The sequence below is a fragment of the Arenibacter sp. F26102 genome (assembly GCF_023015865.1).
Lineage (GTDB): Bacteria > Bacteroidota > Bacteroidia > Flavobacteriales > Flavobacteriaceae > Arenibacter.
In genome coordinates this window covers 1-57,671 of record NZ_JALKBC010000014.1, presented here as the reverse complement: position 1 = coordinate 57,671, position 57,671 = coordinate 1, and the positions used below count along the sequence as shown (strand labels likewise).

General features: G+C 39.2%; 36 protein-coding genes and 1 pseudogene. 19 read left to right on the top strand and 18 right to left on the bottom strand.

Annotation, left to right across the window (positions count from 1 at the left end; all coding sequences use genetic code 11):
- Positions 1 to 454: 454 nt before the first annotated feature.
- From MWU78_RS17380 to MWU78_RS17325, 12 genes and pseudogenes are all read right to left on the bottom strand, one after another.
- A complete protein-coding gene (locus MWU78_RS17380) occupies positions 455 to 1,051 on the bottom strand; it encodes a transposase (RefSeq protein ID WP_247000072.1) in 597 nt (198 codons plus the stop codon).
- Positions 1,052 to 1,899: 848 nt separating this feature from the next.
- Positions 1,900 to 4,566 (bottom strand): IS66 family transposase, encoded by a 2,667-nt coding sequence (locus MWU78_RS17375; RefSeq protein WP_247000070.1) that lies wholly within the window; start codon positions 4,564 to 4,566, stop codon positions 1,900 to 1,902.
- A 324-nt stretch (positions 4,567 to 4,890) separates the two neighbouring features.
- Positions 4,891 to 5,460, bottom strand: a pseudogene (locus MWU78_RS17370) (transposase).
- Between the two features lie 159 nt (positions 5,461 to 5,619).
- Positions 5,620 to 11,475 (bottom strand): T9SS type A sorting domain-containing protein, encoded by a 5,856-nt coding sequence (locus MWU78_RS17365; RefSeq protein WP_247000068.1) that lies wholly within the window; start codon positions 11,473 to 11,475, stop codon positions 5,620 to 5,622.
- Positions 11,476 to 11,479: 4 nt separating this feature from the next.
- Positions 11,480 to 13,537, bottom strand: a complete 2,058-nt coding sequence (locus MWU78_RS17360) for a hypothetical protein (protein WP_247000066.1) — start codon at positions 13,535 to 13,537, stop codon at positions 11,480 to 11,482.
- A 32-nt stretch (positions 13,538 to 13,569) separates the two neighbouring features.
- Positions 13,570 to 18,585, bottom strand: a complete 5,016-nt coding sequence (locus MWU78_RS17355) for a hypothetical protein (protein WP_247000064.1) — start codon at positions 18,583 to 18,585, stop codon at positions 13,570 to 13,572.
- A gap of 148 nt (positions 18,586 to 18,733) precedes the next feature.
- Positions 18,734 to 19,330, bottom strand: a complete 597-nt coding sequence (locus tag MWU78_RS17350) for a transposase (RefSeq protein WP_247000062.1) — start codon at positions 19,328 to 19,330, stop codon at positions 18,734 to 18,736.
- Positions 19,331 to 19,443: 113 nt separating this feature from the next.
- Positions 19,444 to 20,073 carry a hypothetical protein gene (locus MWU78_RS17345; protein WP_247000047.1) on the bottom strand — a complete coding sequence of 210 codons (630 nt, stop codon included), beginning with the start codon at positions 20,071 to 20,073 and terminating at the stop codon, positions 19,444 to 19,446.
- A gap of 21 nt (positions 20,074 to 20,094) precedes the next feature.
- A complete protein-coding gene (locus tag MWU78_RS17340) occupies positions 20,095 to 20,799 on the bottom strand; it encodes a hypothetical protein (RefSeq protein WP_247000044.1) in 705 nt (234 codons plus the stop codon).
- Complete coding sequence (locus tag MWU78_RS17335; RefSeq protein ID WP_247000042.1) at positions 20,786 to 21,289, bottom strand: hypothetical protein; 504 nt, start codon at positions 21,287 to 21,289, stop codon at positions 20,786 to 20,788. Before MWU78_RS17335 ends, MWU78_RS17340 begins: the two co-directional genes overlap by 14 nt.
- An 8-nt stretch (positions 21,290 to 21,297) precedes the next feature.
- Positions 21,298 to 24,537, bottom strand: coding sequence for a fibronectin type III domain-containing protein (locus MWU78_RS17330; RefSeq protein ID WP_247000040.1), 3,240 nt, complete (start codon positions 24,535 to 24,537; stop codon positions 21,298 to 21,300).
- Between the two features lie 56 nt (positions 24,538 to 24,593).
- Complete coding sequence (locus tag MWU78_RS17325) at positions 24,594 to 27,050, bottom strand: hypothetical protein (RefSeq protein WP_247000038.1); 2,457 nt, start codon at positions 27,048 to 27,050, stop codon at positions 24,594 to 24,596.
- 284 nt (positions 27,051 to 27,334) lie between these two features.
- Here MWU78_RS17325 and MWU78_RS17320 point away from each other — a divergent pair, with 284 nt between their 5' ends.
- Positions 27,335 to 27,868 carry a hypothetical protein gene (locus MWU78_RS17320; protein ID WP_247000036.1) on the top strand — a complete coding sequence of 178 codons (534 nt, stop codon included), beginning with the start codon at positions 27,335 to 27,337 and terminating at the stop codon, positions 27,866 to 27,868.
- On the opposite strand, the gene MWU78_RS17315 is transcribed toward MWU78_RS17320, so the two are convergent.
- The 5 genes from MWU78_RS17315 to MWU78_RS17295 all read right to left on the bottom strand — a co-directional run bounded on the left by MWU78_RS17315 (position 27,863) and on the right by MWU78_RS17295 (position 34,371).
- Entirely contained in the window at positions 27,863 to 28,840 is a 978-nt protein-coding gene (locus tag MWU78_RS17315) for an acyl transferase (RefSeq protein WP_247000035.1), read from the bottom strand. The two genes, MWU78_RS17320 and MWU78_RS17315, sit on opposite strands and share 6 nt — an antisense overlap.
- Before the next feature lie 197 nt (positions 28,841 to 29,037).
- Complete coding sequence (locus MWU78_RS17310; RefSeq protein WP_247000034.1) at positions 29,038 to 29,361, bottom strand: T9SS type A sorting domain-containing protein; 324 nt, start codon at positions 29,359 to 29,361, stop codon at positions 29,038 to 29,040.
- A 182-nt stretch (positions 29,362 to 29,543) separates the two neighbouring features.
- Positions 29,544 to 29,861 carry a T9SS type A sorting domain-containing protein gene (locus tag MWU78_RS17305; RefSeq protein WP_187581269.1) on the bottom strand — a complete coding sequence of 106 codons (318 nt, stop codon included), beginning with the start codon at positions 29,859 to 29,861 and terminating at the stop codon, positions 29,544 to 29,546.
- A 169-nt stretch (positions 29,862 to 30,030) separates the two neighbouring features.
- Positions 30,031 to 32,859 (bottom strand): TonB-dependent receptor, encoded by a 2,829-nt coding sequence (locus MWU78_RS17300; protein ID WP_247000033.1) that lies wholly within the window; start codon positions 32,857 to 32,859, stop codon positions 30,031 to 30,033.
- A 93-nt stretch (positions 32,860 to 32,952) separates the two neighbouring features.
- On the bottom strand, positions 32,953 to 34,371 hold the full coding sequence (locus tag MWU78_RS17295; RefSeq protein WP_247000032.1) for a hypothetical protein: 1,419 nt from the start codon (positions 34,369 to 34,371) through the stop codon (positions 32,953 to 32,955).
- Positions 34,372 to 34,696: 325 nt separating this feature from the next.
- Between MWU78_RS17295 and MWU78_RS17290 the strand changes: the two genes are divergently transcribed.
- The 18 genes from MWU78_RS17290 to argH all read left to right on the top strand — a co-directional run bounded on the left by MWU78_RS17290 (position 34,697) and on the right by argH (position 56,190).
- Positions 34,697 to 35,383, top strand: a complete 687-nt coding sequence (locus tag MWU78_RS17290) for a response regulator transcription factor (RefSeq protein WP_247000031.1) — start codon at positions 34,697 to 34,699, stop codon at positions 35,381 to 35,383.
- Positions 35,383 to 36,429 (top strand): ATP-binding protein, encoded by a 1,047-nt coding sequence (locus MWU78_RS17285; RefSeq protein WP_247000030.1) that lies wholly within the window; start codon positions 35,383 to 35,385, stop codon positions 36,427 to 36,429. The genes MWU78_RS17290 and MWU78_RS17285 overlap by 1 nt, the downstream gene beginning before the upstream one ends.
- Positions 36,430 to 36,630: 201 nt before the next feature.
- Positions 36,631 to 37,977 carry an FAD/NAD(P)-binding oxidoreductase gene (locus MWU78_RS17280; RefSeq protein WP_247000029.1) on the top strand — a complete coding sequence of 449 codons (1,347 nt, stop codon included), beginning with the start codon at positions 36,631 to 36,633 and terminating at the stop codon, positions 37,975 to 37,977.
- A gap of 9 nt (positions 37,978 to 37,986) precedes the next feature.
- Positions 37,987 to 39,567: a 4Fe-4S binding protein gene (locus MWU78_RS17275; protein WP_247000028.1), complete on the top strand. Its 1,581-nt coding sequence runs from the start codon at positions 37,987 to 37,989 to the stop codon at positions 39,565 to 39,567.
- Between the two features lie 159 nt (positions 39,568 to 39,726).
- The gene (locus MWU78_RS17270) at positions 39,727 to 40,416 is read left to right on the top strand and encodes a glycosyltransferase family 2 protein (RefSeq protein WP_247000026.1); all 690 of its coding nucleotides are present in this window, start codon (positions 39,727 to 39,729) and stop codon (positions 40,414 to 40,416) included.
- A 1-nt stretch (position 40,417) separates the two neighbouring features.
- Positions 40,418 to 41,902, top strand: coding sequence for a cellulose synthase family protein (locus tag MWU78_RS17265; protein ID WP_247000024.1), 1,485 nt, complete (start codon positions 40,418 to 40,420; stop codon positions 41,900 to 41,902).
- Between the two features lie 341 nt (positions 41,903 to 42,243).
- A complete protein-coding gene (gene mptB, locus MWU78_RS17260) occupies positions 42,244 to 43,554 on the top strand; it encodes a polyprenol phosphomannose-dependent alpha 1,6 mannosyltransferase MptB (protein ID WP_247000022.1) in 1,311 nt (436 codons plus the stop codon).
- Positions 43,555 to 43,770: 216 nt separating this feature from the next.
- Positions 43,771 to 44,400: a GNAT family N-acetyltransferase gene (locus MWU78_RS17255; RefSeq protein WP_247000020.1), complete on the top strand. Its 630-nt coding sequence runs from the start codon at positions 43,771 to 43,773 to the stop codon at positions 44,398 to 44,400.
- A 43-nt stretch (positions 44,401 to 44,443) separates the two neighbouring features.
- Positions 44,444 to 45,634 carry an argininosuccinate synthase gene (argG, locus tag MWU78_RS17250; protein WP_247000018.1) on the top strand — a complete coding sequence of 397 codons (1,191 nt, stop codon included), beginning with the start codon at positions 44,444 to 44,446 and terminating at the stop codon, positions 45,632 to 45,634.
- A complete protein-coding gene (gene argC, locus MWU78_RS17245) occupies positions 45,627 to 46,601 on the top strand; it encodes an N-acetyl-gamma-glutamyl-phosphate reductase (protein WP_247000016.1) in 975 nt (324 codons plus the stop codon). Before argG ends, argC begins: the two co-directional genes overlap by 8 nt.
- 109 nt (positions 46,602 to 46,710) lie before the next feature.
- A complete protein-coding gene (gene proC / locus MWU78_RS17240) occupies positions 46,711 to 47,505 on the top strand; it encodes a pyrroline-5-carboxylate reductase (protein WP_247000015.1) in 795 nt (264 codons plus the stop codon).
- 59 nt (positions 47,506 to 47,564) lie between these two features.
- Entirely contained in the window at positions 47,565 to 48,692 is a 1,128-nt protein-coding gene (locus MWU78_RS17235) for an aspartate aminotransferase family protein (protein WP_247000013.1), read from the top strand.
- On the top strand, positions 48,689 to 49,885 hold the full coding sequence (locus MWU78_RS17230; RefSeq protein WP_247000010.1) for a glutamate-5-semialdehyde dehydrogenase: 1,197 nt from the start codon (positions 48,689 to 48,691) through the stop codon (positions 49,883 to 49,885). Before MWU78_RS17235 ends, MWU78_RS17230 begins: the two co-directional genes overlap by 4 nt.
- Positions 49,886 to 49,920: 35 nt before the next feature.
- Positions 49,921 to 50,682, top strand: a complete 762-nt coding sequence (proB, locus tag MWU78_RS17225; protein WP_247000008.1) for a glutamate 5-kinase — start codon at positions 49,921 to 49,923, stop codon at positions 50,680 to 50,682.
- A gap of 4 nt (positions 50,683 to 50,686) precedes the next feature.
- Positions 50,687 to 51,631: an acetylornithine carbamoyltransferase gene (locus MWU78_RS17220; RefSeq protein WP_247000006.1), complete on the top strand. Its 945-nt coding sequence runs from the start codon at positions 50,687 to 50,689 to the stop codon at positions 51,629 to 51,631.
- Positions 51,632 to 52,891: 1,260 nt separating this feature from the next.
- Complete coding sequence (gene argB, locus MWU78_RS17215) at positions 52,892 to 53,671, top strand: acetylglutamate kinase (RefSeq protein WP_247000005.1); 780 nt, start codon at positions 52,892 to 52,894, stop codon at positions 53,669 to 53,671.
- 2 nt (positions 53,672 to 53,673) lie between these two features.
- Positions 53,674 to 54,735, top strand: coding sequence for a M20 family metallo-hydrolase (locus MWU78_RS17210; protein WP_247000002.1), 1,062 nt, complete (start codon positions 53,674 to 53,676; stop codon positions 54,733 to 54,735).
- 174 nt (positions 54,736 to 54,909) lie between these two features.
- Positions 54,910 to 56,190, top strand: coding sequence for an argininosuccinate lyase (gene argH, locus MWU78_RS17205; RefSeq protein WP_247000001.1), 1,281 nt, complete (start codon positions 54,910 to 54,912; stop codon positions 56,188 to 56,190).
- 657 nt (positions 56,191 to 56,847) lie between these two features.
- On the opposite strand, the gene MWU78_RS17200 is transcribed toward argH, so the two are convergent.
- Positions 56,848 to 57,432, bottom strand: coding sequence for a hypothetical protein (locus MWU78_RS17200; protein ID WP_246999998.1), 585 nt, complete (start codon positions 57,430 to 57,432; stop codon positions 56,848 to 56,850).
- Between the last annotated feature and the right edge of the window lie 239 nt (positions 57,433 to 57,671).

Genomic DNA, 57,671 nt, shown 5'->3' with positions numbered 1-57,671 from the left:
GAACTGCTGGTTAGGGTGGTATTCTGGTTATTGACAGAAAATTTATTGGCTGTTTGAATTGCTACCAAGCTGCTGCAAATGTGCCAAATGATTTGGGTCTACTTTCTTAAGTTTGGCGGTGTCTTTTGCTTTTGGAAGTAGGGAGTCTTTTGAGATAATATCTATGTTTTTAGAAAGCCACACCCCTGCTACGACACCCCTACTTCGACTGGGTTCAGCACAGGTCTCAAGATGTGAGTTGGTTGGGTGTGCCCAAAGCAGGCTGCAGCACAGATATAGGATGATATGTATTTATTTTTTATTCATAATTCTTGATTATGATTGGTTGTTTTAACTCGGCTAACTTTATTATACTTCCTAATACTGTACAATTATTTAACCTAACTGCTCCGCAAAGTCTCCCGACTTTGAGGAAGGATGTTTAAGGTTTATGACTATATTGAATTTTCGAAATCTATTCATATTTTAAAAATGGCGATGTTCGTATAACATCTATAACAGGATTTGTAGCTAGCTCAATATTCTCCAAAATTCCTTTGCTATCGATATAGTTTGTGGCACTGGAATAAAGGTATTCTGATGCTTTTTGCACTATGCCGGCCCGTACAGGGTTAAGATGTATATAATCCAATTTTGACCATAGAAACTTCTCTGAATATATTTCCTCCGCATGATTGCTATAGCGCCAAAATTGATAGTTCTTGTTCCTGTCATGAGTTTTGGTCGCATTCTTGAAACGTTCAAGCATCCATTCTTTTCTACTTTCGGGCTCCTCCATAATTTTTTCAAGTATAGTTCTGGCAGTAAATTTTTTAAAGTCCCGAATCAGGTCCGATAGTTTTCCATTTTTTGATTGTACTATCAGATGGACGTGGTTACTCATGATTACGTATCCATATAGTAACATATGCTTGCTATTGATACAATAGTCAAGAGAATTAATGACTACATCCCTATACTCCTTTCGAGTAAAGGCATCAATCCAATCTACCACTGTGGTGGTTATAAAATGTGCCTTATCTTGATCTCGAATTATGTAGCCTTCTTTCATTTGGTTTTTTCTTTACACCGTCTTGATTAATTCGCTCACGTTGTTCTTTTATTATCTTCTGCCATTTCTTAATAGTTCGTAGTGCTCAAAGTCGGGAGACTTTGCGCAGCTGGTTTTGGAATTTGTATTTTCTGCTCATTCTTTTTTATTGACTACTATTTTTTTTCTGCTCTTGAACCGTTCTGCTCACTGTTGACGGCACGAGCTTGCCTAGCCGTCAGGCAGGCGAGACGCTCGCGCTAGCGGGGGACTGGATCTCTATCAAATGGTAAGGGAATATATTGAATTCTACAATACCAAAAGAAGGCATACAGAGATAGGAAAAGTACCGCCCGATCAAATTTATAACACTAAAAAAATGGCATCTTAATTGATAACAAATATCTTTAAACTGTCTTAAAGATGGTGAGTAGCATAGTTACCAACAATTGATTATGGTCATTGATAATATATCTTTAATAAGTATGTTATATAATCTTTGTTGAAAAACACCTTTTTTCCGGCTAGGGCGAGAAGCTGTTAGTGGGGGAAGTAGTTGCTAACATAGTATATTTTAATTATATCTAAGTTACACAGCCAGAATTAAATATAGGATGAATTGGTGTAAATTATTCGAGGTTAAACAATTTAAAACCAATGCTTTCAAATTGAATATAATGAACAGTGATTTCTTAATTATATCCTTACGGTTTTGCTCTTTGACATTCATTTTATAGCACAAATAGCTGGAATTGAAATTGTTTGAAGGCAATAGACTTTTTATGGCTAAGGGGAGAACAATTTATTAAATGTTTATATTCATCCTAAATGTAGAATTATAGGATGAATAATAGTGATTCTCATGGCTTTTAAATTATCAAGTTCATGTCTTCACTTCTTAGAAAATCTAAAAAATCAATATGACGATATTGGCATGTTTGAAATATACTTAGCAATATTAAATATTCATCAATATTGTTTGTAGAAAAAAGCCCATCAACAACTTTTCGATAGGCGGCAAAATGTTTAATTCCATGCTCCGCATTATTGTTGTTCCAAGGGATTCCGTCTACCTCTAGGAATAGAAATAATTTTTTTCTGTTCTTCAGGAATCTTTTTACATATTTCTCAAATAGTTCTGAATCTGATTTTGAATGTATTAACCATTTATAAAACTTTTCAACATCTCTCACATGCTTAAATATAAATCTCTTTTTCAAGCCCTTATTGTTAATTGTAGCCACTATAAGGTTAATTAAATCTCCAAATTGAATAACAAGTTCCTTAAATTTAAAATCCAATGGATTTTTATATAAATCATCATTTAAATCTCTAATTAAATGAATTAAACATTTTTGTTGGCGACATGGTAAATTGTCATAACCAGTATAGAAATCACTAATAAAAATGCCTCTAAAATTTTTCAGCAATTTTTTTAAAAAATCTACCTCCCTTGTTTTCCTGAATATAAATATAACCGTCTCCATATTTGTAAAAATCCATATATAACCCTTTGAATCTATGCCTCTAATGCTAATTTTAGTTTCATCCGCATGGATTATGTTTCCTTGAAGTAAATTTTCGGCCAGTTTATTGTAAACCGAACGATATTTTCTAGCAAAATCTTGCTTAAATCTTTGAAGCGTATTTTCTCTAATGGATAATTTAAAAATAGACAACAAAGTTGCCTGTATTTTGTTCATGGGTACACGGCAAGCAACATATTGATATACCACCCAAATCTTTAGGTTATTCCCGTATCTGCCACTCGGTACCTGGTTTTTTTGATGAGGGTTGTAGAATATAGCACCACAATCAGCACATTTAAATCGATAGGTTTCATAATGGATTGTAGATCTTTTTATGCCAGCTGACATATACGCCAAATCATAAATAATTCTACTATATTTATCGTGCTTATTTACATTTGCACTTATGCATTCTGGACATAAACAACGACCATCTAGTTTCACGTACTTATTCACTAAAGGTTTCGGTTTTTTTTTAGCTATTTTCTTTTGTACTTTTCGAATTATATTATTTGTTTTTAAGAATACTTTTGTACGCTGGTAGTCAAAGTATGCGTACTTTGCAATATTTTTAAAATATTCAGCATTATATGAATTGTGTGCATATTTTTGAGAAGTTAATCTATTCAATCTAATATATTCACGAGATTCTTTATCTGCATTAAAGCTTTTAACACTTTGTATAATATAGTCCATTGCTTCACAGTCTTCAATATTATATTGAATTATCTGTATTTTTAGATTATCATTGGCTGTATTATTCCATTGTTCTCTTAATACCAAACATTTTAAACCAGAGGCATCAGTAAGTGTCCATTTGAATCCGTAATAGGATGCTATATCTTTTAGGCCATTTGTATAAGTTGGCGGATGAACCTTTGAATTAAAAATTGATAATAAGTTCATGGAATTTTTAAAAATTAGGGTTAACTCCTGTTCATATTTGTTGTTGTTACTTTTATTAAATGCCATAAGTTTATTTAGCTCATAACTGCCATAGTGGTAACAAGTAAAGCTGCTTTTGTTTTTTAATATTGATAAAAACTTTAAAAAAATAGACGGCTCTTTTTCTTTTTTATCAGCCCAAAAAGAGTGCCTTGTTTTGATGCCATTTTCCAGAACAACTAAGCCAATTAAATAGATAAAATCTTCTTCAGGAATTCCTTCGAAATCAAAAAATATTAAACATGCCTTTTCATGGAAGTCAGGGGCAGTATCTATTATTGTCTTTTTTTCTCTTAATGCTAATGCACGAAGACCATATTGAAACCTTTTATTTTCTTTGGATGTTTTCTTGCTTCTTCTTGGCCTAAATGTGTATGATAATTGATCTAATGTGAAAATTCCTTTGTTATTATATTTAGCTATTTCTTTCTTGCCAATATTGCCCAATAAGCTAATGTCATCTCGTTCTATTAGTACGTTTTTACAATGGGACCAGTAACCACAAACATTACAATGCTTAATCTTTGAAAAGGATTGTTGTATTTGTCTTAAGTCAAAATTTCCTTTCAGGAAAACTTGGGCAATTTCATGGTTAGTTTTTATAATTTTAACAATAGATTTTTCTCCACAGACAAGTTTTATACGGCTGATTTCGGTTTTTGTGTATTCAGCAAATTTGTAAGCTATAATGTAATAAATAGTTCTGTCTTCGTTTGTAATGGTTGAGTTAGGATGAATAAAGACGGGAATTTTTGTATTAACTCCTTTTTTTTTGTCTACTTCGAGAAAATCTAGATAAAGACGGTATTTGTTTAGGGTGAATCGGATATTTGTAAGAATATATTTTCCATCAGCGGTAATAGATGCTAGCGTGTCATAATTCGCAGACTCAAGAAAATTATAATTTTCCTTTATAAGAGCACTTTGGAATCTTTCAATCAGAACTATTCTCTTGTTAGCTATTAGGTCAGTATAATCATTATTTTGTGGCTTACCATTTAATTGTAAGAAATACTTGTGTTTACAATGTACTAAACTTGATATAAGTTCATTCGTTATCATATGCTTATATTAGTGATAACCTTGGGTTAGTATCCCGATACCGAACCTGTTATAAATCTAGTAAATATATTTGTAGCTAGTAATATTTTGGGTTGGAATATTTATCCTTTTAGGGATGGATTTTTTAGAACACAAACATTATATGATTTTGAGTAGCGTGACTTATTTGAAAATGCGTATTTAATTGGAAAGGTTTGTTGAATCCACCCCTACTAAATTGGTGTCCATTTAAGGTGTAGGGCGAAAAGGCCATACCAACATCCCCCGCTGGCGCGAGCATCACGCTCGTGCCCATACCTTGAATCTGAATTTTTATCCTTTTCCTCATAATTCCATCATTCCTAAATGCAAACCTTCATTATCTATTTTTAAAATGGAATCATCATCTGCATAGTTCCTTGCACTACTGTATTTCCAATCCATTGGGTCCGTAACAAATCCTTGTTCCACGGGATTATTGTGGATATAATCTATTTTTTGCTTAATTACTTTTCCGCTCCATAGTTCAATTGGTTTATTATGCTGTTGCCAAAATTGTCTTTTGCTCACGTTGCTGTTTTTCTTGCCTGCCCGCTCCATCATCGAGAGTAGCCACTCTTTTCTGCTTTCCTGTGGGTTTTCTTCGATTGCCTTAATTATTTTTCTTGCGGTAAAACCTTTAAAATCTCATAGTAAGCCGGATGGGTCTTCATTATCTGACTGAAACACAAAAACATGGCTGGGCATAAAACAGTATGCAAAAATTTCCATTCCTTTTTCTGCTCTACAATGTTCTACAGCTTTTTCTAAAATTGAAAAATAAATCTGTCTCGTAAAAACATCCATCCAATACACGGTTGCGAAGCTTACAAAGTAGGCCGCGGAGGAGTTTTGGAATTTGTATTTTCTGCTCATACTTTATTATTGACTGTTATGTTTCCTAATATTGAACCCTTCTGCTCAATGTTGACGGCACGAGCGAGACGCTAGCGCTAGCGGGGGTTTACGGTTGCATAAAACTTGTATGTTCTACTTCCCTTGACCTTTTCTCTATTATATTTTGGCTTATTTTCCCTATTTCAATATTATTTTTCTCAAGGAATTGCCATAGGCGGTTTCGAGCAATACGGCATATACGCCGGACGGCAAGCCTGAAATATCGAAGGGGATTAAATAGGAGGAGGCACCCCTATCCTTTTTGGAGGCCATAAGAGCGTTGTTGGCGAAGTTGAATATTTTGATACTGATATTTCCCCGTTCGGAAAGAACTATATCAGCCGTAAATTTCCCATCTGTAGGATTGGGATAAATAATGAAATCTTCGATAAGCTTTCTGGGATCTGCCTGTCCATCTCCTGAAGTTAATACTTCATTCTCTGTGACCAACACTTTTTTGGTCTGTTTTGCAAAACATTCACCAATTTGGGTTATGATTCCTATTCCGTATTCACCAGGTGCATTGAAAACCATTTCAGCCTCGTCCGAATCTTGTTTTAGAATAGTTGCACCTTCAGGCAAAATCCACTCTTGGGTTTCGGGTAGGGGGTAGCTAATATCCACGGCTATAAGGGACTCCCCAACAAAAACTTGACTGGAAACTGCGAATTCGGCATTTATTTCATCATCTGTAACGTCAACAAAAATAGTGTCCATTGCCATACAGCCATTTTGGTTTTTAACTACTACAGAATAATTGCCACTATCATTAATCGTTACGCTTGGGTCGGAACTGGAAAATCCATTGTCTGAAGTCCAATTGTAAGTGGCATTCGAATTGTCTGCAGTTGCATTCAGCACTAATACCTGTCCTTTACAAAGTGTCCTGTCCTCGCCCAAATTGACTTCTAATGGAATTGGTTCTTCTATTACATAAGTTCTTGTTAGAGTGCCATTGCCAAAACCATTGATGTTTACGGTATAATTTCCTGGAGCCAAATTTGTAATATTATTCGTAGAGGCTCCAGTATTCCAACTGTAAGAAAATGTTCCGTTACCTTGATTTACAACTATTTCTATGCTGCCATTATTTTCGCCATAACAGCTAGGTTGCGTGATTATTTCCTCCACAATATCGGGTTGAGTAATGTCATATATCGCTGTTAGGTTACAGCCGTTATTATCAGAAATGTAAACCTGGTAGGAGCCTGCGGTTAGATTTGTAATTTCCTGTGTATTTCCCATTTCCTTATTATCCGAAAGTCTAATCCAATTCATAGCGTAAGGTGTAGCTCCTCCTTCTATTTGAAGTGTGATTTTACCGTCATTTGCCATGTATTGAGAAACATTGCTCACTGTAGCATCTGCAATGTGGACTGGATCGGGAGCTGGATTTATGGTTACAGTGGTTTCTTCAAAACAACCATTGTCATCAAATACCTCCAGATTATATTCACCTGGTTCCAAATCGATTAAATTTTGGGTGATGGACCCATTGCTCCAGAGATAACTATATGGTCCGGTACCACCTGATACGGTGACTTCTATAGCACCTGTGGCGCCACCATTACATAACCCACCGGTTAATTCGACTACTGTTATATCCAATACCCCAGGCTGAGTTATGCTTATTGGTAAGGACTCTCTCGAAATTGAGTTGGCATCGGTAACCCTGACAAAATATTCTCCCGTGGAGAGATTACCAATAATTTTTGTATCCTCTTCCAAGATAGAATTACCGTTTGTTACCTGAAACCATTCGTAAGAATAAGGAGGGACTCCACCTTGAACGGTGGCCATAATTTCACCGAAATCGTCTCCGTTACATTCCAGCATTACAGTTTGAACCAGGTCCACCAGTAGAGTTCCAGGTTCAGCAATAGTTATAGGACTGGATACCAATAGACAGCCGAGGTCGTTATTGAGGGCATAATTATCGTCGGTAATGGTCAGTATGTAATCTCCAGCTTCCAAGTCAATAATATCTTCATTAGTTGAAGTGAATCCATTCGGTCCTGTCCAACTATAACCCAGGCTTCCAGTCCCTCCGGACGCTGATATACTAATTGCTCCATCTGAGACATTTGCCGCTGAAAGTGGTTGCTGTAGGTCGATAACGAAACTTAATTCTTGAGGTTCATTGATAATTACTGGATTGGGAGATATAAAATCGCAATTATTACTATCCCTTACATAGACCGCTATGCTACCTTGGGCCAGTCCATTAAAGAAGGGGGAGTTCTGATAATTAATGCCATCCAAGGAATAAGTATAGGCTCCTGTTCCACCAAAGGCCTCTATTTGAACACTGCCATCGGAACCACCAAAACAACTTACATTTGTAGTAAATATATTGGTTATATTGAGTGGTGCACTAGGTTGATTGATCGCAATTGGAGGTGATGAAGTAGTTGTATTGTTATCTGTGACGGTTAACATATAACTCCCGGCGTCAATGCCAGTAATGTCAGGGCCATCTGTGCCGTTGCTTATTGGAATAGGGCTTCCATTAGCAAAAGTCCATTCATAAACGATAGTCCCCTCTCCAGTTACCATTGTGGTAATGCTGCCGGTGGCTTCGCCAAAGCAGTTTACATCTGTTGTAGTAATGTTGTTTATGGACAAGGGACCAGGTTCTGGTACGAAAAAGGTTTGGGCGAAATAACAACCGTCAATACCACCTTGATTACCTGGAGAGGTGATTTCCACTGTATAATTACCTGTTACTAATACATCAATATCCTTAGTGGTCCTTGGGATTGTAATTCCAGGTCCGGTCCAACTGTAGGCATAAGGTTCTGTTCCTCCTAACACCTCAAGGTTGATACTGCCATCTGAACCTCCGGTAGATGTAACGTTTGAAATGCTTTCAGTTACTGAAATTTGTAATGGTTCAATAATTTCTACTATGGTAGTGAATTCACATAAGTTATTATCACGCACTATCACTACATAAGTTCTTGGGGCTAAATCGTTAAATGTATCACCTACTTGAAATCCGAAGCCATCATCTATGGCATATTCATAAGGTGCTGTGCCTCCCAGAACGGTAATCTGTATACTCCCGTCATTACCACCATAACAAGAAGCCACCGTAGGTACTACTATTGCATCAAAGGTCTCTAGGGGTTCTGTTACGGTAACGGTGTCAGTAACTTCCGGGTCCCCAGAGGCATCTGTAAGCCTTAGGATATAGATGCCTTCGGTCAAATTAGCAATAGTTGGGGTATTTGGTGATATTATAGATTGGCCATCCTGTCGTTCCCATATGTAATTGAAAGGCGCTACACCAGTCACCGCTGCGGTTATACCGCCTGTTGCTTCTCCCTTACAAAGAACGGACGATGGGGTTAGACTTGAAATCCCTAATGGCCCCGGCTGGTCTATTACAATTGGTAGGTTGCTAAGAGGTGAACAGCCATTGGCATCGGTAATTTGGGCAATGTATTCGCCGGCTTCCAAATTAATTAGATTGGAACTCGTGGATCCATTTGGAGGTGTAAAAGGTTGACCGTCCTTGGCCCAAGAAATCGCATATGCCTCGGCAGTTGGCGAAAATGGTGTTCCTCCAGCTATGTTAAGCATTATGCCCCCTTGATTTCCACCATTTGTGGTAGTATTTTCAGAAGTCGACGAGACTGTTATTTCATCCGGTTCAGAGACCAATACACCAATTACGGGGTCGGCCTCGCAATTATTTTGGTTTCTGAGATAAATATCATAGAATCCCCCGCTAGTTATTGGAATTGTGCCGTTATTAAGCGGGGTCCAAGTGTCAAAAAAATCCAATTTGTATTCGTAGCTTGAGCCTCCGGAGGCCATTACTGATATGCTTCCATCTTGAGCCCCTAAACAGCTAATATTATTTGGGGTGGCAGAATTTATTATAACCTCTTCGGGGGTATTTAAAGTGATGGTGGTACTTTCGTAACCTGAGGGGTCATCAAATTCGGTAAAGCCAGCTGAAGCGACCTTTAAAATATACTCTCCAGGCTCTGATAGGTTGTTTAGAGAGATTGTTTGATTTCCTGTGGTTTGAATGGGGGACATTGCCCCGTTAATTGTCCATTGGTAGTTATAATTAAGTACTCCTCCAGAAATAGTTAGGGTTATACTCCCATCATTTCCATTTGGACATAATATTTGATTCACTTGCTGATCAACTATCTGCGGGGGAGGAATCGTGGTAACTAAAATATTTTCAGAAGTGAGATTGCAACCGTTACTGTCTGTTATAGTTATCTTATAGGTGCCAATTCCTAATTCTTGAAATTCAACTGTTTGGTTTAGACTATTGTGAATTAATTTTGGGTTTGTAATAGTTTCAAATTCGAGAGTAGTTTCATTTTCCTTTGCCAATTCAAAAGTATAATTGGGAGTTCCCCCGTCGTAGTTTATGCTGATGACCCCATCATTCGAGTTGTTTGATGAAGCAATGCCAGGGTTGGGATTTTCAAAACTTAGACTTGGCGGTGTGGCAGGGATCTGACCGTTAAGTGGTACTGGGTCACTTTCGCAGTTTTCTACAGAATAAAAGGCTTTAACCTCTACATTTTGTGCTATGGCCCCTAATTCAATTGGTTGTGGGTTTAGTTCGTTGGACAACCATTCGCCTCCATTTAATCGGTATTGAAACTTATATATGCCGGACGAATCTAAATTGTCACCACCTGTCGCCGCAAATGATATTTCAGCTGTATCACCACAGAATTGGGGAGCAATAATGCTCCCAAAGGGTATTATTGGTGAGGGGCTTTCAATTGTGAATTTAGGTGTAATCCCCCCACTTTTAACATCTACATCCCCTTGATTTGGAAAATCATAGCGAACTTCCTGATATATGATATAATATTCTGCATAATTTAGTACGGTATTGCCATTGTCAATGGTACTGCTACCCTCTAGGCCTTCAAATGTACCTGTATAATAACCTGATCCATCATTTAAAGGCATAAGCGTTATACCCAACGGATCTTTAAAAGATTGATTGGGAAATACTGGAGGGTCAGTCTTAAGCTGGTCTACCGTGGCATTGATGGGGGGTGAACCTTGAAATATAAAATATCGCATTTCATAACCTACTGATGAGTCTACGTTTCTGTCAAATTCTAGGGTTACTGAGCCGTCAGCAGCTCCATTACATGTAGCGTCAGTTTTTATTGTGTTTTGGAGTTCGGGAGAGCAGGCTTTTATATCTAAACTCACCCATTCCGAAAAATGTGAATTGTCTGAAGAACGGACATCCGCCACATATCGAGCTCTTGTTTTTACAATTGGGGTATCCATACTAGGATCAATCCCTGGAATATCTGTCAAATTGAAGGTGAGGCTTGCAGATTTGAGGCTATACGCGGATAGTTCTCCATTTATTATATTACCCATTGAATCTGTATATGAATACTCTAAAGCATAAGTTAATTGTATATCTTCACATTCTGCGACCTTAATTGTGAATGGATCACAATCATTTATTTCGTAATTGTCTGGAACTATTAAAGACTCTGAAAGCTGAACTATTCTGCTATAATGGTCCAAAAATACCACGCAATCATAATAAACAATAAATCCTGATTCTGGTAGTTGTGAATATGTTCCTTGTCCTGGAATTCCAAATGTTAGATGATCTCTACAATGCGTAAATGATCCGGTAACCTCGACAGGAAAATAGCTATCTGCAGTTGGACAGCTAGATAGTTTATAAAAAGATATTTCAGTTTCTGGATTTTCAGGATCATGATTTAGTAGAGTAACTACGTCATCATAAACTAAGCGAGAGTAGTCTCCCCCCGATACCTTTACACGATATATTTCGGTAGTAGCGGTAGAACCTAAAGATATTATAACCTCGGATGAATCACCATCCTCCCAATCAATGGGATTACTTTGTTCAATATCATATTCCACTTTATACTTAGTCTGTGCCATTAAACTATCCGTAAAATAAAAAAACAGTAACAGTATTATAAACCCAACTATGTATTGTAGCTTTTTCATGCCCCTAATACTTTAAATTAATCTTCTTTATGAAAGTAGTCCGATTACCAGGTAGAACCATTTGCAACCCATAAGTATAATTTGAATTTATCTCCAAATCCACATCGTTATACCCTTTGGAAGTTCCATTCAAGGTCTTGTATAGCCTTAGCCCCTTGTCTTCTTTACCTTTAAATAAATGGTACTCCAAAACATGAAAATCCTTGACTTTCCATGTTAGGTTAATAAATCGCAATTCTCGATTTACGGTTCCAGAAAACTTAATATCCTCATCCTTAACTGCTTTTCCGTTCCAAGTAATAGAAACGGGTTTGGCAGGTATACTTTCCAATCCAACCGAATCCCTGGCTATCACGGTATAACTGAATACATTTGAATCTTGCAATGTAGAATCATGAAAAGTGGAATCTTTTAATGTCTTGGATTCAAATAATTTCTCCCATTTCACTTCCAGATTACCTCCAGTTTTCCGATAAACGGTATGGGATGCAACATCGGGACTGCTGCTGGGAATCCAAAAAATATTGATCCCATCTGTGGTCACTTCGTAATTGTTCAGAATAGGGGAGGTCGGCGGAATAATATCCGGTTTGTCCATGATCAATACTTCGGAAAATTTTGAACGATTAAAACGTTGGTCCTCCGCCAATATCTTATAGAATATTTTTTTATTTAAATTGGCTATTGATACTGTATCCGTATAATTTTCGTGTTTAAAAGTAGTCTGTGTGACTTCACTGAATTCCGTCTGTGGATTATAGGACCGGTAGATTCGATATCCCCCCAAATCTTCTTCCAAATTTTTTGACCAAGATAAATTAACGACTCCAGTAGTATCTATTGTTCCTTTAAGGCCAATTGGGGAGGTGGGGGGCAGGGAATCAACTGGTTGGACCAAAGTGGAATAGGATTCACTTTCCACCTTATTATTGCCTATGGCAACGATGGTAAAATAATTTACCCTATCCAAACCTTCATAGGTTATTTCTCTTGCTGTATTTTGAATATTATCTACTACTGTTGTAAAGGGACCTTGGTTGTTGTTTGCCTTGCGCAGTTGAAACTTATCAATTAATCTGTTCCCCTCCTCTTTAAATTCCCATCGGAGTATTACCTTATTATCCGTAGGCAGTTCTTTTTGATATATTCGGGGAACAAAACCCAATGTTTCTTCCGCCTTACCCTGAACTATATCAGAACTTGGTCCCGTTTCCCCGAAGGCAGTTTTACCTATAATGCGATAATAGAAATTAGTGTTATTGGGTATCGAATCCATATAGAACATGGATATTTCGGAGCCTTCCTTGGGTTGTTGGGCATTGAATATGGGGACTCCGTTTAAGGGTTCAAAAGAAATATTATCTCTGGATCTTTCAATGTAGTAATTGGAATATACATGTTGCAACAAATTGTAGTTCCAGCTCAATGTAACTTTTTTATCAGTAAAGACACCAGATAAGCCTATGGGTTTCGGAAGGACTTCGTGCATATCTGGGCTAGCATATACTGTTCCATTGTTAATGGTAATATTATTTTGTTGTGGTAAAGCTACCGATACAGAATAAACATATTTTTCGCCAGCAATAACCGAAGGGTCCTCTATGGCCCAGCCCGCCAATTTGGAAGCCTCATAGTTTTGTTCTGCAGCTACCAAGGCAATAGTAAAACGCTGTTCCAATTCATCGTTTATAGCATAGACAACACCAATCTGATTTACAGGAGGACTAACTTCAAAGGTGTCACCAAATAAAGCCTGGGCCAATATAGCTACATTCTGATCTTGTAAGGCCAGGGTCTCCCATTCTACCAAAGGTTTTGGTCTTAGTGGTTTTGTAACTAATTGTTTCCTTTCTATGGGTACCACAGCCTTGCCGTTCCTTGAAATGGTTGCTCGTTCTATCCAAAAACCTAATTCATTGGCATTCTTCCATGCCAAGGGCTGGTCCACTGCCCATCGCAATATTACCTTGTTGGGCAAGGAGCGAGCTATAACCTGGACCGAAGCGGTATCTTGAGCCCAGAGGCTTGAGGTTAATAAGAGTAATATAACGAGTCCTTTCACTGTATATTAGTTTTTTTTCAATGAGTTGTGAGCTAGTCGTTCACATATTTTATTTCATATCCTTTTTGATAAATATCGCCTGGTGTTCGGTAAATCAGCTGTGCCTTAAAACTACCTAGGGGCAAGGGAGGAAAGGAGCTTTCAATTAAATATTTGTACCTTTCATACTGAGAAATATTGCCATCACTTCCATAATATCTATTTAGGATTTTATCTCTTAAATAGACCATATCCACTTTGTACTGATACGGTAAATTATATACAAAGGGAATCCTGTTTTTTACCCATGATGAATTAGGATTGTTCTCCAGATTAGCCAAATATTCATTGCCTATATAAAAGGAACGGACAGGGGGTAATCCAAGTAGAGCTTCGTCCCGGTTAACTTGAATATTTCCGTCAAGGGGGTAATTTTCGTATAGAAGAGGGTATATTTTCTTTTTATAATAGGAATCGTCCAAAATCGCTTGGGCGTAAACCAATGGTTTGGATAAGGTGTATTGGCCACCAACTACTTCCAATTTTTCCAAATATTCATAGTCTGCCACTTGGACGGATAAGGAATGGACGTCTGCGAATATGTAGTTCGTAAGGTTGTTGGTAACAGTTAATTCTTTAACTTTTTCCTTGAAGGTGGCATGTTTGCTAGTTTTGAAGCCATAATCCAAAATGGATTTGGGTGCTCCGTTGGAAATGTTAATATTGGCAGCTTTTTTGTTGGAAACTACGGCACTACCGGAGACGTTTCTCGTATCCTGGTTTCCAGTGGAAGGGTCAAACCAATTTGTATCCCCGCTTTCTTGATCGGCAAGGGTTTCTGTGTTTTCTACAATTATTTCACTCTTAATATTCGACCCTGGAGGGAAAGCCAGTAAATTTAATTTGTAACTGGAATTTAGGGACATGCCTTCTGGCACTTCATAAAATACAGTGGCTTTTGATCTGTCGTAAGTCAAATTTGTTCGGGTGCCTTGATTACTAGTCATAGAAACAAACTCTGCCCTTGTTTCAAATCCGCTGTCGAAGAGATAATTCTGGGGAGTTTTCATTTTAACATATCCCTTGCTATATTCTTCCGGATAAAAACTTTGTTGATAAATGACGGGATACATATAGGCTATATTTTCCAAAGGAATATAATCTGGGGCGCGATCTGTTTTAAAAGTGATTTCTTTTTTTTCTATTACTGGTTTGCCATTTTCAACCAGTGTTTGATAGCTACCCCCTATTTTCTCATCAAAGCTAACTTCAACCACCACATTAACTTCCTTTTCTGAGGGCAGGGTTTCATTTGGTTTAAAAGTAACTGCATCACTTGTATCGTTCCATTCCAACTCTCCTTTCAATTGTTCACCTTCCGAAGTAACGGTAAAGTTCTTCAATTGTAATTTGAAAGTTCGGACCCCATCATCCAACTCAACTTTAAAATCTGAATTGGCTGCATAATTGAAAACGGCTTGAGGGGCGGTAAAAACCGAAATATCGTCACTATTATCCTTGGGTGTCACATCCGATATCATGGGAACACCAACTGCATTATTAATATTTTCCAACTCACATTCCTCACCAACTTCAACTTTTAATCGCATTCGACCTGAGACGAGTCCCCCTAAAATTTTGTAATACATACCTACATAGCCTTGAAAATAAGCCGGATTGGGGAATTGACCCCGTAACATTGCGGCAACACCTGCCTCAGCGATAGGGAATTTACCTTTAATAAAGGCTAGGTCTACCTTCACTCCAAATTCTCCATATAGATAGGCATAAACTTGCCCCATAGAGTACCAGCCATTGTTTCCTATAGGGCCAGGACGCCCTACACATTTTGCATTCGGGTAGTAAGCGTGCATCACGTCAAAGCCTGCTCCTAGCTCTACAAAGGCGTAGAAAATTAAATAATCAAAATTATAGCCATATCCAAAATTGAGTCCAAAGGCAAATCCTTTGCCCGATTGTAGCTGGTTTTCTTGACGGTTGCTGTTGAGCATATCATCCCCTAAAATTTTAACGACCATAGGGTGGGGATCCAATTGCGACGGCAGTTGTGTGCCGGTCATAAAATAGCCCCCTATCCGAAGTTGTACTCCTACCTGGAATAAAAGTTCTATTCTCTTTTGGGGAGTACCAATATAAATATACCAATCTTCGGGACCAGTGTGCATTTTTGCATATCCTGCCAAATTGTTTTCCCCACCGCCCTTGACGCCCTCCAAATCCAGATATAGTTCAAACTCTCCATCAAAGGTCTGGTTTACAAAATCCTTTTCTATGCCCACATAAACCCCGACTTTCCCTGAAGCGGCAACATCGTGGACGGGAATCGATTCTTTGGCAAGTCCCATAAAGTTGCCATATTTAGACAATTGATCTGCGATTCCTTTATTTTCCTCTACAAAATTGTTTACCTTTTCAAAGGTTTTGTTTAAGGCACCGAAATCTGAGCTGTCAAGGCCGCCACTGGTCTTGTCTCCCATAAAGGCACCTTCTCCGGTAAAGCCTATTCTATTTAATCCACCGTGACTGTTGAATGCCATATCCAAATAAGCCTTTCCACTAAATGTATCCGAATTTTGAGTGCTTATATCCACTCCGGCACGGACGCTTAAACCATAATCCAAATTGGGACGGTAAACCGCAGAGGAGGGCGAAAAACCATCTTCATTACCTCGAATCTTTTTCATACGATAGGATATACCTCCTACCATAGAATTTATCATAAATTTTGTACTACTCTTTTCGTCGTTTTTGGCCCAAACATCTACGTTCCAATATCTAAAATCTTTCATGCCAAAAATAGCTTTACCCTCGACTTTTAAGTTGACACTTTTGATGGTTGCCGTAACATTACCTCGAAATCCATCACCATACCAACTATGGTCTTCCATTATTTCCAAGCCTCCTTTTATGGTGATTCCGCTTTTTTCATAATCAATATCAATTCCATTTACCTTCACCCTTTCAAATTGCCATTTCTGTATTTTAGCACCGTCCTCTAATTTTCCCATTACCTGCATACTAGTAGTGGCATGGGACCCTTCACCGTCCAAATTTATTTTTAGGTCGAAAGAAAGTCCAACTTGGTTACTGGGCGTAACCAATTCCAACTTTTCCACGGAAGCTGGGAAATTCATCAGCTTCATTTCACCCTCAAATCCAAAGCTTTTTGCACTGATGGGTTTTTTGCCTGGTTCTGTTTCCAACTTTAATCCCTCGAAAACAATACCCGGAAAATTAAACCCTTTGCCACTATTTGTGACCGTTTCTACGGAGGGCGACTCCTCCCCTTCTTTCTGGCCAATTTTGCCAACTATGGACAGTTGTCCAGAGAGATTGGCAGAAGGATATACATTGCCGTCTTTTATATCTATGGCTACACTAGAATTTTTCTCCAATTGCATTTCACCCAGGAAAACGGGGGTTTTATAATTGCTGTTCAGGCCAACTGCCAGACCGTAGCCGTCTGGTTGTATATATCCCGAATAGTCCATGGGTTTCTCAAAAATAGGCACGGCAATATCTCCGGCAATGGATCCGCCGGTCAGGGAATTTCTCGAGAGTGAAAGACTAACATCTGCAATAGTAAAGGCCCATTGGCCGGCAGAACCTTCACCTGCCTTTAATATGTTTTCCGCAAAAAAGGAACCTGATACGCCTTGGCTATCCAGGATGAGATGCTCTGCCCCAAATTCTACCCTTTTGGTGGATGTTTTGGTATTTTCAATTCCCTTGGGTAACATAATACTTAGTTCTTTGGCATAGAACCCGCGCCAAAGGTTTCGTTCCCCATGTACCAACACCTCGTTGTAATCTTTTGGGAACTTTATCCCAGACGCATTTCGACTGTCACTTAAATCCAATACGGCGCTTTTAATATTGAATCCCCAACCTTTTAATCCTCTAACTTCAAATTGGGGGAGTGACACATCTACCAATAGGTCGTTCCACCCATTGGCTTTAACGCTAAAGGATGCGCCTACATAGCACTTGTTGTTTACAACATCAGGATACTTAAGGTATTTATTGTCCGTGCTCTCGCCACATTCATAATTTCCACCACTGTTAATGGGAAGGAGAATGTTTCTGGAAATCCGTAGGTCAGCTTCCAAACCAATGGACTTTAACCCGGCACAGTCGAACTCCACGAACGATTGGTCCCCAAAGGCACCATTTTTAAGATCTATTCCACCTTTAAGGGTCAGTAACCAGTTGTCACCGTTTAGAGGAATGGCCTGATCTCCTAATAGGACCAATTTCATATCTCCCAAAAGCGCGCCGTCATGGGAAAGTTTTATGCCTTCGCCGCCAAAATAGATTTCTCTACTAGGTTCCCCATTGGGTCCTTTAACGGGAATGATCATTTTTGCCCAGGCCTTGAATTCTGCATATTGTGGTGTAAATTTTACTTGGGTAATGGCCAGTTCAACACGGTTACCGGAGGTCGAGTCTTTTTTGCTTAGTCCAACCGGGAGCTCCAATAATTGCTTGCCCGTAATGATATCGACAAAATTGCCCAGTTCCTTAACCGCTTCAAAGGCCCTAATGGCCTGGGCCACAAGGGTATCCGCTTTGGAATTTCTCGAAAAATTAGTGGAAATATATTCTGGGGTAAACTCAGGTTTAAGGTTGGCAAAAGAAACATTGAAATCTTCTTTTTGTGCTAGTTTTTCGTCAAGTGAAGGAAAGGAGCGGAGTGTTTTTTCTTCTTCTGTATTTGCTATTGAACTATTGTGCCTTCGGCTACGCTCAGGCACCGTTGGTATAGGGAAAACAGATCTTTCACCAGCGTTACCCATTCTTGCCATGGCCATCTGCTGCAAATGGACCAAATGATTTGGGTCTGCTTTCTTAAGTTTGGTGGTGTCTTTTACTTTTGGAAGTAGGGAGTCTTTTGAGATAATATCTATGTTTTTAGAAAGCCACACCCCTGCTACGACACCCCTACTTCGACTGGGCTCAGCCCAAGTCTCAAGAGGAGAGTTGGTTGGGCCTGCCCAAAGCAGGCCGCACCAAAGAGATAGGATGATATGTATGTATTTTTTATTCATAATTCTTGATTATGATTGGTTGTTTTAACTCGGCTAACTTTATTATACTTCTTAATACTTTACATTTATTTAACCTAACTGCTCCGCAAAGTCTCCCGACTTTGAGGAAGGATGTATAAGGTTTATGACTATGTTGAATTTTCGAAATCTATTCATATTTTAAAAATGGTGATGTTCGTAGAACATCTATAACAGGATTTGTAGCTAGCTCAATATTCTCCAAAATTCCTTTGCCATCGATATAGTTTGTGGCACTGGAATAAAGGTATTCTGATGCTTTTTTCACTATGCCGGCCCGTACTGGGTTAAGATGTATATAATCCAATTTTGACCACAGAAACTTCTCTGAATATATTTCCTCCGCATGATTGCCATAGCGCCAAAATTGATAGTTCTTGTTCCTGGCATGAGTTTTGGTCGCATTCTTGAAACGTTCAAGCATCCATTCTTTTCTACTTTCGGGCTCCTCCATAATTTTTTCAAGTATAGTTCTGGCAGTAAATTTTTTAAAGTCCCGAATCAGGTCCGATAGTTTTCCATTTTTTGATTGTACAATCAGATGGACGTGGTTACTCATGATTACGTATCCATATAGTAACATATGCTTGTTATTGATACAATAGTTAAGAGAATTAATGACTACATCCCTATACTCCTTTCGAGTAAAGGCATCAATCCAATCTACCACTGTGGTGGTTATAAAATGTGCCTTATCTTGATCTCGAATGATGTAGCCTTCTTTCATTTGGTTTTTTCTTTACACCGTCTTGATTAATTCGCTCTCGTTGTTCTTTTATTATCTTCTGCCATTTCCTAATAGTTAGTAGTGCTCAAAGTCGGGAGACTTTGCGCAGCTGGTTATTCTTGTTTATATGGTGACAATGCCGCCTTATTATTAATAATTGCTTCTGCTAATTTTTTAATATTTATCACTCCTTTATCATCTTTAACTTCTGTTTTCAATCTATTGATATCGGCATATTGCGGATCATCCCTATAATTATAAAATTGAAATAACATATTAACGTCTGTTTCCAATAAGATAGACTCTAAGAGCTGTATTTCTATATTTGAATTAGTAAGCTCCTTCCAATTTTCTCCAGTTCTAACCACTTTGAAGATTTTGTCTTTTGATGCCGTAGTATTCGAACGAGTTTTATATTTAATCAAACAAATACGTTCAGCATTAATATCTACAAGCAATCTAGAATTCATTATAATTTCAAAGGTTATAGAGTCTTTTTTATTGTTAGAAAGTTTATCGGCATATTGGTCTGTTAATAAGCCTTCGGGTATTGAAGAGCTTAATTTTTTGGTTATTATAGAATCTTCCTTACTGGAATTTATTTTATAGTCATATAGGTTGGCATAGGAGTATTCTTTATTAAAGGATATTTTTCCTTTATTACCTACAAATTGGTGGTAGTCTAGTTGTGAAAACAGCGAATGTGACGCCAAAAACAGTACTAAAATGATATGAATTTTCATGCTCTATATTTTTTAAATATTTTACCAGGTTCTTGGGTCTTTATACAATTCAATTTTTGTTTCATCTATTTCAGGGCTGTACCAGCTTCCAAATTCTTCTTCAAGTAATGATAAATCCAAGCCCGCTTCGGTGGATACCCTTTCAGCAATGGCCTTAATATTTGGATCATTTGAATTTTGCAACACAATACCCTCAAGCACTTCAGATTTCATTCTCATAACTATAATGGAAAGGGTTGATAATGAAGGGTGCGAGGTTTTTTGCCATCTATCATTTACGAACTGCATAACAACAGCTCCAGACAAGACTGCAGTGCCTTCAAAATGTGTGAAAAATTTTACTATCGCAGTAGAAATACCCCCAACATCAAATGTGAGTTTATGGGCTAATTCAAAATAATTTTTATCCTTGTCCATAGTTATTATTTTGTCAAAATGACTTTGTTTTTTTTCTGATGCCTTTTCTGCACCACCCAAGGTATTATAATTGACCCACTCCTGGTCTGTAGCTGAAACAATGGACTCTAAAAGTTGTTCGGGATACTCATTGGTTATATCGGCTTGACTCTTATAAACCGCCTTTGCATAAGTGCCCCCAGGATATTGGAAAAAAGTAATTTCTGATTCCTCTGGGTAGCTTAAAATTAAGTTAGCATCCTCCTCTTGGGTGTACCCAATTGAAAGCCAGAATACTGTAATGAAAACTAGTAAATTATTTTTTTTCATTTTTCTTGGATTTCATCCATTTTTTTATTTGACATACTATAGAATATAATGCGATGGTCAAAAGGATGATATTTAATATTATTTGTATTAAATAGCCTTTGGTGTTCATTTCGGTTTCTTCTTCTAAAGCATATTTAGTTTTACCTTTAGCATGTTCCCATATCCAGATAGAATCTTTATGAGAATCTAAATAATCCAACATATTATTAAACTTTCTTCGCTGGATCCTAATCAGTGTTTTTCGGTCATCTAGCATATAAAGCCTTTTACTATAATCTTCATAGTATAGGATAACATTTCCATTACTTGGAGTTCTGCCTGAAAAACCACTTTGTTGTGATATTGAATCAATTTTCACTTTCTTTTTTACGTATTCATGCTTATGATTTAATTCCCAGACTCTTTCATATATTTTTAGAATAAAAATTGGACTAAAAACTATTATAATGACAACTAAAAGTAAGATTATTAAACGTATCAATTTTTTCATAGGTAAAATTAGAATTGATGTTCAACTTCTCCTAAATCTAATTTTTCAGTAATATTTATAGAACCCTCCCAGTCTACAAGCTCAAACTCTAAAGCCCCTTTGGTTTTAATTTTTAATCGTCCAGCCAATACTACAGGGGGAATATAGAATTCCCCTTTAAGTAAATTTGTATTAAAGCCATACTTTAATTTACCTGCAATGCATCCTTTTGCAAAACCTCGAACTTCAAAATCTACTAAATCCTTCCCAACTAATAAAATTGCTTCAATTCCCGCTTCTAGACATCCACTTGGGCCTACTTCTAAAAATGGGTTATCATTTTCATAGTTTGTATGTTCAATGTATGTAAAGCGTTCAACACCTCCCCTAGCTGTAATAGAGAAGTTAAATTGGGCATATAGGCCAACATCGGCCACATTAAGTCTAGATAAGCCATTTAAAATAGGATGTGTTACTTTTAATTTAGGTAAGCTGGCAGAGATTCCTCCTTTTACTGAGCCGATTTCCCATTTCTTATATAATCTAGAATAATAATCTTCTTCATTATATTTTGATCCCTCTATTTTAATAGGATTAATCTTAAAATCCCAACCAGCAATTGGAATATATTTATCTAATAATTTTAGATTTCCTTCAATATCTTCGAATGATTTTGTTAATACTGCACTCACCGCAGGTGGCATAAATTGCCATTTAATTGGTGAAGGTTCAAACCAAACAACATCAATACCTTTTTCGACTAAATTAGGTTTGCCCGCTATGACATTTACCGAATACGTTAACTCTTGTTCTGTCAGGTTTAAATGGATGTTTTTCTTGCCGTAATTTTTTCCTAATTTGTTTTGCTGGTTAGGTTCTTCGTAATACCAAACAATATCATTTTCAGAAATATCGCCTTGAGACAAGTTATCGTTTATTTTAATGCTAAAATCTACTTTGCGGTCTGTAATAACATAAGGCGTTGGAGATTTTGGTAAATAAAGCTTTTGCCCAGTTTTAGCAATTCTTTGAGGACTATCCTCTGGTTTGGCATAAATGTCCACTAAATCAAAATCTTCAAGTTCCCTTTTTATCGTTACTTTAATTTTTTGGTCATTATAATTTGCCACAATATCTAGGATGTAAACCATTTTCATGTCAATACCCAAATTGTCATGTATAGGCTCATTCGTTACATGTTTAGGAGTGTAATCTGAACCTTGATATAGTACTTGCCAATTAAATGTTGACCCTTCAGGGTGATTTTTCAATAAAAAAGCATAGTTAGAATTGCTTTTGTCATAAGGTACTTCTATAACCTCATTATTTTTGTATTCAGTTCCGTTGTGGACTATAACAACTTCATTTTCGGAATTGGTGGTAGTTCCTGAGCTAGTATCTGTGACTTGTGCCATATCATTCGGGCCGCCAGAATTGGATGTATCTGTAGCATTACCGCTAAATGTGTTGTCTTGAGAAGATGAGTCATTACTAGTTATATTTAATTGGCCATCGTTCACATTTATGGTATCGGACCCGCTTTCCAAACTTTCTGGCTCTATTGGTGGTGCATTTTTCTCATCTTCGTCGTCATCACTAAAAACATCCCTTAAAATATTGGCTGAAGTATCACCCAAATCAGCAATGGCATCATAAGTTTCCACAAACTGATCCACCACCTCATCTACATCCAAAATACTCCCAAGGTTTGGGTCATAAACCGTTACCACGGTGCCCTCGGACATTTGCTTATCGGTATTGATCAGCACATTGGTGAATTCAACACCTACCTTAATGCTGTTGAGATAGGGAATAGTCACATAACCCTTGCCAGTAAACCTGCCGTTGCTACCACTTATCTCCAAAACATGTATTGGAAAATCACCGGCGACAAAACTTTCTCCTGTACTTAATTTAGGAAGAGGTTCTTTATTCGTCAGGCTAAAATTGGGCGTTATGCCACATTGGTATACACTAGCTTCATTATCGGCGATAAAGGTGATGAACTGTTTGGCTACACTCCATTCGCTACCCGTAACCACACATTTCTTTTGCAATTGGTATTCGTAGGTAGTACCGGCCTTTAAATCCCACAGTGTAGTTTGGTTGGTAGTGGTCTTATTCAAGAACCACTCGTTCGTATTGCCTTTCTGTCTATAACGTATAGTATATTCTGGAACATCCGTAGAAAAATCGTCCCAAAAAATATTGGCATTGGTGCTGCCTTTTACTTCATGGCCTATTCCTATGGGCAAATCGCATGAACCTGCATAGCTAAAGGAGAATATTTCGCTATAACCCTGATTTTTAAATAGTCCAATTTCTTCCGCACCTTGTTTAGCTTTTGCTTGTATCCGCCAAGCATAGTTCTTGCCAGATAACAGTAGAGGGTCGGACGGGCCATATACGTAGGTGGTAGCGGTAGTGGTGGTCTGAAATACTGGAGGGGAACTTAAAAAAGCGGCTTGCGGGTCTATTTGGGTGTCCCAAATTTCTACCAAGCTTAGCTCATATTCCACATTGCTAACGTTAATGCTTCTGGGTGTCCATTGAAACACAATGTTTTGCGGATTATTCTCGGCAACAAGGGTCTTGTTCCTTGGGGATATTAAAAAAGGAGGTTCGTTCTGGAAGACCACACTTATGGCACAGCTTTTTTGGGAAAGCCGGTGGCCGGTAAGAACATCATACACCTCATAACAAAACTGATAGGCTCCTTCGGGAATAACTTGTCCATAGACATTGGGCGAAATACCCGTAATATTTTCAAAGCGAAAATATGGAGCCAATTCTGCGTTGGTCATTACCAAGGGAACACCGCCTTCTAAAAACAAGGGACTTGAGCCAACTACTACATCATTGCTCTGGAACGAAATTCCATTTCCTTGAAAATAGGCCTTTAGCCGTATTTCACGATTGCTAATTTCTAAATCGTTCAGTATAATTTGAAGCCGTAACGGGCTGTTTGTGGTACTGGCATCGGCATATTGCGAAAAGTATATGGGTGATGGTGGGGTAACCTGGGGAATTAATTGTACAGGAAAGGATTGGGCACTAGAAAGTAAACAGTTAGCTGATAGCAGAAGCCACAAGAATACCTTCCCAATTCCACCACCTTTAAGAGCTAAAATCTTAAAAGGGTCAATGGAATATATATTGGCAAAAGAAATATTTATTGGATGCCATATATACGCACACCACCTTTTAAAGGAAAAATTCCCTTTAAAAATGGAAAAAATAAAAACATACAGTCGTAATAGTCTTGCCATACAATATTAATATCCGGTTGGATAATAAATTTCTGGCCTGTAGGGGGGTAGGGGCCTTAGTTTTTGTTTATATAATTCAATTCAAAATCATCAGGATTTACAAGGCCCAAGGATTTTTTGTAATAAAAATCAATAATCCCATTTTCTAAATAATCTTTCAATTCATCCGCATTTTGGCTTTGATCAAATATCTTGAATGATTTTACTGATGCCAGTTGTTTAAAATCCTTTAGATATCCAACTGGTTCTAGAACAACATCAATAGTATTAAATTCCTTGAAAATTCCTTGCATCCATCGGTGGCCAACTAATTTTTTCAGTCGCTCTTCCCGTTCTGCCAAAAGGGCCTTAAGAGTCGATTTTTCTTCCTCGGTGGCCTCCATTTCTCTGACTTTTTTGTTCAACGGGTGTTCGTCCACTTTCACCTTGGTCTCCACAAAGCTATTTTCTAGAGTGAGGTCTATTTTGCGCATATCAAACTTAATTTTTTGTATAACGGCAAATAAGGCATCATTATAAGTGGCCAGGAAATCTTCAAAAGAGTATAGCTCTTTCAAAAAGGTGACAGCATTTTCTTTATAGGGCTGCTCTTGTTTTTGATCTTTTACCAAAGCCAATAAAAGCGTTAGTTCAGTTTTTTTGAATTGTGGGATATCCTCAAATTGAGAACTTTGGAAAACTGTAGTAAGTTGTCGGTTCAGCTCTGGAATTGTACCACTATAGGTGACATTTCTGTAGCGGAAACTTAAGATGTTTTGGCTGATACCAAGTGGGTTAGCCCGAGGGGTGCGCTCTCCAGGCTCCAAATTCAGTTTGAAGTTATCAAAGGCATAACTATAACCAAAGGTTACGGTGAGGTCGCGTCCCGTATTTAAAGTGGAATTGCGAAAAAGTGCCAAGAAATTTAGGCTGAGGTTATGTTTTTTCAACAGGGCATAATTACTACCCAATCTAATATTGTATATATTATTTTGTTGCTGGCCGTTGGCATAGGAAGTATTGTAGGAGGTAGAAAGATGGGTGCGTAGTTGTTTGTCAAAGAATTGTTTCCCTATCGCCATTGTTGGGCCCAAGGTAAGGCTATTGTCTGTTTCACCAATTGCGTTGTAGGAGGTGTTTGCGGCTAAGGTAACGGTCAGGTTTTGTTTGGGGTAACCAAGAGTATACCCTGCCATACCGTTATAAAAGGCATTATTGCCTCCGGCTATGTTTTCACCCTCTTGTTGGTTATTGGAATTTTGGTACACCAAATTCAGGTTGGTACTATGCTGTTTGTTCTCCGTCTTTTTTAGAATATAATTTAAGCCGAGATTGGCATTTTGCGAGATCTGTCTATAATTTAGGGTGTCAATATTATCGAATTCCCCAACTTGGTTGATATAGTCGAATTGGTCTCGAATATTGGTGTAGGATTGAAAGTTGGAGTATCCCCCATTGATACCCAAACGTTCCGAAGCCGTATAATTGAGGGTAACAGCACTTACAATACGCTGTTGGTCCGATGTCTTGGCATTGTCCAGATTGTCTTGTTGCAGTCCCGCATTTACGCTGAGATTTACTTTGTTATTAAACAAGGTCTGACTTGCATTTAGGGTAATGTTTTCCAAATCATTGTTAAAGTAGTAGGCGCCCAGTGTCTTATATTCCGGATCTATACGTTCATAACCGGCGCCCACGGTGCCGTTCCCGGCAGGATAAGCAAAAGAAGCATTTAAGGCATTGTAATAATTGGTGCTAATATTCTCATTTAGCATAAAAGAGAGCAGACCATTGGAGGCAGGGGCATCAGTTAGCCTTACATCTTCGGTAACTCCAGAAATGGCATACTCAATTCTTATTTGGGCTTTGTCCAATAATCGGAATTCCGATTCAAACGAAAGAACTGCATTGTCTTTAGGGGAAAGTCCCAGTTCTACAGGAAAAGGATTTTCCAAGGAATTTTCATCATCGTTGGCCTTAAAAAGGATAATTCCCAATTTCATAAAATCGAAATCATAGGCCGTTTTTATTCCGTAACCCATACGTTTGTATGCGGTAAGTGCTCTGGGTACTTCAGGATTGTACTCCGTTGCTTTCAGGAAGCGACCGTACATGGCACTGATCTGGAATTTCCCTTCAGGATTTAAATCAAAACCACCCCCACTGAACTGATGTCCGCTGAGGGTGTAAGGGGAGAAGGTCATACTAATATCCCCAAGATGTGCGGTAGCCCATTTATAGGAAGGATGAAGACTTAATCGATTGAATTTAAAAGGGTTTGGGAAATCAAAATTTTGATTGGAATAGGTGAACGAAAGAGGTATATTATAAAGTCCGGCTATATTGAAATTGAGATTACCCGTTAAATAATAGGTGAAATCCTGTCGGTTGGCAGTCCCGTCATAGTAGACAGCATTTGCGGCAATTCCTCCATTGTACCGCACCCATTTTTCTTTGCCCAATTGGTCAAAATTGATACTCTGGGAAAAACCAAACGTACAGCACATAACCAAGGGGCATATAAGTTTGAACAATGGCGTGTTCTTAGAGCTTTTAAGATAGAATAAATTTTTAATTTTAACATAATTTTTTCGACGAAATACCAGATGTTGTTTGTAGGACTCTAATTTACTGACTATAAGATTATTCTTGTTAGGAGTGGTAGTGCAGTAAAGCGTAGTCATTTTATTATTTAAAAATTGGAATTATTCGGTAAAAGACCCTCTACTTCCTTATCCAAGACCGTCGTTTTATTTTTTTTGCCCGTGTTGCCCAATAAAACCAGGAGATTCCCGTTAGCCTAATAAAATATGCCCCCATGAAGAAGTGTTTATTGATTTTTGCCCTGGTTAGTGTTTTTGTTTCTTGCGAGAAATTGTTGGATTCGCTGACAAAATTTGAGATGGATTTTAACCAAACAGTTGTTATTCCCTCATCGTCAGGAGTAGATCTGCCCTTTGACGTTTTTACACCTGAGACCGAGACCAACTCAACTGCCGAGTTTGAAGTAAACGATACTAGAAAGGATTTAATAGAGGAAATTGTCCTAAGGAAATTAGTGATGACCGTTAATTCTCCGGAAGGGGAAGACTTCAGCTTCTTGGAATCGATTATTATTTATATGTCGGCTGAAGATTTACCTGAGATCAAAATAGCCTGGAACGAGGAAGTGTCCGCCAACCCTGGAGAACAGTTGGAATTGGTGACCACTACAGAGGATCTAAAGGAATATATAAAGAAGGATACCTACACGCTTAGGCTAAAAACCGTTACCGATGAGTTTTTATCTACGGATTATGAAATTGGTATAGCTACAACCTTTTTTGTGGACGCTAAGATCTTGGGGTTATAATACCATTAAATTACAGCCTCTAATATCGGAATGGTCAAACCTACCGAGTATTTCGAAACTACCGTCGCTATAAACCTTGCCCAAATCCTGGGTGGCAATAAAGGAGCAGGAGTGAATATTGGCCAGGTCAATGACATTTACACCACCTGTTTTCCCCACTTCCTGTAACGTTAATGGGTCTTCGGTTTCGCGCGTCAATACTTTCATCCACTTAGGGGCAATGAAACGTCCATTCCCCGTTGAATAGGCTTGGGACAATAGCTCCGTCATCCCATATTCGGAATGGATATTAGGAACTCCAAAACCGGTTTTTAGCAATTGGTGCAATTCCTCACGTATCAATTCCTTTTTTCGTCCTTTCATACCTCCGGTTTCCATAATTACGGTATTCTTGAGGTTTAAGTGGTACGCTTCCGCCATGTCCAAAAGGGCAAAAGAAACCCCCAGAAGAAGTATTTTTGTACCGCTGTCATCCAATCTTGCTACCGTCTTCTGCAATCGATCAATATCATCCAAATAAAAGCCACTGTCCGGATGGGTACTTTTAATGATCAGATCATTTGCCATATATATTAAGGAAGAACCCTCCCTTTCCAGATAGGAAGGTAATAACGCCAGTACACAATAGTCCTCTATGTTCCCATAAAACTGTTTAAAGGCCGTTAGATAGCTATTTTCATATAGTTCCGTATTGCGGACATAATGCTTGCTAACTTCGCTTCCAGTGGTGCCACTACTGGTAAATATAATTTGGGGAGTAAAGGAGCCGGTAATTACTTTTTTGGTTTTAAAAAATTCTATCGGTAGAAAAGGGATATCCTCTATGCTTTTGACATTGGATACATCTTTGCCCAAGTGCCTGCAAAACTCCTGATAGACCAAATTTCCTTGATACTGGATTCCAAAAGTTTTCAAGGCCATGGCATTGAACTCTTCTTCAGTGGAAATATTAAAAATAGGATCTACGGGCATATTCTAATTAACAACCACAAAAGTAATGATAACAGTAGAGTGGAAAACCTATTTTATGGTTTTATTGAGAATTGATATAGGGTAAAAATGTATTTTGGAATGTAACAAGGTATACCAGCCATTGGCCGTGAAAGAAAAATAGGGAATAATTGGTTATAATGCGATTTTCAGAAAAGAAAAAGTGTTGCTTAGATGTCTTATTTCACCACCAATTTTCTGGTCATCGTTATCCGGTTTTCGGTGATTTGCAGAACGTATACCCCAGGTGCTAGTTTTGATATGTTTAAAAGACTGGTCTTAATACGGTCCTGTAAGGCTATGGTGCCAAAAACATCATAGATTACCACATCCTTTACTCCGTTGTGCTTGGTGGTAATATAAACCACCTCCTGATAGGCCGGATTGGGATATAACTTAAATGTATTGGGCTGGGCAGTTCTGTCCACAGGTTCTTCAATAAATTCCTGTGCAGAAACAGCCATAGAAAATACCATGACAAGTAGGGTGTAAAATATTTTCATAGGTTAGTATTGATTTGGGATCAATACAGTAAATGTAGCATAATAGGGAAGCTGGAGGTATTAAATGTTGTAAACGAGCAGTTTTTGTATGTGAATCCTTATTATAAGTATTGCACTACAATACTAAAGCCTAAAAATGAGGTAATTGAAAGAGTTGTAAATCTGGAAAAAGTTGGGAAGTACTATTTAATAATCAGTTTACGCGTAGCTACTTTGTTTTTTTCGTTAACCCTTAGCATATAGACCCCTGCAACCAGATCATTGACATTTAATTCAGAACCGATAATTGTGGTTTCCAAAACTTGAGATCCAAAAATATCGAAAATTAGAATTTGCTTCGGGGCGTTCTGGGAAGTACTAATATATACCCTTCCATTGGTAACCGGATTGGGATATATCTTAAAACCGGGTATATCGCCTCCTCCACTATTTCCTTTGGGATCCTGTCCATAGGAAATTGAGATAAAAAGTAAGGCTATAACTAGGTAGAGTTGCTTCATAGAAATTTAACAACAAATAATATACCGTAAATGTAATAATTTTAAGCGCAGCACGTTAGCGGCAACTAAATTTATACGAGAATATTCGATGAAATGCAAAAAGAGGCAAGATTCTATGTTTTTTTAACAAAGAATCTTGCCTCTTTTTTATGAAGAATGAAGAAGGCTTCTAGAATTTTATATTGTATCCTAAGGAGAATGACCTACCAGGACTTCTTTTGGAGAAGGTCTGATTTTCAGCCTTGTAGGATTCATACTCACTTTCTACATCATCGTCCAAAAGATTGCTTATTTTAAAACTTACGCTCTGATTTTGGTTTTCGCCAAAACTCTTGGAGAAGTTAAAGTTTAAATTATGAAATGGCATGGTGTATACATCCGGCACAAAACCGTTACCAACCACCTGTAATGTTTTACCCTGTACATTGTAGTTCATACCCATTTGGATGCCGTTTTCGGCTCCCTCATAATTTAAACCGGAATTTATAAGGTAAGGTGATTGTCCCTGTAACTCCCTGTCATTGCCCAAGGTTTCTCCATCCCTAAGTCCCAACGTTCTTAGATTACGCTCACTTTCGCTATAAACTTGGGTAGATTTAATGATAGAGGTATTTACATTCAGACTAAAATTTTGAAGTGGTGCTGCAATGAACCCTAAGTTTTTCCTTAGTTCAAATTCCAGTCCAATTACGTCCGCATCACCGAGGTTTTGTGGGGTAAAGTTATCGGATGAGGATTCGAAGTACGTAAGTTCAATGGGATCGGTGAATTTTTTATAAAAGCTGCTCAATGCGATCATCTCGGCACTTTCTCCAAACCATTCAACCCTAAAGTCGAAGTTGTTAATGTAGGTTGGGTCCAAATCAATATTGCCAATGAAGGTATTGTTGGATAAAGGATCAAAGATCTTGGCTATGGAAGCTTCCTTAAAGGAAGGTCTTGCCGTAGTTCGTGAATAGGACCCTCTAAGGTTTACCTCTTCCGTAAGCTCGTAAATTAAATTGGCCGTAGGGAAAAGGTCGAACTTATCTATTATGGTTTCGTTGTCATAAATAACCTTTTCAGGGTCATTAATGTCCTTATTGTCCTCCCCGGTATATTTGGATTCAAATTTCTCCACCCTAACACCAAGGATAGTTCGTAATTTTTGTCCCAGTTTAAACTCGTTTGATACATAACCTGCTATATTTTGTTGTGCTGCCTCATAGGTGTTGGCCGGTTCTGCAACCGAGATGTCGGGGTCAATATAGGAACCGGAATTGTTGTTAACGGTCCAAAGGTTTTCTTCCAATAGGATGTTGTCTGCAATACCATTGAACTTGGTAGTTGATCCATTGTTCTCAATCTCAAAGTTTAATATGCCAAAATCCCTATTCTTGTAGGAACCATAGGCACCAAATTTTAATTTGGCGTCTTTTTCCAGAAAATCATATTTTTTGGTAAAATCCAATTTGGCAACTGCATTGATCTCTTCCAAATCCCTCCAGATTCTTTTTGGCTGGTTGTTCTGGGGTATGGAGTATACGCCATCCTCTACTCTAAAAGATGTTGTTCTAATATCCTTGTCCTGAATTTTGGACATGGTAGGGGAAAGGGCCCATTCCGTAGTCCATGAAGCATCTTCGCTGGAATGTATTCCGCTAAGTAATGCGTTGGTGATGGAACGTTGGGTATATTCCAAGTTATCTTTTGAGAAATTGATAAAATCCGAGAAATTCAGGGTCTGGCTAAAGTAACCTGCAGTAGATTCTCCGTTCTGAATATGAAGGAGATTAAGTTTGTATTTGGATTTTTCAGTCTTAAAGGAAGTGCCCAAAAGGCCGCTTACCAATACATTGTTTCTGCCTATATCACCGGTCTGCGTTCTATCAGTATCCAGTTCAAATACAGAGGTGTCCGCATTTCTTCGGTAGAAATTGTTTTCCGCCCCTTCATAGAAGGTGGTGGTATTTTTATAGGATAGGGATGCTAAAAAGCCCAATCTGTTCATGCCCTCTCCCACATTGTATTGATTGCCCGTGGTAAATCCAAAACTATAGTCCATGGCACTATTTGCTTTCATTGCCGATAGTACAGGATTAAATTTTTTGGTAATGGCCGTCAATAGTGGGTTGTATTCAAAAGTACTTGGAATTTCCTGATTCCGGTTAATGGGAACACTTCGGTTTCCGTTGTCGAAACCTAGGAAATCTGTAGAACCTCCTTTATAGTCCAAATAGTTTTCGTTAAAATGCATGTCAGGATTGTAACTACCACCTAAGGAAATACTATGCTCTTTTTTGGTGGGATAGTCCTTGGTAACAATATCAACTATACCACCTGTAAAGTCTGCAGGTAAATCCGCAGACGCAGATTTAAGAACCAAGATATTATCTATGATATTGGTAGGGAAAATGTCCAATTGAATGGTATTTCTGTCCGGATCCAGTCCTGGAATGTCCACCCCGTTCAAAATAGATTTGGTATAGCGATCTCCTAGCCCCCTAACATAGACATATTTGCCACCTTGTACAGATACTCCCGGTACAGATTTTATGGCACTGGCTACATCACTGGAACCCGATTTTTTGAAGGCTTCGGCAGATAGTCCGTCCAAAAGGTTAACGGCTTTTTTTTGGAGGCCCAATACAGCTGTTTCCGTATTTTTTTTAACGCTTACCGTTATCACTACTTCGTCTAGACCCTCGGCCAGGGTTTCCATAGTAACGTTTACATTGGTTACCTCGTTGGCCTTAATGACCACATTGGTAATTTCCACGGTTTTATAACCTAGGAAAGAAAAAGAAAGGTTGTGGGAGCCTTCCTCAAGGCTTAGTTTGTAATTACCATCAAAATCCGAGGTTGTACCTATAGTGGTGCCTTTAACTAATATATTGGCAAAGGGTACAGGGTCTTGAAAATCGGCATCGATCAATGATCCCGTTACCTCGCCAGTTTGTGAAAAAATGAGTTGAAAAATGAAAAAAGTGAAAGTTGAAAGTCTAAGTGAATATTTCATAAGTAATTGATAATTAAATCGTAATAAACCAAATGCCCGCCACTGTAAATGGGCGAGCATGGTTGTTATTTTATAGGGGTGTATTGTTCCGAATTAGAAACTCAATCCTGTTTTTGCATATGCATAGGTCCAAGTAAATACGCTAAGGTCTGCACCTACTGTTTGGGCACCAGCGGTAACTTGGGAGGTCCAGGTAGCAGCTCTTTCCGTAAATGTTGGGTCTAATATGATAGTTGACTGCACATCGTTTCCGGCGTCATCTTTTAATACTTTCTCTGAGAAAATACTGTTGTTGAAACCTACAGTTTGCCAAGCTTCAAAGGTTAATTTGCCGTCCAAGAAGTTCTGGGCTACGTCGTTGGCATCCAATTCAACATCTTTTCCAGCCTGGAATCCAATGGCATAGATGTTCTTGGTAGTACCCATAGCGTTACTTCTGTAATCTGCGTATTCTCCGTCAGCGGCTGTGGAGCTTCCAACTATCGTAGTATTTTGAAGGGTGAAAGAACCTGTAATAGAACCTTCGGGGCCATCTATTTCAAAGGCGTGGTCAGAAGCCTCCCCTGAAACTACCAAGGCATTGTCTATAGTTCCTGAATAAGCTTGGTCAATATCCAAGGCATCATCTCCCTGGGCCCAAACCACAAGGTTGGACGCATCAACGGTTCCACCAAAGAATTCAACACCATCGTCAACATTACCTACAACTTCTATGTGGTTAATTTTCGTGCCACGACCTACGGAACCTAAAGTTAGACCGTTAATTTCGTTGCCTTCTCCGATCAAGGCACCTCCGTGGCGTATAGAGATGTATTCCAATTCACCAGAATTGTCGTCGTCGTTTAATGCATCACCAGGGCCATAAAGTCCAAAAGTATCATCTGCAGGAATACCTTCTATTTGTACTTCGGTAACATCGTTTTTAAAAGAACCAGTGGCCCTTCCCAAAACAATTAATCCGCCCCATTTACCTCTAGCGGTTTCGTCCAAATTGGTTCCAGCGCTTTGTCCAACACCTAGGTTGTCCTCTTCAGCGGTAAAGATGATTGGCTTTTCGGCAGTACCTACGGCCATGATCTTAGATCCTCTTTGCACAATTAACGCAGAAGCCAAGGAACCTGAACCGGCTTTACCTTTAATGATAGTACCTGGCTCAATGGTCAAGGTTTTTCCAACTCCAACAACTACTTTACCTGCCAATATGTATATATTGTCTGCAGTCCAAGTAGTGTCGGCAGATATTTCTCCGGATACGGTTATGATTTCTGCACAGGATCCTCCTACATCTACTCCGGTTTCGTCTCCGTTCTGGATACCATCCTCACAAGTAGCGGTAGCCTCTGTACATGGCTGACAGTTGGGTCCACCACAATCAACACCGGTTTCTCCTTGGTTTTGAATTCCGTCATTACAGGTAGCTATTACTTCAGCTATCGGTGGTTCGTCGTCATTGGTACATGATGTAAATGCTAAGGCACCTATGGCCAATGCGGATAATAATAGTTTTTTCATTTCAACTGAATTTTTTGGTTTCATTTTTGAGTTCACTTGTTATATTTAAACATGGCAAATTAATCACCTAACTGTAAAAGTCCTGTTACCCTCAGATTAATAGTTTGTTGGCTTAAGGTTATCTAAATGTTACTATATTAAATCCATGTTAAGAGGTTTGGTGTAATAGTATTATCTTTACTTTTGGGCGCGAATAACCAATAAATATTAAGGTTAAACGGGCATGGTTTAATAGGTCACAATTATAAGTTGTGATAGATTTCAGTAACCGGCCTCCCAAAGGAAATAGGTTACATATGACCGTTTTAAGACAAAAAAATAAAGCATGAAAAAAAAGGACATTAAGATACTTTTGGTTGATGATGAACCGGATATTCTGGAAATTGTAGGTTACAATTTATCTGCTGAGGGGTATGAAGTTATTACCGCCAAAAACGGTATGGAAGGTGTTGCCAAGGCAAAAAAGAAAAAGCCCCATTTGATTATTTTAGACGTAATGATGCCCGAAATGGACGGTATTGAAGCCTGCGGGATCATTCGTAGAACTGAAGGCCTGGAGGATACTTTAATTACCTTTCTGACCGCAAGGGGCGAGGACTATTCGCAAATGGCAGGATTTGATGCCGGCGCTGATGATTACATTACAAAGCCTATAAAGCCAAAGGTTTTGGTCAGTAAAGTAAAGGCTTTGCTAAGAAGACTAAAGAACGAGGAACAAGAGGAAGAGGATATCTTTAAGGTTGGTGATATAGTAATAAATAGGGAGGAGTACAAAATCATTAATAAAGGAGAGGAAATTGTTCTTCCTAGAAAGGAGTTTGAACTTCTGGCGCTATTGACATCCAAGCCAAATAAAGTATTTAAAAGAGAGGTGATCTTGGATAAAGTCTGGGGCAATGAGGTTGTTGTGGGTGGTAGAACCATCGATGTCCATATTAGAAAGCTTCGCGAAAAAATTGGGGATGATCACTTTAAAACTGTAAAAGGGGTGGGGTATAAGTTTGTATTATAATGACCACGAGGATAAAAAAATCATATCGATTTGCCCTTCGTTCCGCAATTCTAATTTCATTTCTACTGAGCGTGGTATTAGGGGTCTTTTTGTGGAACAGAGGTGCTATGGATTGGTCACTATTGGTTATTATTGCCTTAACGTCCTCCCTTTTATCATTTTTCGTAGTACAGTTGAGGGTAGAAAAATTTATCTACCGTAAAATTGAGCGTATATACAACGATGTTGCCCTACTGGAGTCAACCTCTTTGGCATCCAAGACCATTACAACTGATATGCGGACCCTGACAGATGAAATAGAAAAGTTTGCCAAGGATAAAAAGATTGAAATAGACACCTTAAAGATCCGTGAGGAATATAGAAAGGACTTTTTGGGTAACGTTTCCCATGAATTAAAAACACCATTGTTTACGGTCCAAGGTTATATTTTGACCCTCTTGGATGGTGCCATGGATGATAAAAGTCTAAGAAAAAAGTATCTTCAACGTGCAAGTAAGGGTGTGGAGCGACTTATTTATATTGTTAAGGATCTGGATCTAATTACCAAATTGGAAGTGGGGGACCTGAATTTGGAGATAGAGGATTTTAATATTCTAGATCTTTTCCAGAATGTTTTTGACCTTTTGGAAATGAAGGCTGCTAAAAAGAATATTACCTTAACCTTTGATATGGATTACAAAAATCCAATCTATGTCAAGGCTGATAAGGAAAAAATACAACAGGTAATCACCAATTTGCTGGTTAATTCCATTAAATATGGGCAGCAGAACGGTACCACTGAGGTAAGTATAGAGAACTTAATTAAAAATAAGGTCATTATCAGGGTGACCGACAATGGGGAGGGAATTTCCAAACAAAACCTTGCCCGCATTTTCGAAAGGTTTTATAGGGTCGATAAAAGTGGAAGTAGGGCCGAAGGTGGGTCTGGCCTGGGCTTGGCGATTGTAAAACATATTATAGAGGCACATAACGAAAAGATTTATGTGGAAAGCGTCCTCGATATAGGTTCTGAATTTTCCTTTACACTGGAAAAAGCAAACAAATAATTTTTTCTTCCAAACTAAAATTAATTTGCAGTATCTGGGCTGCATATAAATTCGTGCATCCCTTATAGTTAATTTCCGGGTGTATACTTCATTTTCTGCCTATGGCCATTGGGCTTCATTGTGTTAAATAAATCTAAATTAGAGGCAAACGATTAAGTTATTATCTTTAGGTGCGACAGATTATGCAACAACCAAAGACCTATGGAACACATTGTTATTATTGGTAATGGAATTTCGGGTATTACGGCAGCACGCCATATTCGAAAACTTTCCGACAAAAAAATCACCATTATTTCCCCAGAGAACAAGTATTTTTTCTCTAGAACGGCATTAATGTATGTTTATATGGGGCATATGAAGTTTGAGCATACGCAACCCTACGAGAATTGGTTCTGGAAAAAAAATAGATTGGATTTGGTCAACGGTTATGTTACTAAGGTAGATACGGCCAATAAAAGATTGCTGTTGACAAGTTCCGAGGAAATTGAATACGATAAACTTATAATTGCTACTGGTTCCAAATCCAATAAATTTGGATGGCCCGGACAGGATTTGAAAGGGGTCCAAGGCTTGTATTCCAAACAGGATTTGGAATTGCTGGAAGCTAATGCGCCCAACAAGGATGTTTGTAAAAGAGCGGTAATCGTTGGTGGAGGTTTAATAGGGATTGAGTTGGCGGAAATGCTTAGAAGTAGGGATATCCCAGTGACATTTTTGGTGCGTGAAAAGAGTTTTTGGGATGGAGTCCTGCCCTCAGGTGATTCGCAAATGATCAATGAGCACATTTTGGAGCATCACATAGACCTAAAATTGGATACCAATCTTCAGGAAATTATTGCAGATGAAAATGGTTGGGCAAAGGCCGTGGTTACTGATAAGGGTGAAACTATCCCTTGTAATGTGGTAGGGCTTACAGCTGGCGTTACTCCAAATATCGATTTTTTGAAAGGCTCTGGTATTGAACTCGGCAAAGGCGTTAAAGTCAATAATTTTTTGGAAACGAACATACCAGACATATATGCTATTGGGGATTGTGCGGAACAACATGAGGCCATTGGCAGTCGCAGGCCGGTAGAGGCAGTATGGTATACGGGCAGAATGATGGGAGAGACTTTGGCACAGACCATATGTGGCAGGAAAAGGGCTTATAAGCCAGGGCATTGGTTTAATTCCGCAAAGTTTTTGGATATAGAATACCAAACGTATGGTTGGGTGTTTAGTGATAGATCAAAAAAGGACCATGAACAGCATTTTCATTGGCGGCATCCCAAGGAAAAAATATGTGTTACCATTGCCTTTCAAAAGGATACCAAGCTGCTCTTGGGTATCAATACTTTTGGTATTAGGATGCGTCATGAAATTTTGGATCGATGGCTAACAGAGAAAAGGACAATGGATTACGTTTTGGAATATTTGAAGGATGCCAATTTTGATCCCGAATTTTGTGCCCAATACGAGAAAGCCATTATATCCCAATATAATGATCAGTTTGGCACGAACATTAGCCCTAAAAAGAAAAGTTGGAAACGAATTTTTAGCAACGTATAAGATTTTAAGATGCAAATAATAAAAAAAGTTGGGCTCTTCATTTTTCTAATCGGCCTAATCATATTTACAATTCTTCCAATTGTTGGGGAGTTTAGAGTAAGCTCCGCAACATTCGATAAAGTACTACAGGAAAAAGGCATTTCCAGTGAAATTTTCATTCGGGAAATGGAGAAAAATGTGGTGGGCAAAGAGTTCAGCGGTATGCATTCCCTATCACCTAAAATCGCAAATGCACTTGAGACTGCCAATACTCAGCATAGAAAGAATAAGGAATACAAAAAGGTCATCTATACTGGTCCGCATGACATGGCTGCTGCAGTGGGCAAAGTTTCTGGCAAAGGTTTTCTAGTGGAAAATAAGGGGCTAATGTGGTTCCTGACCTTTGGTCTTGGAATATTGGGAGCATTACTTTTTATTATTCCCAATGTCGTTTTGTTGGGCCAAAAAGGAATAAAAAATAATGGCATCTACCATGAGAATGCCACCAATAGGGGATGGATTGCCTGGATGGTCTTCGTTTTTCTGGTTTCCTTTTATTTAGTACTGTACTTTCGTTCCGAATATGCGGTAAATTGGACGTACCTCGTAGATCCGATCAGTGAATTTTTAAGTGGAAATGCTGCCGGACATTGGTTTGTTTACGGATTTATGTATTGTACCGTAATGACGGTTATGGCCGTTAGGATGTATATTAAATACAGGCACAATATGTACCAAATGGTGCGTACTACATCTGTATTGTTCTTTCAAATTGTCTTTGCATTTCTGATTCCGGAAATAATGGTCCGCCTGCAGATGCCGTATTACGATTTTAAGAACGCCTTTCCTTTAGATTACGATTTCTTTTTTCAATGGAATCTAAAGTCGTTGTTGAACAGTGGTGGAATAGGTCTCTTTATTCTGGTTTGGGGCATTGTACTTACTTTGGTGATCGTGCCCGTTATGGTCTACTTTTTTGGTAAACGATGGTATTGTTCCTGGGTCTGTGGATGTGGTGGATTGGCAGAGACCTTGGGGGATCCCTATAGACAACATTCCAGCAAATCCTTATTTTCATGGAAAGTGGAAAGGTGGTTGGTGCACAGTGTATTGGTCTTTGCCGTGGGAATGACCTTGATGACACTCTACAGTTTTTTTACGGAATCCAGTACCGTCTTGGGTTTAAAAACGCAGAGTGTACAAAGTGCCTATAGTCTGTTGATCGGTGCATTTTTCGCGGGAGTGATCGGTACCGGGTTCTATCCTATTTTTGGAAATAGGGTATGGTGTAGATTTGGCTGCCCCTTAGCGGCTTATTTAGGGTTTGTACAAAGGTTTAAGTCGCGCTTTAGGATTACCACCAATGGAGGTCAATGTATTTCCTGTGGCAACTGTTCCACTTATTGCGAACAGGGCATAGATGTTAGGGCCTACGCCCAAAAAGGAGAAAATATAATTAGATCTAGCTGCGTAGGTTGCGGTATTTGTTCTGCAGTTTGCCCAAGAGGGGTTTTAAAGTTGGAAAACGGACCGCTAGAAGGAAGGATTAACCCCACAACGGTTCTTTTGGGCAATGATGTTGATCTAATGGACCTGGTAAATAAGAAATAAGTCAGTGGTCAGGGCTAATTTTTTATGCCTTACAACACTTGAAGATATATTAATTGATAAAAGTATTGATACCTTTGCCCTTTAAATGGGGCTATTGGTATTTATGATGCTTCAGGTAAATATCAATGGATAAATAAGAATCATTCTTCATATACACTAATGACCGATATCAAAGTAATAATTCCTGCCTATAATGAAGCTGATTCCATTGCAAGTGTAATAAAAGAAATCCCCGAAATAGTTTCTGAAATAATTGTCGTAAACAACAATTCTACGGACGATACCGCCCTTAATGCCAGGGATGCCGGAGCAACGGTGCTCACAGAAAATAGAATGGGTTATGGTTATGCCTGCCTTCTAGGAATTAATTATATATCCAAACAATCCAAAACACCCGATATTATCGTATTTATGGACGGAGACTATTCGGATTATCCCGAAGAACTTTCCAAAGTGGTAAAACCTATAGTCGAAAACAACATAGATTTCGTTATTGGGGCCAGAACAAAGGAGTTGAGGGAGGAAGGGTCTATGACGCCACAACAGGTCTTTGGAAATGCCTTGGCCACCACTTTAATGAAATGGTTCTTTGGAGCTTCTTTTACTGATCTGGGTCCATTTAGAGCCATAAAGTACAACAAGCTTTTGGCATTGGAGATGGAGGATAAGACCTACGGTTGGACCGTAGAAATGCAGTTGAAAGTTCTAAAAAAGGGATTTACATATACCGAAGTACCAGTGCGTTACAAAAAAAGAATTGGCATATCAAAAGTATCAGGTACGGTAAAAGGTACTATATTTGCAGGCGCAAAAATCCTAGGTTGGATATTTAAATACAGTTTAAAATAAAATGGGACTAACAATTACTTACTTTATCATTGCCATTTACAGTATTTCTTTACTATTAATATTCTTTTATAGCTTGGCCCAGCTTAATTTACTGGTCAACTATTTGGGCTATAAAAGGAGAAATCAGGTAGCTCCGAAATACAATTTACTAGATCCAAAAGAAATACCTTTCGTTACCATACAACTTCCTATTTATAATGAAGAGTATGTAGTGGAGCGTTTGTTGGAGAATATCTCGAAAATAGAATATCCAAAAAGTAAGTTGGAAATTCAGGTTTTGGATGATTCCACGGACGATTCCGTATTGGATACAGCAAAGCGTATACAAGCGCTTCAAGAGACAGGTCTGGATATTAAACATATAAGAAGGAGCAATAGACAAGGGTTTAAGGCAGGAGCTCTAAAAGAGGGCCTGGTTTTGGCCAAAGGAGAGTTTATAGCCATATTTGATGCAGATTTCTTGCCATCCAGTGATTGGTTAAAGAAAACTGTTATATACTTTAAAGATGAGGAAATTGGTGTCGTTCAAACAAGATGGGGGCATATCAATAGAGAATATTCTACTTTGACCCGTATTCAGGCGTTTGCCTTGGACGCCCACTTTACTTTGGAACAAGTAGGACGTAATGCCAAAGGACATTTTATAAACTTCAATGGTACCGCTGGTATTTGGAGAAAGGAATGTATCTTGGATGCAGGAAACTGGGAAGGTGATACCTTGACAGAGGACTTGGATCTTAGTTACCGTGCACAATTAAAAAACTGGAAATTCAAGTATTTGGAGGATGTAGAAACTCCAGCAGAACTTCCCGTAGTAATTAGTGCTGCTCGTTCACAACAGTTTCGTTGGAATAAGGGCGGGGCTGAAAACTTTAGAAAAACCGTTTTAAGTGTGGTTACTTCCAAGAATATTTCGTTCAAGACCAAGTTTCATGGCGTTATGCACTTGTTAAATAGCTCCATGTTCCTTTGTGTGTTTTTGGTGGCCCTTTTGAGTATACCAATGATGTATATAAAAAATACTTTTGACCATTTAGGATGGATTTTTGAAGCTACTAAATTCTTTATCCTTAGTACCATTATACTTTTCGTTTGCTATTGGTTTACCTATAAGAGTATACAGGGAAGCAGTTTTGATAATTTTGTGGACTATATAAAAATCTTCTTTACTTTTTTCTCGGTGGCACTTGGATTTTCTTTGCATAATTCCATTGCAGTTTTGGAGGGCCATATGGGTAAAAGAAGTGAGTTTGTTAGGACACCAAAATTTAATTTGAACAATATAAAGGATAGTTGGAAAGGAAATAAATACTTGACTACAAAACTTTCTCCCAACATGATCTTGGAAGCGGCCTTAATGCTCTACTTCCTATTTGGAATGTACAGCGCCATTCCTTTAAACGATTTTGGACTTTTCCCTTTTCATTTTATGCTGTTTTTAGGATTCGGTTATGTCTTTTTTAAATCCCTTTTGGCAAGGGCCTAAATAGAATTAAAATATTGTTATCACAAGCCCTGTTCCCTTAAAGGAATGGGGCTTTTTTAATTCTAAGAGCACCAACCAATTTTATTCCTTTAAACCTGTGGTTAAAAATGTGTTGAACTCTCTTTGGTGTATAGCAACCTAGTGTTCTAAAGAGGTGCTTACGCGGGAAATTTTAAAAAGACTATAGTTTCATTGCCAAAATCAAAATTAGACGTGCTGTTATTTGATAATTTCATTTAAATTTGGGGGATTTCTTAATTGATAGAATGCCCAAAGACCACCAAACTAATATGATCCAAAGGACCGTTTCTTATTGGAAACTTCATAAAATTCCAATGTTAATGGTGCTTTTTAGCCTTCTATTTTATTTGGCTTTTGGGTACGATTTGGACCGCGCCGATTTTATAAAATTGTTATGCCTTTATTTGGGCCTGTTTTTTTTGTGCTACAAGCTAATCCAGTTTGAGAAATGGAATTTTAAATTTTTGGCCATTTCCGGAACAATTTTCCGATTGACGCTACTTTTTGCCGAACCCAACCTCTCCCAGGATTTTTATAGATTCATTTGGGATGGCCAATTGATCAACAATGGCATAAACCCCTATTTGCACATTCCCAAAGATTTGATTATTGGAGGTGGCCAAATGATGAACAATGCTGGGGAATTGGTAAGTGGTATGGGAAGTCTGAGTGCCTCAAATTATAGCAATTATCCACCATTTAACCAATTTATTTTTGCCATCTCCACTTGGTTGTCGGCGAAGAGCATAGTAGGGAGCGTATTGGTGATGCGGACCATTATAATTCTGTCCGATTTGGGAATTCTGTATTTCGGTCGTAAGTTGTTGCAAAAGCTCAATAAATCCACGCATCTAATTTTTTGGTATTTCTTAAATCCTATGGTGATTTTGGAACTGACAGGCAACCTTCATTTTGAAGGAGTAATGTTGTTCTTTTTTATATGGTCTATTTATTTGTTATTTACTAAAAAATGGCTGTTGGCAGCTATTGTATATGCACTTTCTATTTCTATAAAACTGGTGCCACTACTATTTCTGCCCTTATTCCTGAAATATTTCGGAATCAAGAAGAGCTTACTGTTCTATGGGGTTGTTGCTATTACGTCCGTCCTTTTGGTACTCCCTTTTTATTCCCCTGAATTTGCAGATAATTATATACAGACGGTAGGACTATGGTTCTCCAATTTTGAATTTAATGCCGGACTGTACAATGTAATTAAAAAGGTGGCTGTAAATTTTGATGCAAAGCCATGGGAGCTTATTAAGGATTATGGAAAAATAACACCCATCATCGTCATCGCTGTGGTTGCCCTGTTTACGTTTGTTCGTGACAATAAAAAAATATCAAGCTTGATGACCTCTATGCTTTGGGTCTTAACGCTGTATTATTTTTTGTCGGCCACTGTGCACCCTTGGTATATTATTTTTCTAGTTGTTTTATGCCTATTCACCGAGTTTAGGTTTCCAATTGTATGGTCCTTTAGTATTATATTAAGCTACTGGGCCTATTCCAATGAGGGGTTTAAAGAGAGTTATTGGTTGTTGTCCATTGAATATATTGCAGTGTATGGTTTTATGATCTATGAAATATTGAGATTATATAACAAAAAACTACTTTTTCATAAAAATTAATGTATTAATTACGCCAATTCATTTTTATTTGTACTTTTGATGGTATAATGAGTAACACCGCGTACATATTTGATTTTAACAGGGCGTCTAGCCTTGCTTATTCATTTACGCCTACACGTCGTCGCCCGTAAGGGTGCACTTCTTTTATGGAAATAGGTGAGTCCATTTCCCTCTCAAAAAAAACAAATCATAATTTTAATTTAAAAGCAACATTCAATGAAGATTGTTATTGCTAACGATTCCCATTTTAAATATGCCGAAGTTATCTGCGAAACTATTGCAGAGTCGGCCAAAGTACGCGGCACAGGGATTGCTAAGCGTACCCCTGAATACATTCAAAAGAGATTGCACAATGGCAATGCCATTATCGCCTTGGATGGTGATAAATTTGCAGGTTTCTGTTATATTGAAGTTTGGGGACATGAGAAGTTCGTGGCCAATTCTGGGCTTATAGTTCATCCTGATTACAGAAATCAAGGTTTGGCCAAGCAAATAAAAAAGGAGATTTTTGCCCTTTCCAGGAGTAAGTTTCCCAATGCCAAAATATTCGGGATTACGACTGGTTTGGCAGTAATGAAAATGAACTATGAACTAGGCTATAAACCGGTTACATTTTCTGAACTGACTACGGATCCGGAGTTTTGGAAAGGTTGTCAGACGTGTAAAAATTTCGATATCCTTACTAGGACGGAACAAAAAATGTGTCTTTGTACCGGAATGTTGTATGACCCCGAAACCAAAGCAAAGGAAGCCAAATCGGAGCCCAAGGAGAAATTGAATTCCAAGGCCTTTCAAAGATTAAAAAGTATAAAGGAAAGTTTGTTCCTGAACAAGAAAACAAAGTAGTGGCTCAATACTACTATGAATATAATAATAAGATAAGTTTAGCATGAAGAAATTAGTTTTAGCATATAGTGGTGGATTGGATACTTCCTATTGCGCCAAGTATTTGTCAAAGGATCAAGGTTTTGAAGTACATGCCGTAAGTGTAAACACAGGTGGGTTTTCTAAGGAAGAAATAGATAGCATCCATAAAAAGGCCTTGGAGTTGGGGGCCACTTCCTACACTTCTATAGATGCAGTAGAAACCTTCTATGAAAAGGTTGTAAAGTATTTAATTTTCGGGAACGTACTAAAGAACAATACCTATCCTTTATCTGTAAGTGCAGAACGAATTGTTCAGGCTATTGAAATTGTAAACTACGCCAAAAAAGTCGGCGCCAAATATATTGCCCACGGTAGTACTGGGGCTGGGAACGATCAGGTTCGGTTTGATATGATTTTTCAGATCATCGCTCCAGAAATTGAAATTATTACCCCCATACGCGATAATAAATTGGCCAGGGAGGTAGAAATTGACTATTTAAAGAACAACGGAGTAGACTATCCTTGGGAGAAAGCAAAATACTCTATTAACAGAGGCCTATGGGGAACCTCGGTAGGAGGAGAGGAAACACTTACCTCACATAAGTCCTTGCCGGAATCTGCCTATCCGAGCCAACTTCAAGAAACAGAACCCACACAATTGAAACTTACTTTTCATAAGGGTGAATTAATTGGGTTGGACGGGGAAAACGATACACCTGTGAACAATATCGTAAAGTTGGAGGCTATTGCTTCCAAATATGCTATTGGCAGGGATATTCACGTTGGGGATACCATTATTGGGATAAAAGGTAGGGTAGGATTTGAAGCTCCTGCTTCCTTGATCATTATCAAGGCCCATCACTTATTGGAAAAACACACCCTTACCAAATGGCAGCAGTACCAGAAGGAACAACAAGGTAATTTCTATGGAATGTTGTTGCACGAAGGAAATTATTTGGATGAGGTAATGCGCAATATAGAGGCATTCTTGACCGATACCCAAAAGAACGTTAGTGGTGATGTCTTTGTAAGTCTGCACCCTTATCGCTTTGAATTGGAGGGGATATCCTCTTCGCACGATTTAATGAACGCCTCTTTTGGTAGTTATGGTGAGATGAACAAGGGGTGGACTGCAGATGATGCAAAAGGATTTATTAAAATACTTTCCAATTCGGGAAAAATATATAACCACGTAAATCAGAATAATGATTAAAGTAGGTATTATTGGTGGTTCGGGGTATACTGGTGGGGAACTCATCAGAATTCTTCTGAACCACCCCAATGCAACCATAGATTTTGTTTTTAGTACCACTAGGGCGGGTAAAAAGGTTACCACTGCCCATCCGGACCTATTGGGGGTTACCGATCTGGCATTTACTGGAGAGGTCAACAAGGATGTAGATGTGGTATTTCTTTGTCTTGGGCATGGGAACTCCACTAGTTTTTTAAAGGAGAACGAGTTTTCCAAAGACACCAAGATTATAGATTTAAGTAATGACTTTAGGCTGGAGGCCGATGCCGTTCTGGACGGAAAAGCTTTTGTCTACGGCTTGCCCGAACTAAAAAAGGAAGAAATAAAAAAGGCGAAATATATTGCTAACCCTGGTTGTTTTGCTACGGCTATTCAGTTGGGACTATTGCCATTGGCAAAGGCCAATAAATTGGATAAACCGGTGCATATCAATGCTGTTACCGGAAGTACCGGAGCTGGAGTAAGCCTTTCATCGACCTCGCATTTTAGTTGGAGGAACAACAATGTGTCCTGGTATAAGCCTTTTACGCACCAGCACCTTGGGGAGATCAATGAAAGTTTGCACAGTCTTCAAGAAAATACCGGGGATCTATTTTTCCTTCCCAATAGGGGTAATTTTACCCGTGGGATTTTGGCCACGGCCTATACCGATTTTGAGGGAAGTTTGGAAGAGGCCTATGAACTATACAACGAGTTTTATAAGGATGCGGTCTTTACTCAGGTAACCGAAGAAGACATCAACCTAAAGCAGGTGGTAAATACCAACCAATGCCATATTCATTTGCATAAGCACAACAATACCCTGCTGATCACCTCTGCCATAGATAATTTATTGAAAGGGGCTTCAGGGCAGGCGGTACAAAATATGAATTTGGCCTTCGGATTTAAGGAAACGGAAGGCTTGCAATTAAAAGCGGGTGTATTTTAGTATTGTTGTCCCTTGAGGGTTAATGGCAATATTAAAACCGACCAACAAACAACAAAACCAATCAACAGTTTCCCACGGTTTTGGGAAGGTGACTAATAATTAATAAGGAATGAAAATAGCCATAATTGGAACAGGTAATTTAGGGTTGTCCATAGCAAAAGGCATTTTGAACACCAATGGGGCCACATCAATGGTCCTTACCAAGAGAAATCTTAGTGATCTTAAGGAAATTGAGAAATTTGGAATTGTAACCACTACCACGGATAACAGGGAAGCAGTTTCCAAATCGGACATTCTGATATTTGCCGTTCAGCCCAACCAATTTGTAAAGATATTGGGCGAGGTTAAGGACATTCTTACGGACAAACATGTTATTATTTCCACCATTACCGGCTTTAGTATTGCCCGAATGGAAGAAGTTATTGGTCCTGATCACTATATTATTCGTGCCATGCCCAATACCGCTATTTCTGTAGGGAAATCCATGACCTGTATCTGCAGCAATGAAAAGGGGGCCAAAAGGGTAGACTTGGCCAAGGCCATCTTTAACCGTATGGGGCATTCCATGCAAATTCCGGAAGACCAAATGCAGGCCGCTACCGTAATTTGTGCCAGTGGAATTGCGTTTTGGATGCGATTGATAAGAGCCACCACACAAGGGGCCATTCAATTGGGATTCGATGCCAAGGAAGCACAGGAATTGGCCATGCATACCTGCAATGGGGCCGCCAGTCTTCTTATAGAATCTGACAGTCACCCAGAAAATGAAATAGACAAGGTTACCACCCCGAGGGGATGTACCATTTCCGGATTGAACGAAATGGAACACCAAGGACTAAGCTCCTCCCTGATCAGAGGTATAGTGGCCTCATTTGACAAGATAAACGAGATTAAAAAAGGATAACCTCGCTATTAAACCAAGAGGGTAATAGCGCAAGAGAGGTTCAAAATATAAGATAGAAGATGGAATTATTTGATGTATACCCATTATACGACGTGACTCCCGTTTCAGCTAAAGGAATTGTGGTGACCGATGAAAAAGGACAGGATTATATGGATTTCTACGGTGGACATGCTGTAATTTCCATTGGTCATTCCCATCCACATTACATGGATCGACTAAAAAACCAACTGGATAAGATCGGTTTTTATAGCAATGCCGTCCAGAACCCCATTCAAGAAGCCCTGGCCCAAAAATTGGGTAAACTTTCGGGTTGTGAGGATTACAATCTGTTTCTGTGCAATTCAGGGGCAGAGGCCAACGAAAATGCCTTAAAACTGGCATCGTTCCAAACTGGTAAATCTAGGGTAATCGCCTTTAAGCACGGATTTCACGGAAGAACTTCTGCCGCTGTTGCCGCTACCGATAATGAAAAGATAAACGCACCTATAAACAAGCAACAAAAGGTAACCATACTTCCCTTCGAGGATTTGGCTGCTTTAAAAAGCGAAATTTCCAAGGGTGATGTGTGTAGTGTAATCATAGAGACCATTCAAGGGGTAGGTGGTCTGGACCAACCTTCACAGGAATTTTATCAAAATATAGCAGCACTATGTAAGGAAAATGGTGCTTTGCTCATTGCGGACGAGGTGCAATGTGGTTATGGCAGAAGCGGTAAGTTCTTTGCCTTCCAGCATTATGGTATTCAACCGGACATTATTACTGTGGCCAAAGGAATGGGTAACGGATTTCCTATTGGTGGGGTCCTGATCCATGAAAGTATTAAGGCTTCCTACGGAATGTTGGGAACCACTTTTGGAGGCAATCATTTGGCCTGTGCAGCAGGATTGGCGGTATTGGAAGTAATCGAGAAAGAAAATTTATTGGAAAATGCCGCCGAGCTTTTCGAATATTTCAAAACAAAGGCCGCTAACATCCCACAGGTAAAAAGAGTAAAGGGAATGGGGCTTATGTTAGGGCTGGAATTTGATTTTGAAGTGGCTGAATTGAGAAAGAAACTCATCCATAACCAACATATGTTCACCGGTGGTGCCAGTGACAAACATGTATTGCGGATATTACCGGCATTGAATATTACCAAAGAAAATTTGGATCAATTTTTTGATGCCCTAAAAAAGGAATTGGCATGAGTTTATATTTAGACATATCCCAAAGGAATGCGGTGCTTAAAACTATGGCGCAGCTGATCGATGAGGAGAGAAGTAGCATTCTGGAGGTCAATAAAAAAGACCTGGAGGCTTATAAGGGCGATGATTTGGCCATGTACGACCGACTAAAGGTAGATGATGCCAAAATTGAAGGTATGATCTTATCCTTAGAGCAGTTGGCCAGTCAGGAAGACCCCTTGGGCTTGGAACGCTTTAACTTTACCCATGAAAATGGGATGCATGTAAGTAACAAAACGGCGCCTTTTGGTACGGTCTTGATCATATATGAATCCAGACCCGATGTTACCATAGAAGCTGCGGCAATTGCCTTTAAATCTGGGAATAAAATTTTATTGAAAGGCGGAAAGGAATCGCTTCAAAGCAATTTGGTCCTTGTAAATTTTTGGCATAAATCCTTGGAGCAACATGGCATTTCCAAAGATTGGGTCACTTATTTGGAATTCAATAGGGAACAGACCCAGGCCTTTTTGGAAAAGCCCACTCAAAAGCTGGATCTTATTGTGCCTAGGGGAGGGGAAAAACTGATCGCCTTTACCAAAAAACACGCTACCTGTCCTGTAATCGTAAGTGGAAGGGGAAATAACTTTCTTTATGTACATCCCAAGGCAGACCTAAAGAAAGCATTGAGTATTATCCTGAATGCCAAAACCACAAAAATATCGGCCTGTAATGCCTTGGATAAGGTGTTGATAGATAGTAAATTGCCCAACAAAGCAGCCTTTATAAAGGATTTGATAGCTGAATTAAAAGCGAAGAAAGTGGAGATTTTGGTCGATAACAGTCTAATCGGAACAGCAGATACCTCAGTGATAACGGAAGACAACACCTGGTTTGAAGAGTTTTTGGATTATAAAATCCTTATCGGGGAAGTGGGAAACACAGAGGAAGCCGTTGAAAAGATAAATACTTATGGCGGTGGCCATTCAGCGGTAATCGTTACTGAAGAGGAGCAAGAGGCCAACCTATTTATGAATTCTGTGGATTCTGCGGCAGTATACCATAATGTATCCACACGATTTACGGATGGAGGACAATTTGGACTGGGCGGGGAACTGGCCATAAGTACGGATAAATTACACCAAAGGGGTCCCATAGGACTGCAACATTTGGTGACCAACAAATGGTATGTAAAAGGTGATGGTCAAATAAGGTAGTACCCAGACCTAACAATAGGTCTAAAAAAAAGAGCATGCAGAAGAAAAGAATATTATTAAAAATAGGATCCAATACCCTCACCAAGGAAACGGACCATATTTCCAGAGGAAAAATTGAGGATATTGGTAGGCAGATAGCTAAACTTAAGGATCAGTACGAATTCATCATTGTAAGTTCCGGAGCCATAGCCGCCGCCAAGCAGTTTGTAAAACTGGAACACAACGGGCAGGAGATTACTGTTAAGCAGGCCTTGGCCTCTATAGGCCAGCCTCATTTAATGCGTATTTTCCAAGAAAATTTTAGGGAATTGGGATTGTTTACCTCCCAATGTCTTTTGTCCTATTCCGATTTTGAAAGGGAAGTATCCAAAGAAAATATCTGCAATACCATCAACGTCTTGGTGGCGAATAACTTTATCCCGATAATCAACGAGAACGATACTGTAGCCACCGATGAGATCCAATTTGGGGACAACGATAAATTAGCTGCGTTGACAGCTGCTTTGATGAAGGTGGATCTGTTGATCATAGCGACCAACACCGATGGTATTTACACCAAGGAGTCATTTGCCAACAAGGTTCCAGAAACCATTCGTTTGGCAAGCGATCTGGCCGATTTGCAAAATGAGGTCAGTAGTTCTAAATCCTCCCATGGTACAGGAGGAATGGAATCCAAAATTGAGGCCGCCAATATCGCCAGAAAAGCAAATATAGAAACCTGGATCGTAAATGGCCTAAAGGACAATTTTATCATAGATGCGATAGAGAACAAAACCGCTTTTACAACCATAAAATAAAGAAATGCAACACTATTTATCCTTAAAAGATATCGATTCCCTACCGCAGTGGGTGGAAGAAGCTAGATCATTAAAGGCGAATCCGCTTCAATTCAAAGCCTTGGGAGAGGCGAAGACCATATGTTTGTTATTTTTCAATAACAGCCTTAGAACACGCTTAAGCACGCAAAAAGCGGCCATGAACCTGGGTATGGAAGTAATTGTAATGAACTTTGGAAGCGAAGGATGGGCTTTGGAGTACGGAGACGGTACCGTAATGGACCAAGGTACCTCTGAACACATTAAGGAAGCAGCTCAGGTAGTAGCCCAGTATTGTGATATAGTAGCCATAAGGGCCTTTGCCTCTTTGACAGATAAGGAACAGGACGAGGCGGAAGTGGTCATGAACGGTTTTAAAAAATATGCCGGTATTCCGGTAGTAAATATGGAAAGTTCCGTGGGCCATCCGTTACAGGCTTTGGCAGATGCCATTACCCTAGCGGAGAACAATACCAAGAAAAGGCCAAAAGTAGTCTTGTCATGGGCGCCACATCCAAAGGCATTGCCACATGCCGTGGCCAATTCCTTTGTGGAAATGATGCATTTGCAGGATGCGGATTTTGTTATTACCCATCCCAAAGGATACGATTTAAATCCGGAGGTGACCAAGGGTGCCAAAATAGAATACGATCAGGATAAGGCTTTGGAAGATGCCGATTTTGTATACGTAAAAAACTGGAGCAGCTACCAGGATTATGGTAAGGTGCTTAGCCAAGACAAGGAATGGACCATGACCAATAATAAGTTGGGCAATGCCAAATTTATGCACTGTTTGCCGGTAAGGCGAAATGTTGTGGTAGCCGATGAGGTTCTTGACGGGCCCAATTCCTTGGTGATCCAACAGGCCAATAACAGGACCTATTCCGCACAAATTGTGTTGAAGAAGTTGCTGGAGAGTCTGGGTGCTTAGGCACGGTTGTCAGTGAACAGTAAACAGTGAACAGTTGTTAGTAATGAGTAAATAGTTGGTAGTGAACAGTGGCAATCGACCAATGACGTAATACTGTCAGGTCGAGCCTGGCTGACGGTAGGCAGGCGCAGTCGAGACCTCCTAGGGTCTTGAATTTAATGTTCAAGGTTGAAAGTTGAGAGGAGAAGACGGAAGGGATTGAAACCAAAGGTTGGTTGTTGAGCTCGAATGGTTTTATGTAGTGCCAAGCTAGGAGTCTTTGCACAGTAGAGAGCTATTTGGTTTGAGTATAAAAATATGATTTTGAAATACAATCATGGCTCCTTCCCTTGGTTAAGCCTGTCCCGCGTTTTCCGCGGGAGGACAAGGTGGCTTCTCCGACCATAGGCGGAGAAGACGGAAGGGATTGAAACCAAAGGTTGGTTGTTGAGCTCGAATGGTTTTATGTAGTGCCAAGCTAGGAGTCTTTGCACGGTGGAGAGCTATTTGGTTTGAGTAATAAATATAATTTTGAAATACAAACAAGGCTCCTTCCCTTAGGCCTGTACTGAGCGTAGTCGAAGTAAAAGGGAAGGTGGCTTCTCCGACCATAGGCGGAGAAGACGGAAGGGATTGAAACCAAAGGTTGGTTGTTGAGCTCGAATGGTTTTATGTAGTGCCAAGCTAGGAGTCTTTGCACAGTGGAGAGCTATTTGGTTTGAGTAAAAAATATAATTTTGAAATACAAACAAGGCTCCTTCCCTTAGTAAGGGAAGGTGGCTTCTCCGACCATAGGCGGAGAAGACGGAAGGGATTGATACCAAAGGTTGGTTGTTGTGCTCGAATGGTTTTATGTAATGCCAAGCTAGGAGTCTTTGCACAGTGGAGAGCTATTTGATGTGAGTAATAAAATATAATTTTGAAATACAAACACGGCTCCTTCCCTTGGCAAGGGAAGGTGGCTTCTCCGACGATAGGAGGAGAGGACGGAAGGGATTGAAAACGTAGGCAGGTGATTTTATGGAGTGTAACAAAATAAAATAATATCGAGAAGTAGAAGAGTACAGTAAATAGTAATTAGTTCATAGTGAACAGGAATCAATTGAAAGAGTAAACAGATTGCCGTGCTACACCTACCTATCGGTAGGCAAGCTCGCAATAACGTAATACTGTCAGGTCGAGCCTGCCTGAAGGTAGGCAGGCGGAGTCGAGACCTCAATGAAAGGACTGAAACAGCCGGTCAGAATAAAGCACTGACCCAAGAGGAAAGTAAAAAAAGACATGAAACAAAAACTATCTATAATAAAAATAGGAGGGAACGTAATAGAGAATGAAAGGGAGCTCAACAAGTTCTTGGATTCTTTTTCTGCTATGGAAGGGCCTAAAATATTAGTGCACGGAGGAGGGAAATTAGCTACCCAAATCGCTGAAAAATTGGGAATAGAATCCAAATTGGTAGGAGGAAGACGTATTACCGATGAAGAGGGATTAAAAGTAATTACCATGGTCTACGGCGGATTGGCCAATAAAAATATTGTGGCACAATTGCAGGCCAGAGGCACCAACGCAATTGGTCTTAGTGGGGCCGATGGAAATACCATTCGCGCTGTGAAAAGACCGGTACGGGAAATTGATTACGGGTTTGCAGGGGATGTAGAGGAAGTAAATGCAGGGGCCATAGACAAATTGTTGCAAGCAGAATTTGTTCCGGTGTTTTGCGCCATTACCCACAATAAAGAAGGGCAGTTACTGAATACCAATGCCGATACGATTGCCTCGGAAGTGGCCATTGGGATGAGCGGGAACTATGCCACCACTCTCTACTATTGCTTTGAAAAGAAAGGGGTGTTGTTGGATGTTTCGGACGAGACCACTGTAGTAAAACACCTGGAACCTAAGAACTACCAGGAATTATTGGAAAAGAAAATTATAGCGGATGGCATGCTTCCAAAATTGGAGAATTGCTTTCATGCGCTTCATAAAAATGTGGGCAAGGTCTGTATTGGGGACTTGGATATGTTAGACCCAAAATCAACCTTATTTACCACGATTACCTTATAAACATGGATCAACAAAAACTTACGGAAAAGGCTATTGCATTGTTACAGGAATTGATTTCAATTCAGTCGTTTTCCTCCGAAGAAGATAAAACGGCAGATGCAATTGAAGCATGGTTTAAATCCTTCGACATCCCTTTTAAACGGGAGAAGAACAATGTGTACGCCTTTAATAAACACTATGATGAGAGCAAGCCATTATTACTGCTAAACTCGCATCACGATACGGTAAAGCCCAATTCGGCTTATACCAAAGACCCTTTTTATCCACATATTGAGGATGGAAAATTATTTGGTTTAGGAAGTAACGATGCCGGCGGATGCCTGGTATCCCTGATTGCTACCTTTACCCATTTTTATGATCAGGAAAACCTAAGCCATAATATAGTGATTGTGGCTTCTGCGGAAGAGGAAAGTTCTGGCCCCAACGGCTTGAACAGTATGTTGCTGATTCTTCCAAATATAGATGTGGCTATAGTAGGGGAACCTACCTTGATGAATTTGGCCATTGCCGAAAAAGGTTTGGTGGTTTTTGAGGGCAAGGTAAGTGGAACACCATCCCATGCCGCCCATCCCAATAACAATAACGCCATATACAATACCATAGAGGTACTGCAGTGGTTTAAGGACTATAAGTTTCCCAAAGTATCGGAAGTACTGGGCGAAGTAAAGCTTACAGTAACTCAGATAAATGCGGGCAACCAGCATAACGTTGTACCCGGTCATGTGGATTTGGTAATAGACGTGCGAGTAAACGACTGTTATTCCAATAAGGAAATTGCGGATATTCTCACAGCGGATGCGCCGTGCGAGGTTAAACCCCGTTCGTTGCGCCTAAATTCTTCTTCGATCAACAAGGATCACCCCTTGGTAAAATCGGGCTTGGCATTGGGCAGGAGCAGTTACGGCTCGCCCACTTTATCCGATCAGGCCGCCCTATATTGTCAGTCGCTAAAACTGGGACCTGGCGATAGTACCCGTAGTCACTCTGCAGATGAATTTATTTATGTGGCTGAAATAGAAGAAGGAATAGATTTGTATATTCAGATCTTGCAAGGATTCTTGTAACAATAAACAATAGGCATTGATCAATTAACAATGTTGATTTGTTCATTGCACTTGACCTATAAAAAAACAATAAAAAATATCAAATGAACCGAGCCAAAAAGAACTTCCTAATCTTATAGAGAGTTTAAAGGCGAACTACATTTGACCTTTAAAAAAAACAAATAAAAACGACAAATGAAACTTTGGGACAAAGGATTTAGCACGGACAAAAAAATAGACCATTTCACTGTGGGCAATGATAGGGAACTGGATTTGCTTTTGGCAAAATACGATGTAATTGCCTCCAAGGCACATGCCAAAATGCTGGGTAAAATTGGGCTGTTGACCCTTAAGGAAACCGATTCCCTGGTAAATGAGCTGGACAATATAGCCAAGACTATAGAAAACGGCACTTTTACCATAGAGGACAGTTTTGAGGACATGCATTCCAAAATTGAGTTCTTGCTGACACTTAGGTTGGGTGATGCGGGAAAAAAGATTCACACTGCCAGATCCAGGAACGATCAAGTTTTGGTGGCCATGCATTTGTACCTAAAGAATGAGTTAACGGAAATCAAGGATCAGACGAAGGATTTGTTCCATCTGCTATTGAATTTGGCGGACAAGCACAAGAAAGTTATGCTGCCTGGCTATACCCATTTACAGGTAGCTATGCCCTCTTCCTTTGGACTATGGTTCTCCGCCTATGCCGAAAGTTTGGTAGACGACCTTTATTTTGTTGATGCCGCCTATAAGGTAGCCGACCAAAATCCCTTGGGTAGTGCCGCCGGTTACGGCAGTTCTTTCCCCATAGACCGTAGTTTTACCACTGAGGAAATGGGCTTTGAGACCATGAAATACAATGTAGTAGCTGCCCAAATGGGCCGTGGCAAGGTAGAAAAGGCAGCAGCCTTTGGTATGAGCAGCATTGCTGCCACCCTATCTAAAATGGCTATGGATATCTGTCTGTATATGAGCCAGAACTTCAATTTTGTCTCCTTTCCTGATGAGCTTACTACTGGTTCCAGTATTATGCCCCACAAGAAAAACCCGGATGTGTTTGAACTGGTGCGTGGTAAGTGTAACCGACTTCAAACCGTACCCAACCAATTGATATTGATCACCAATAATCTGCCCAGTGGCTATCACCGGGATCTACAATTGGTAAAAGAGGTGATCGTACCTGCCATTCAGGATTTGAAGGCATGTTTGGAAATAATGACCTTTAGCCTAAAGGAAATAAGGGTAAATGAAAACATCTTGGACGATCCTAAATACGACTATCTGTTTAGTGTGGATACACTGAACGAATTGGTATTGACCGGCACGCCTTTCCGCGATGCCTATAAGAAAATGGGCAAGGAGATCAATGAAGGCACCTTTACCCCAAAAAGGGACATAAGGCATACCCATGAAGGCAGTTTTGGCAATCTTTGCCTAGCAGAGATCAGAAAGAAAATGGACAAGATTTCTTAATTAGTAAACAGTGGTCAGTGTGCAGTAAACAGTTCGACAACTGACTTATGCAGAAAATAAGACGGAAGGGATTGTAAGCCCAAGCCTAGGAGCTTTGTGCACCTAAATTCTTGAGCACGAGCGTGACGCTCGCGCTAGCTGGGGATGAGGCAATCTCTGTCTTAAAGAAACTGATTTCCTTGCTGCAATCGCAATGATATTCAGTTAATTTTTAACGACGAGAGTAAAAGCACCTTCCCTTAGGCCTGTACTGAGCGGAGTCGAAGTAAAAGGGAAGGTGGATTCTCCGACCATAGGAGGAGAAGACGGAAGAGATTGCAAGCCCAAGCCTAGGGGCTTTGTGCACCTAGATTCTAAAGCACGAGCATGATGCTCGTGTTAGCGGGGGATGAGGCAATCTCTGTTTTAAAGAAACAGATTTCCTTGCTGCAATCGGCAATGATATTCGGTTAATTTTTGACGACGAGAGTAAAAGCTCCTTCCCTTAGGAAGGGAAGGTGGATTCTCCGACCATAGGAGGAGAAGACGGAAGGGATTGTAAGCCCAAGCATAGGAGCTTTGTGCACCTTGATTCTAAAGCACGAGCGTGACGCTCGCGCTAGCGGGGGAGGCTCACGCGATCTGGGGTAGGACTATGCACGCCAGACCATATTGATTTTAATTAATTTTTTTCTCAAATCTTCTTTTTGATCTTTCGAAAGAGGTCTTTTCCCAAGTAGAATCAAAGTCATTCCAATAAATTCTTATTAGATAGCTACCAGAAGTTGTCCAAATCATTACTTTCAAATCATCATATACAAATACGATATTATTGTTGTCATTATTATCTTTAAGAAAATCCTGATTTTTTTCAATTTCCGTTTCAATTTTGGTTAAAAATTCATAGGCTTGGTCTTTTGTTAAATTTTTAAAACCATAACCCTGAAAAGCAACTCCCGAATCATTCCAATAATCTCCAAAAAAACCTAGAATAAGTCCTTCCTTATTTTGGGATTCACATTTGTATAACAAGGTTGTTAATTCTCCTGAACTAGCTGCTGCTAATGGAATTGTTTCAAATTGTAATGATTTTTCCGAGGTTTCTAAAACATTATGGGTTAGAAAAGTTTTCGCTTTGAATAAAGAAATGTCTTTACTAAATTCTTTGGCCTGAAAAAGATTAAAGTCATTTTGCTTGACCTGAGAATTAACACTATGTGTGAATAGTAATGTTAACGTAATAAAAATAAATTTTTGTTTCATTATTTTATATGGTTAATTGTGTGCTAGCACAGGACACGAGCGCGACGCTCGCGCCAGCGGGGGGTAGCAAAGACTTGCGCTATTTTTCATAGGATACTATGTTGAACTAAACCTAAAGGTAGCTTCAAGCAAGTGTTACCCTGCCGTTCACTACCTTTAGGATAGGTTTAATCATAAAATTTAAAGTTATGAAAAAAAAGTAGCACCCTCATTGATAGGGCCTGTAATTCCGTATCCGG

Coding starts and splice junctions, on each gene's coding strand:
- MWU78_RS17285 (WP_247000030.1), top strand. CDS start 35,383: ATGACCACGAGGATAAAAAAATCATATCGATTTGCCCTTCGTTCCGCA.
- MWU78_RS17320 (WP_247000036.1), top strand. CDS start 27,335: ATGAAGAAGTGTTTATTGATTTTTGCCCTGGTTAGTGTTTTTGTTTCT.
- MWU78_RS17315 (WP_247000035.1), bottom strand. CDS start 28,840: ATGCCCGTAGATCCTATTTTTAATATTTCCACTGAAGAAGAGTTCAAT.
- MWU78_RS17310 (WP_247000034.1), bottom strand. CDS start 29,361: ATGAAAATATTTTACACCCTACTTGTCATGGTATTTTCTATGGCTGTT.
- proB (WP_247000008.1), top strand. CDS start 49,921: ATGCAGAAGAAAAGAATATTATTAAAAATAGGATCCAATACCCTCACC.
- MWU78_RS17350 (WP_247000062.1), bottom strand. CDS start 19,330: ATGAAAGAAGGCTACATCATTCGAGATCAAGATAAGGCACATTTTATA.
- MWU78_RS17210 (WP_247000002.1), top strand. CDS start 53,674: ATGGATCAACAAAAACTTACGGAAAAGGCTATTGCATTGTTACAGGAA.
- MWU78_RS17230 (WP_247000010.1), top strand. CDS start 48,689: ATGAGTTTATATTTAGACATATCCCAAAGGAATGCGGTGCTTAAAACT.
- MWU78_RS17380 (WP_247000072.1), bottom strand. CDS start 1,051: ATGAAAGAAGGCTACATAATTCGAGATCAAGATAAGGCACATTTTATA.
- MWU78_RS17235 (WP_247000013.1), top strand. CDS start 47,565: ATGGAATTATTTGATGTATACCCATTATACGACGTGACTCCCGTTTCA.
- MWU78_RS17270 (WP_247000026.1), top strand. CDS start 39,727: ATGACCGATATCAAAGTAATAATTCCTGCCTATAATGAAGCTGATTCC.
- argB (WP_247000005.1), top strand. CDS start 52,892: ATGAAACAAAAACTATCTATAATAAAAATAGGAGGGAACGTAATAGAG.
- MWU78_RS17305 (WP_187581269.1), bottom strand. CDS start 29,861: ATGAAGCAACTCTACCTAGTTATAGCCTTACTTTTTATCTCAATTTCC.
- MWU78_RS17265 (WP_247000024.1), top strand. CDS start 40,418: ATGGGACTAACAATTACTTACTTTATCATTGCCATTTACAGTATTTCT.
- MWU78_RS17220 (WP_247000006.1), top strand. CDS start 50,687: ATGCAACACTATTTATCCTTAAAAGATATCGATTCCCTACCGCAGTGG.
- MWU78_RS17365 (WP_247000068.1), bottom strand. CDS start 11,475: ATGAAAAAGCTACAATACATAGTTGGGTTTATAATACTGTTACTGTTT.
- MWU78_RS17375 (WP_247000070.1), bottom strand. CDS start 4,566: ATGATAACGAATGAACTTATATCAAGTTTAGTACATTGTAAACACAAG.
- MWU78_RS17255 (WP_247000020.1), top strand. CDS start 43,771: ATGAAGATTGTTATTGCTAACGATTCCCATTTTAAATATGCCGAAGTT.
- MWU78_RS17280 (WP_247000029.1), top strand. CDS start 36,631: ATGGAACACATTGTTATTATTGGTAATGGAATTTCGGGTATTACGGCA.
- argG (WP_247000018.1), top strand. CDS start 44,444: ATGAAGAAATTAGTTTTAGCATATAGTGGTGGATTGGATACTTCCTAT.
- MWU78_RS17290 (WP_247000031.1), top strand. CDS start 34,697: ATGAAAAAAAAGGACATTAAGATACTTTTGGTTGATGATGAACCGGAT.
- MWU78_RS17330 (WP_247000040.1), bottom strand. CDS start 24,537: ATGGCAAGACTATTACGACTGTATGTTTTTATTTTTTCCATTTTTAAA.
- MWU78_RS17275 (WP_247000028.1), top strand. CDS start 37,987: ATGCAAATAATAAAAAAAGTTGGGCTCTTCATTTTTCTAATCGGCCTA.
- MWU78_RS17300 (WP_247000033.1), bottom strand. CDS start 32,859: ATGAAATATTCACTTAGACTTTCAACTTTCACTTTTTTCATTTTTCAA.
- MWU78_RS17200 (WP_246999998.1), bottom strand. CDS start 57,432: ATGAAACAAAAATTTATTTTTATTACGTTAACATTACTATTCACACAT.
- MWU78_RS17355 (WP_247000064.1), bottom strand. CDS start 18,585: ATGAATAAAAAATACATACATATCATCCTATCTCTTTGGTGCGGCCTG.
- MWU78_RS17335 (WP_247000042.1), bottom strand. CDS start 21,289: ATGAAAAAATTGATACGTTTAATAATCTTACTTTTAGTTGTCATTATA.
- argH (WP_247000001.1), top strand. CDS start 54,910: ATGAAACTTTGGGACAAAGGATTTAGCACGGACAAAAAAATAGACCAT.
- proC (WP_247000015.1), top strand. CDS start 46,711: ATGAAAATAGCCATAATTGGAACAGGTAATTTAGGGTTGTCCATAGCA.
- argC (WP_247000016.1), top strand. CDS start 45,627: ATGATTAAAGTAGGTATTATTGGTGGTTCGGGGTATACTGGTGGGGAA.
- mptB (WP_247000022.1), top strand. CDS start 42,244: ATGGTGCTTTTTAGCCTTCTATTTTATTTGGCTTTTGGGTACGATTTG.
- MWU78_RS17345 (WP_247000047.1), bottom strand. CDS start 20,073: ATGAAAATTCATATCATTTTAGTACTGTTTTTGGCGTCACATTCGCTG.
- MWU78_RS17340 (WP_247000044.1), bottom strand. CDS start 20,799: ATGAAAAAAAATAATTTACTAGTTTTCATTACAGTATTCTGGCTTTCA.
- MWU78_RS17295 (WP_247000032.1), bottom strand. CDS start 34,371: ATGAAAAAACTATTATTATCCGCATTGGCCATAGGTGCCTTAGCATTT.